General features: G+C 73.7%; 53 protein-coding genes (1 of these 53 only partly in view). 25 read left to right on the forward strand and 28 right to left on the reverse strand.

Annotated elements, in window-relative coordinates; genetic code table 11:
• Window positions 1-143 precede the first annotated feature (143 nt).
• Window positions 144-1,013 carry a class II glutamine amidotransferase gene (locus AB0927_RS35540; protein ID WP_366671957.1) on the reverse strand — a complete coding sequence of 290 codons (870 nt, stop codon included), beginning with the start codon at window positions 1,011-1,013 and terminating at the stop codon, window positions 144-146.
• A 78-nt stretch (window positions 1,014-1,091) separates the two neighbouring features.
• Window positions 1,092-1,985 (reverse strand): TIGR01777 family oxidoreductase, encoded by an 894-nt coding sequence (locus AB0927_RS35545; protein WP_366671958.1) that lies wholly within the window; start codon window positions 1,983-1,985, stop codon window positions 1,092-1,094.
• A gap of 182 nt (window positions 1,986-2,167) precedes the next feature.
• On the opposite strand from AB0927_RS35545, the gene AB0927_RS35550 reads away from it, so the two are divergent.
• The 4 genes from AB0927_RS35550 (at window position 2,168) to AB0927_RS35565 (ending at window position 6,661) form a co-directional block, all read left to right on the forward strand.
• Entirely contained in the window at window positions 2,168-2,833 is a 666-nt protein-coding gene (locus AB0927_RS35550; protein ID WP_366671959.1) for a ScbR family autoregulator-binding transcription factor, read from the forward strand.
• A gap of 259 nt (window positions 2,834-3,092) precedes the next feature.
• On the forward strand, window positions 3,093-5,255 hold the full coding sequence (locus AB0927_RS35555) for an MMPL family transporter (protein ID WP_366671960.1): 2,163 nt from the start codon (window positions 3,093-3,095) through the stop codon (window positions 5,253-5,255).
• Window positions 5,256-5,402: 147 nt separating this feature from the next.
• The gene (locus tag AB0927_RS35560; protein ID WP_366671961.1) at window positions 5,403-6,113 is read left to right on the forward strand and encodes a DUF2993 domain-containing protein; all 711 of its coding nucleotides are present in this window, start codon (window positions 5,403-5,405) and stop codon (window positions 6,111-6,113) included.
• 83 nt (window positions 6,114-6,196) lie between these two features.
• A complete protein-coding gene (locus tag AB0927_RS35565) occupies window positions 6,197-6,661 on the forward strand; it encodes a hypothetical protein (protein WP_366671962.1) in 465 nt (154 codons plus the stop codon).
• A gap of 25 nt (window positions 6,662-6,686) precedes the next feature.
• On the opposite strand, the gene AB0927_RS35570 is transcribed toward AB0927_RS35565, so the two are convergent.
• The 3 genes from AB0927_RS35570 to AB0927_RS35580 form a co-directional block, all read right to left on the reverse strand.
• A complete protein-coding gene (locus AB0927_RS35570) occupies window positions 6,687-7,037 on the reverse strand; it encodes a cytochrome C oxidase subunit I (RefSeq protein ID WP_366671963.1) in 351 nt (116 codons plus the stop codon).
• The gene (gene ctaD, locus AB0927_RS35575; protein WP_366671964.1) at window positions 7,034-8,722 is read right to left on the reverse strand and encodes a cytochrome c oxidase subunit I; all 1,689 of its coding nucleotides are present in this window, start codon (window positions 8,720-8,722) and stop codon (window positions 7,034-7,036) included. The genes AB0927_RS35570 and ctaD overlap by 4 nt, the downstream gene beginning before the upstream one ends.
• Window positions 8,723-8,902: 180 nt before the next feature.
• Complete coding sequence (locus tag AB0927_RS35580) at window positions 8,903-10,102, reverse strand: mannosyltransferase family protein (protein ID WP_366671965.1); 1,200 nt, start codon at window positions 10,100-10,102, stop codon at window positions 8,903-8,905.
• A gap of 197 nt (window positions 10,103-10,299) precedes the next feature.
• Here AB0927_RS35580 and AB0927_RS35585 point away from each other — a divergent pair, with 197 nt between their 5' ends.
• Complete coding sequence (locus tag AB0927_RS35585) at window positions 10,300-11,169, forward strand: MBL fold metallo-hydrolase (protein WP_366671966.1); 870 nt, start codon at window positions 10,300-10,302, stop codon at window positions 11,167-11,169.
• A gap of 31 nt (window positions 11,170-11,200) precedes the next feature.
• Complete coding sequence (locus tag AB0927_RS35590) at window positions 11,201-11,587, forward strand: DUF2267 domain-containing protein (protein WP_366671967.1); 387 nt, start codon at window positions 11,201-11,203, stop codon at window positions 11,585-11,587.
• A gap of 19 nt (window positions 11,588-11,606) precedes the next feature.
• Here the strand turns inward: AB0927_RS35590 and AB0927_RS35595 are convergent, their stop codons facing one another.
• Complete coding sequence (locus AB0927_RS35595) at window positions 11,607-12,284, reverse strand: alpha/beta fold hydrolase (protein WP_366671968.1); 678 nt, start codon at window positions 12,282-12,284, stop codon at window positions 11,607-11,609.
• A gap of 120 nt (window positions 12,285-12,404) precedes the next feature.
• Window positions 12,405-13,772, reverse strand: coding sequence for a hypothetical protein (locus AB0927_RS35600; RefSeq protein WP_366671969.1), 1,368 nt, complete (start codon window positions 13,770-13,772; stop codon window positions 12,405-12,407).
• 194 nt (window positions 13,773-13,966) lie between these two features.
• Here AB0927_RS35600 and AB0927_RS35605 point away from each other — a divergent pair, with 194 nt between their 5' ends.
• On the forward strand, window positions 13,967-15,220 hold the full coding sequence (locus AB0927_RS35605) for a molybdopterin-dependent oxidoreductase (RefSeq protein ID WP_366671970.1): 1,254 nt from the start codon (window positions 13,967-13,969) through the stop codon (window positions 15,218-15,220).
• Entirely contained in the window at window positions 15,220-15,672 is a 453-nt protein-coding gene (locus AB0927_RS35610; RefSeq protein WP_366671971.1) for a hypothetical protein, read from the forward strand. The genes AB0927_RS35605 and AB0927_RS35610 overlap by 1 nt, the downstream gene beginning before the upstream one ends.
• 18 nt (window positions 15,673-15,690) lie before the next feature.
• Here AB0927_RS35610 and AB0927_RS35615 read toward each other — a convergent pair whose 3' ends face one another.
• The 5 genes from AB0927_RS35615 to AB0927_RS35635 form a co-directional block, all read right to left on the reverse strand.
• Window positions 15,691-16,299 (reverse strand): DUF2064 domain-containing protein, encoded by a 609-nt coding sequence (locus AB0927_RS35615; RefSeq protein WP_366671972.1) that lies wholly within the window; start codon window positions 16,297-16,299, stop codon window positions 15,691-15,693.
• Window positions 16,296-16,985: a glycosyltransferase family 2 protein gene (locus AB0927_RS35620; protein ID WP_366671973.1), complete on the reverse strand. Its 690-nt coding sequence runs from the start codon at window positions 16,983-16,985 to the stop codon at window positions 16,296-16,298. The genes AB0927_RS35615 and AB0927_RS35620 overlap by 4 nt, the downstream gene beginning before the upstream one ends.
• Before the next feature lie 90 nt (window positions 16,986-17,075).
• Window positions 17,076-18,077, reverse strand: coding sequence for an NAD-dependent epimerase/dehydratase family protein (locus AB0927_RS35625; RefSeq protein ID WP_366671974.1), 1,002 nt, complete (start codon window positions 18,075-18,077; stop codon window positions 17,076-17,078).
• A gap of 220 nt (window positions 18,078-18,297) precedes the next feature.
• Window positions 18,298-19,143: a hypothetical protein gene (locus AB0927_RS35630; protein ID WP_366671975.1), complete on the reverse strand. Its 846-nt coding sequence runs from the start codon at window positions 19,141-19,143 to the stop codon at window positions 18,298-18,300.
• A gap of 231 nt (window positions 19,144-19,374) precedes the next feature.
• On the reverse strand, window positions 19,375-21,027 hold the full coding sequence (locus AB0927_RS35635) for a penicillin-binding transpeptidase domain-containing protein (protein ID WP_366671976.1): 1,653 nt from the start codon (window positions 21,025-21,027) through the stop codon (window positions 19,375-19,377).
• A 178-nt stretch (window positions 21,028-21,205) separates the two neighbouring features.
• Here AB0927_RS35635 and AB0927_RS35640 point away from each other — a divergent pair, with 178 nt between their 5' ends.
• A complete protein-coding gene (locus AB0927_RS35640) occupies window positions 21,206-23,665 on the forward strand; it encodes a SpoIIE family protein phosphatase (RefSeq protein WP_366671977.1) in 2,460 nt (819 codons plus the stop codon).
• A 28-nt stretch (window positions 23,666-23,693) separates the two neighbouring features.
• On the opposite strand, the gene AB0927_RS35645 is transcribed toward AB0927_RS35640, so the two are convergent.
• The 3 genes from AB0927_RS35645 to AB0927_RS35655 form a co-directional block, all read right to left on the reverse strand.
• Window positions 23,694-24,857 carry a PP2C family protein-serine/threonine phosphatase gene (locus AB0927_RS35645; RefSeq protein ID WP_366671978.1) on the reverse strand — a complete coding sequence of 388 codons (1,164 nt, stop codon included), beginning with the start codon at window positions 24,855-24,857 and terminating at the stop codon, window positions 23,694-23,696.
• Window positions 24,858-25,008: 151 nt separating this feature from the next.
• A complete protein-coding gene (locus tag AB0927_RS35650; RefSeq protein ID WP_086807291.1) occupies window positions 25,009-25,164 on the reverse strand; it encodes a DUF6131 family protein in 156 nt (51 codons plus the stop codon).
• Between the two features lie 121 nt (window positions 25,165-25,285).
• Entirely contained in the window at window positions 25,286-25,864 is a 579-nt protein-coding gene (locus AB0927_RS35655; RefSeq protein ID WP_366671979.1) for a TetR/AcrR family transcriptional regulator, read from the reverse strand.
• Window positions 25,865-26,145: 281 nt separating this feature from the next.
• Here AB0927_RS35655 and AB0927_RS35660 point away from each other — a divergent pair, with 281 nt between their 5' ends.
• The 8 genes from AB0927_RS35660 (at window position 26,146) to AB0927_RS35695 (ending at window position 33,930) form a co-directional block, all read left to right on the forward strand.
• Window positions 26,146-26,718 (forward strand): 2Fe-2S iron-sulfur cluster-binding protein, encoded by a 573-nt coding sequence (locus tag AB0927_RS35660; RefSeq protein ID WP_366671980.1) that lies wholly within the window; start codon window positions 26,146-26,148, stop codon window positions 26,716-26,718.
• Window positions 26,715-27,707, forward strand: a complete 993-nt coding sequence (locus AB0927_RS35665; protein ID WP_366671981.1) for a xanthine dehydrogenase family protein subunit M — start codon at window positions 26,715-26,717, stop codon at window positions 27,705-27,707. Before AB0927_RS35660 ends, AB0927_RS35665 begins: the two co-directional genes overlap by 4 nt.
• Window positions 27,704-29,839, forward strand: a complete 2,136-nt coding sequence (locus tag AB0927_RS35670) for a xanthine dehydrogenase family protein molybdopterin-binding subunit (RefSeq protein ID WP_366671982.1) — start codon at window positions 27,704-27,706, stop codon at window positions 29,837-29,839. The genes AB0927_RS35665 and AB0927_RS35670 overlap by 4 nt, the downstream gene beginning before the upstream one ends.
• Window positions 29,832-30,971 (forward strand): XdhC/CoxI family protein, encoded by a 1,140-nt coding sequence (locus tag AB0927_RS35675; protein WP_366671983.1) that lies wholly within the window; start codon window positions 29,832-29,834, stop codon window positions 30,969-30,971. The genes AB0927_RS35670 and AB0927_RS35675 overlap by 8 nt, the downstream gene beginning before the upstream one ends.
• A gap of 77 nt (window positions 30,972-31,048) precedes the next feature.
• Entirely contained in the window at window positions 31,049-32,332 is a 1,284-nt protein-coding gene (locus AB0927_RS35680) for an FAD-dependent oxidoreductase (RefSeq protein WP_366671984.1), read from the forward strand.
• Between the two features lie 71 nt (window positions 32,333-32,403).
• Window positions 32,404-33,363, forward strand: a complete 960-nt coding sequence (locus tag AB0927_RS35685) for a hypothetical protein (protein WP_366671985.1) — start codon at window positions 32,404-32,406, stop codon at window positions 33,361-33,363.
• A gap of 74 nt (window positions 33,364-33,437) precedes the next feature.
• Window positions 33,438-33,695 (forward strand): DUF6400 family protein, encoded by a 258-nt coding sequence (locus tag AB0927_RS35690; protein ID WP_366671986.1) that lies wholly within the window; start codon window positions 33,438-33,440, stop codon window positions 33,693-33,695.
• On the forward strand, window positions 33,682-33,930 hold the full coding sequence (locus AB0927_RS35695) for a hypothetical protein (protein ID WP_366671987.1): 249 nt from the start codon (window positions 33,682-33,684) through the stop codon (window positions 33,928-33,930). The genes AB0927_RS35690 and AB0927_RS35695 overlap by 14 nt, the downstream gene beginning before the upstream one ends.
• Window positions 33,931-33,988: 58 nt before the next feature.
• Here AB0927_RS35695 and AB0927_RS35700 read toward each other — a convergent pair whose 3' ends face one another.
• Window positions 33,989-34,795: an SGNH/GDSL hydrolase family protein gene (locus AB0927_RS35700; RefSeq protein WP_366671988.1), complete on the reverse strand. Its 807-nt coding sequence runs from the start codon at window positions 34,793-34,795 to the stop codon at window positions 33,989-33,991.
• A 439-nt stretch (window positions 34,796-35,234) separates the two neighbouring features.
• Between AB0927_RS35700 and AB0927_RS35705 the strand changes: the two genes are divergently transcribed.
• The 5 genes from AB0927_RS35705 (at window position 35,235) to katG (ending at window position 40,129) form a co-directional block, all read left to right on the forward strand.
• Entirely contained in the window at window positions 35,235-35,546 is a 312-nt protein-coding gene (locus AB0927_RS35705; protein ID WP_366671989.1) for a hypothetical protein, read from the forward strand.
• Between the two features lie 167 nt (window positions 35,547-35,713).
• Window positions 35,714-36,412, forward strand: a complete 699-nt coding sequence (locus tag AB0927_RS35710; RefSeq protein ID WP_366671990.1) for an acetate uptake transporter — start codon at window positions 35,714-35,716, stop codon at window positions 36,410-36,412.
• 96 nt (window positions 36,413-36,508) lie between these two features.
• Window positions 36,509-37,246, forward strand: a complete 738-nt coding sequence (locus tag AB0927_RS35715) for a hypothetical protein (RefSeq protein ID WP_366671991.1) — start codon at window positions 36,509-36,511, stop codon at window positions 37,244-37,246.
• 183 nt (window positions 37,247-37,429) lie between these two features.
• Window positions 37,430-37,867: a Fur family transcriptional regulator gene (locus tag AB0927_RS35720; RefSeq protein WP_366671992.1), complete on the forward strand. Its 438-nt coding sequence runs from the start codon at window positions 37,430-37,432 to the stop codon at window positions 37,865-37,867.
• Between the two features lie 33 nt (window positions 37,868-37,900).
• Window positions 37,901-40,129 carry a catalase/peroxidase HPI gene (gene katG, locus AB0927_RS35725; protein ID WP_366671993.1) on the forward strand — a complete coding sequence of 743 codons (2,229 nt, stop codon included), beginning with the start codon at window positions 37,901-37,903 and terminating at the stop codon, window positions 40,127-40,129.
• Between the two features lie 102 nt (window positions 40,130-40,231).
• Here the strand turns inward: katG and AB0927_RS35730 are convergent, their stop codons facing one another.
• The 3 genes from AB0927_RS35730 to AB0927_RS35740 are packed head-to-tail and all read right to left on the reverse strand — an operon-like array spanning window position 40,232 to window position 42,152.
• Window positions 40,232-40,558, reverse strand: coding sequence for a serine hydrolase (locus tag AB0927_RS35730; RefSeq protein WP_366671994.1), 327 nt, complete (start codon window positions 40,556-40,558; stop codon window positions 40,232-40,234).
• Complete coding sequence (locus tag AB0927_RS35735; RefSeq protein WP_366671995.1) at window positions 40,477-41,178, reverse strand: serine hydrolase; 702 nt, start codon at window positions 41,176-41,178, stop codon at window positions 40,477-40,479. The genes AB0927_RS35730 and AB0927_RS35735 overlap by 82 nt, the downstream gene beginning before the upstream one ends.
• On the reverse strand, window positions 41,175-42,152 hold the full coding sequence (locus tag AB0927_RS35740) for a LysR family transcriptional regulator (protein ID WP_366671996.1): 978 nt from the start codon (window positions 42,150-42,152) through the stop codon (window positions 41,175-41,177). The genes AB0927_RS35735 and AB0927_RS35740 overlap by 4 nt, the downstream gene beginning before the upstream one ends.
• A gap of 125 nt (window positions 42,153-42,277) precedes the next feature.
• Between AB0927_RS35740 and bla the strand changes: the two genes are divergently transcribed.
• Window positions 42,278-43,180 carry a class A beta-lactamase gene (gene bla, locus AB0927_RS35745; protein ID WP_366671997.1) on the forward strand — a complete coding sequence of 301 codons (903 nt, stop codon included), beginning with the start codon at window positions 42,278-42,280 and terminating at the stop codon, window positions 43,178-43,180.
• 13 nt (window positions 43,181-43,193) lie between these two features.
• On the opposite strand, the gene AB0927_RS35750 is transcribed toward bla, so the two are convergent.
• The 3 genes from AB0927_RS35750 to AB0927_RS35760 all read right to left on the reverse strand — a co-directional run bounded on the left by AB0927_RS35750 (window position 43,194) and on the right by AB0927_RS35760 (window position 45,410).
• Window positions 43,194-43,544 (reverse strand): metalloregulator ArsR/SmtB family transcription factor, encoded by a 351-nt coding sequence (locus tag AB0927_RS35750; RefSeq protein WP_366671998.1) that lies wholly within the window; start codon window positions 43,542-43,544, stop codon window positions 43,194-43,196.
• 134 nt (window positions 43,545-43,678) lie between these two features.
• Window positions 43,679-44,071: a VOC family protein gene (locus AB0927_RS35755; protein WP_366671999.1), complete on the reverse strand. Its 393-nt coding sequence runs from the start codon at window positions 44,069-44,071 to the stop codon at window positions 43,679-43,681.
• Between the two features lie 193 nt (window positions 44,072-44,264).
• On the reverse strand, window positions 44,265-45,410 hold the full coding sequence (locus AB0927_RS35760; RefSeq protein WP_366672000.1) for a Cmx/CmrA family chloramphenicol efflux MFS transporter: 1,146 nt from the start codon (window positions 45,408-45,410) through the stop codon (window positions 44,265-44,267).
• Window positions 45,411-45,833: 423 nt separating this feature from the next.
• Here AB0927_RS35760 and AB0927_RS35765 point away from each other — a divergent pair, with 423 nt between their 5' ends.
• On the forward strand, window positions 45,834-46,526 hold the full coding sequence (locus tag AB0927_RS35765; RefSeq protein WP_366672001.1) for a pyridoxamine 5'-phosphate oxidase family protein: 693 nt from the start codon (window positions 45,834-45,836) through the stop codon (window positions 46,524-46,526).
• Between the two features lie 48 nt (window positions 46,527-46,574).
• Here the strand turns inward: AB0927_RS35765 and AB0927_RS35770 are convergent, their stop codons facing one another.
• The gene (locus AB0927_RS35770) at window positions 46,575-47,183 is read right to left on the reverse strand and encodes a CBS domain-containing protein (RefSeq protein ID WP_366672017.1); all 609 of its coding nucleotides are present in this window, start codon (window positions 47,181-47,183) and stop codon (window positions 46,575-46,577) included.
• Between the two features lie 372 nt (window positions 47,184-47,555).
• Here AB0927_RS35770 and AB0927_RS35775 point away from each other — a divergent pair, with 372 nt between their 5' ends.
• Complete coding sequence (locus tag AB0927_RS35775; protein ID WP_366672002.1) at window positions 47,556-48,434, forward strand: universal stress protein; 879 nt, start codon at window positions 47,556-47,558, stop codon at window positions 48,432-48,434.
• Between the two features lie 339 nt (window positions 48,435-48,773).
• Here AB0927_RS35775 and AB0927_RS35780 read toward each other — a convergent pair whose 3' ends face one another.
• From AB0927_RS35780 to efeB, 5 genes are all read right to left on the reverse strand, one after another.
• A complete protein-coding gene (locus AB0927_RS35780) occupies window positions 48,774-50,186 on the reverse strand; it encodes a N,N-dimethylformamidase beta subunit family domain-containing protein (protein ID WP_366672018.1) in 1,413 nt (470 codons plus the stop codon).
• 180 nt (window positions 50,187-50,366) lie between these two features.
• The gene (locus AB0927_RS35785) at window positions 50,367-51,386 is read right to left on the reverse strand and encodes a hypothetical protein (protein WP_366672003.1); all 1,020 of its coding nucleotides are present in this window, start codon (window positions 51,384-51,386) and stop codon (window positions 50,367-50,369) included.
• A 61-nt stretch (window positions 51,387-51,447) separates the two neighbouring features.
• Entirely contained in the window at window positions 51,448-52,449 is a 1,002-nt protein-coding gene (locus tag AB0927_RS35790; protein ID WP_366672004.1) for a phosphotransferase, read from the reverse strand.
• A 110-nt stretch (window positions 52,450-52,559) separates the two neighbouring features.
• Complete coding sequence (locus AB0927_RS35795; protein ID WP_366672005.1) at window positions 52,560-54,380, reverse strand: alkaline phosphatase family protein; 1,821 nt, start codon at window positions 54,378-54,380, stop codon at window positions 52,560-52,562.
• 241 nt (window positions 54,381-54,621) lie between these two features.
• Window positions 54,622-55,815: the 3' portion of an iron uptake transporter deferrochelatase/peroxidase subunit gene (gene efeB / locus AB0927_RS35800; RefSeq protein ID WP_366672006.1), read on the reverse strand. 33 nt of this gene lie beyond the right edge of the window; only the last 1,194 of its 1,227 coding nucleotides appear in the window; the start codon falls outside the window, past its right edge — the gene reads right to left on this strand; the stop codon is at window positions 54,622-54,624.

Consider the following 55,815-nt stretch of genomic DNA (forward strand, 5'->3'; position numbering starts at 1 on the left):
CGCTGATCCGCCCGCGCCAAAGGCTTGAACATCTCCCCGGCGAACTCCTCCAATCGGTCCCGAAACGTAGCGAGTTCATCCGCCCTCATACCCGCCGAGAAGCACCAGACTGCCGACCCGACAAGACACCTAACAAAGCACTACTAGACGGGCCGCTGCGAGGCCGCCGCGTCGGGACGCAGGTCGGCGAGGGTGAGCGGATGAGTTGGCGGGTCGGGCAGCGCGACGCGGGACGTGGTGCGCAGGCCGCGGTCCACGTGCAGCAGTTCGCCGGGGGCGAGCAGCCGCCAGTGCGGGCTCTCGTCCATGGGCTCGCTGGCCACGACGACGGAGGAGAGGCCGGCCAGCGCCGCCGAGTGCACCCGCAGCCGCCCGTGCCGGCCGGTGTGTTCGAGATGGCGTGACCCGTGATGGCCGCCCGCGGGCCGCTCCAGGACGTACAGCTCATGGGTGTCCGGGTAGCGCAGCGCCCACAGCTCCCCGGCCGTGACGAGGATGACGTTCAGCGCGAACAGCGGCAGGTTCCCGGCGGCCCAGCGCGCCGCGGCCACGAGCCCCGCGGAGACGTCACCGCCGTGCGCCTCGGTCTCCCGGGTGACGAGGGCGAAGAACCGCTCGGAGTCGGTGTCGCCGCGCACCAGGGCGCGGTCCTCGCCCAGGTGGCGGTCGAGCCGGTCGAGCCCCTCGATCACCCCGTTGTGCGCGAACAGCCGGCCCCGCTGCTCGAAGGGATGCGTGTTGCGCACGTCCAGGCCACCCGTGGAGGCGTACCGGATGTGCGCGAGGAAGGTGGCCGACTCCACCTCCCGGGCGTCCTCGGCGAAGGCGCGGTCCGCATAGGCGGCGATCGGCGCCTTGTGCAGCTCTGGTGTGCCGTCGACCGCGTAGTACCCGAGCCCGGTGCCGTCCGGCTCCCGGTGGCTCTGCGCGCTGAGGCTGTCGGGCGCCTCAAGCAGCCAGAAGGTGGCATGGGTGCGCCGGGGAGCGCTGGTCAGCCCGAACAGGCGGCACACGGGGTCCTCCGAACGAAAGGTCGATTCCCTGATACCCCAGGCAAACGGAATATACCGGTACGCGGGCCGCTCGCCCGCTCAGAGCACGGACCGCAACGCCTGCTCGAAGGTGGGGTGCCGGAAGGTGAAGCCCGCCCTCGACAGCGCCGCCGGGACGACGCGGGCGCTGCCGGTGAGGCTCGTCGCGAACTCCCCGAGCACCGCGCGGAGCGCGAGGGCGGGGGCGGGGGCGAGAGCCGGGCGATGCAGGGCGCGGCCCAGGGCCCGGGTGACCTCACGGTTCGTCAGCGGTTCGGGGGCCGTGAAGTTGACCGGTCCCGACAGCGCGTCGGTGTCGAGCGCGAAACGCAGAGCCGCGACGTGATCGGTCAGCGAGATGAACGGCCAGTACTGCTCCCCGGACCCGAGCCGCCCGCCCAGCCCGAGCCGGAACAGCGGCAGCATCCTCCCGAACGCCCCGCCCTCGCGCGCGACCACCAGCCCGGTCCGCGGATGCACCACCCGGATCCCCGCCTCCCGGGCCGGCTCGGCCGCGGCCTCCCACTCGACGCAGACGGACGCCAGGAAGTCGTCCCCGGCCGGCGCGCTCTCGTCCACGGGCCGCCCACCGGTGTCCCCGTAATACCCGGCGGCGGACGCCGACACGAGCACCCGCGGCGGCACGGCCTCGGCGGCGCACGCCCGCGCGACGGCATGGGTACCGCGCACCCGGCTGTCCCGGATCTCCCGCTTGTACGAGGCGGTCCAGCGCCGGTCCCCGACCCCGGCCCCCGCCAGATGCACCACCGCCTCCACCCCCTCCAGCCGCGCCCCGCCCCCGGCCGGATCCCAGTGCACCACCTCGCTGCCGTCGCGTGGAACGGCGGCCGAGGCGGCGCGGACGAGCCGGACGACCTGATGCCCGTCGTCCAGGAGCGAACGGACGAGGGCGGAACCGATGAGTCCGTTGGACCCGGTGATCGCGACGCGCATGGCGTCCTCCAGGGGCGGCGACGATGTGCTCTTACCCGATTCAATCCGGAAACGGGCCGGTCCGCGCCGCACGCCCCGCCCCTTGTGTCCCTGTCTTCCCAACGGCCCGTGGAGACCCGGCCGCTGAGAGGCCGTGGGGTAGGGTGCGAGCATTGGTTTAACGTTCAGCTTGAGGAGGGTCCATGGCTCGGCAGGAGCGAGCTGTCCGGACCCGACGCGCTGTGCTGGAGGCCGCCGCCGCGGTGTTCGCCGAGCGCGGTTACGCCGCGGCGACCATCGCCGAGATCCTGAGCCGGGCCGGTGTCACCAAGGGCGCGCTCTACTTCCATTTCGATTCCAAGGCGGCCCTCGCCCGGGGCGTGCTCCAGGAGCAGATCTCGGCCGAGTACCACGTCCCCCGGGAACTCAAGCTCCAGGAATGGGTGGACGCGGGGATGACCGTGGCCGAACGGCTGCCGCGCGAGCCCCTGTTGCTCGCGGCGGTCCGGCTCTCGGCCGACCTCCAAGGGCCGGACGTCTTCGGCGGCGCCTGGCCTGCCTGGGCCGAGCTCACCGCGTCGCTGCTGGCGGAGGCCAGGGCCAGGGACGAGGTGCTGCCGCACGTGGTGCCGGAGGAGAGCGCGCAGGTCTTCCTCGGGGCGTGGATAGGAGTCCAGTTCGTCTCGCAGGCCGTCGCCGGCTGGGCCGATCTGGACGAGCGGATGTCGGCGCTCTTCGACCACCTGCTCCCCGCCATCGCCGTTCCGGCGGTCCTCGTCCGCCTCGACACCGCCCCGGACCGCGGTGCGCGGGTGATCGCCGAGGCGCGACGCCGGTCGCGGGCCGCGCTGGCGGGCGCCCCCACCTGAAACGGCCGCCCTGACCAGGCCGTTGTGCCGACGGCCGCGGAGATGTCCGGCCGGCGGATTTCCGGACGGGTTTGATCCGCTTGAGGTGCGGTACAGGCCACCCGGTATCCGGTGCGAAGAACATTTCGTCGGTCACTACGATGTGATCCCTAAGACAACCATTCGACCGGCCCCTCGGACATGGGCCGGTCGGGGTCGCCGATGCCAGGGACCGCTCCCCGGGCTGCGGTGATCTTCCTGCACAGGAGGACCCTCCCGCATGTTCCGACGTATTGGCGCTGCCGTCGTCCGGCATCCGGTCTGGACGATCGTGGCGTGGCTGATCGCCGCGGTGGCGATCGTCGCCACCGCCCCAGGCCTGCCCTCGAACAGTGACGAGAGCAGCTTTCTGCCCAAGAGCTACGAGTCGATCAAGGCCGCGGATCTCCAGCAGAAGGCGTTCCCCAGCGCCTTCACTCCTTCCGCGATCGCGCTCTACCAGCGCACCGACGGCGGCCGGCTGACCGCCGCCGACAAGAAGGACATCACCCGGATCACCACCGAACTGGGCGAGAAGAAGATCGATCAGGTACAGAAGGTGGTGCCCGGCCCGCCGTCGAAGGACGGCAAGTACTCCCTCACCCTGGTCCAGATGGACAGCAAGAACGCCGGCCAGCCCAAACAGGCCGACGCGGCCAAGACGTTGCGCGACGACCTCGGGCAACTGGCCAAGGGCACCCATCTCGACGTCAAGCTGGGCGGCTCCGCCGCGCAGGCCCTCGACCAGCAGGACTCCTCCAAGCGCGGCCAGGCGCTGATCGGCATCGGCACCTTCGTCATCATCCTGGTGACCCTGCTGATCATCTTCCGGGCACCGATCCTCGCCGTTCTGCCCCTGCTCCTCATCGGCCTGGTCTCGGCCGTCGCCAACGGGCTGATCGCCTACGCCACCAAGCTGTTCGGGCTCCAGGCCAACAGCTCGATCTCGTCCATCCTGATCGTGGTGCTCTTCGGCGTGGGCACGGACTACTTCCTGTTCCTGATGTTCCGTTACCGAGAACGCCTCAGGGCCGGTGACGAGCCGAAGCAGGCCATGATCAACGCGGTCGACCGGGTCGGCGAGGCCATCGCCTCGGCCGCCGGAGCGGTCGTCATCGCCTTCCTCGCGCTGACCCTCTCCACCCTCGGCTTCCTCAAGCAGATGGGCCCCGCGCTCGCCATCGCGGTCGCCGCCACCCTGGTCGCGGGCCTGACTCTGATCCCGGCCGTGGTCTCCCTGATCGGCCCCAAGGTCTTCTGGCCGTCCAAGTCCTGGCAGCGGGAGCCGGAGAACGCCCGGTTCGCCGCGCTCGGCCGCGCGGTGCGGCGCCGTCCGGCGCTGAGCGCCATCGCCTCCGGCCTCATCCTGCTCGCGCTGTCGGCCGGCACGCTCGGCTACAAGGCCACCTTCGACCTGGCCTCGGGCTCGATGCCCAAGACCAAGGAGTCCATGGTCGTCCAGGACGAGATGCAGAAGGCGTACTCGGCCGGTGCCGCCGCGCCCACCGACGTCTACCTCTCCAGCACCGACGGCAAGCCGCTCGACAAGAGCGCCTTCGCCGGGTATGCGGACAAGCTCGGCGCGGTCGACGGCGTCGCGAGCGCCCGGATGTCGCAGCTCAACAAGGACGGCACCACCGCGGACTTCACGGTCACCCTCAAGTACGAGGCGTCGACGGACCAGGCGATCGACGCCGTGCAGGGGGTGCGCGACGCGGCCCACGCCGACGCGCCCGCCGGCACGAAGGCACTGGTCGGCGGCATGTCCTCGATCTACAAGGACATCGACGCGGCGGTCAACCACGACTACCGCACGGTGTTCCCCGTCGCCGCCCTCCTCATCATGGTCATCCTCGGCCTGCTGCTGCGCAGCGTCGTGGCGCCCTGGTACCTGATGGCCTCGGTGGGCCTCGGCTTCGGTGCCACCCTCGGCGCCACGGTGTGGATCTTCCAGAAGGGGGAGGGGCACTCCGGCCTGATGTTCATGCTCCCGGTGATCATGTATCTCTTCGTGGTCGCCATCGGCACCGACTACAACATCCTCATGATCGCCCGGCTGCGGGAGGAGGCCCGCGAGGGCCGCGATCCGCGCGAGGCGGCCGGCATGGCCCTGCGGCACGCCGGTCCGACCGTGGCCGCGGCCGGCTTCATCCTGGCGGCGACCTTCGCCACGATGATGCTGGCGGGCAACTCGCTGCTCACGGAGATGGGTTTCGCGGTCTCCTTCGGCATCGCGATCGCCGCGTTCGTGATGGCGATGTTCTTCACGCCGAGCCTCACCGCGCTCATCGGCCACGCGGCATGGTGGCCGGGCCACGGGGACCGCGCGGAGGAGAGCGCCGGCACCGTCCCCGCACAGGCCGCGGGCATGGACGACCGTGACCCGGCGGGCCACGGCCGCTGACACCGGGCACCGCTCGCGAGGGGGCACACCGGGGCGTACGGCCCTGGTGTGCCCCCGCTGCGTCCGGCGGGCCTCACGTGGTGCATGATCGGGGGGCGCACGTGGGGAGCGTGCGGATCAACTCGACGTACCACGGGGGGAATTGGGATGAGACGTCGTTGGGTCAAGGTACTGGCCGTCACGGTCGTGATCCTGGCGGTCCTGTTCACCGTCGCCGACCGGGTCGCCGTGCACTACGCGGACAACGAGGTCGCCCGGCTCGCCGAGCAGAAGTACGGCTACGGCAACTCCACCGACAGCCACCTCGACGTGTCGATCGAGGGCTTCCCCTTCCTGACCCAGGCGTTCGGCCAGGACTTCGACCACGTCGCCCTGACGGCGAAGAACTTCACCCTCGACACCACGAGCAATGCCCAGGGCGGCTACCTCGGCGTCCAGCAGCTCCGGCTCGACCTGCACGGCGTGACGGTGACCTCGCTGACCGCCCGCAGCGCCGAGGCGAACCTCGTCACCGGCACGCTGACGCTGTCGTACGACCAACTGTCCGGCGTCCTCACCCGGTTGGCCGGCACCGGCCCCGTGAAGGTGTCCCAGGCGCCCGGCTCGGACGGTCAGGCGGCACACGTCAGGATCAGCGGCACCGTCGGCGGCCGGCAGGCCGACGGCTCCGGCACCCTGCTCGCCCAGGGCGACGAGATCTCCCTCAACACCCCCGGCGCCGAACGGGCCACGGCCACCTGGCGCGTCGGACTCCCGGAGAACGTCGGCTTCAGCGCCGCCCGCGCCACCCCGGACGGCGTACGGATCGACATGGTCGGCCATCTGGTGAACCTGGGCGCCTCACGCTTCTCCCGCTGACCGGCCGCCGGTCCTGGGCGAGGGGCCGGGGCGAGGGTCCGGGCGACGTTTCGCACCCGGACCGTCGCGGTACCCGCAACCGCGTGTTCCGCAGCATCCTGCGCGGCTGCGCCGCCGGGGCCGCCGGTACCACCGCACTGAACGCCATGACCTACCTGGACATGGCGCTGCGCGGCCGGCCCTCCAGCGGCGCGCCCGAAGACGTGGTGGAGAAGGTCGCCGAGAAGGCCGGGCACCCGGTGCCCGAGACGGACGGCCGGGACAACCGGCTGTCCGGCCTCGGCGCGCTCACGGGCATCGCCGTCGGCGTCGGCACCGGCGCCGCCGTCGCACTGCTCCACCGATCCGGTGTCCGCCCGCCCGGGTGGCTGGGCGGCCCCGCCACCGGCGCCCTGGCCATGGTCCTGGCCGACGCCCCCATGGCCGGCCTGGGCGTCAGCGACCCCCGCACCTGGTCCCCGGCCGACTGGACCGCCGACGTCCTCCCGCACCTGGCCTACGGCCTGGTGACCTACGGGCTGATCACCGCAGCCCACCCGCACGGCTGACCGCCCGAGGTCCAGTGCGGCGCCCTCAGCGGAGCAGTACGAGCGCCGCCACCGCGGCCAGTCCCGCGCAGACGCCCAGCGTCCAGCCCACGCACCGCCGCCGCAGTTCCCGGTACCGGTGCTCGTACTCGGCGCGCAGCGACACGCAGCGGGCGGCGACGCGTTCCAGGTCCTTCCTGGCGCGGCGCAGGGCGTCCTCGACGTAGCTCTGCTCGATCTCCGTGCGCTGGGCGGTCGTCAGCCAGTCCATGGGCCGGACGAACTCCCGGGCACGCTGCTCGGCCTCCGCGACGCGGGCCTGCCAGAGCAGGTACCCCTCCACCTCGTTGCTCAGTTCCCCCTCGCCGGCCCCCTGCCGCAGACCCGGGTCGCTCATACCGCGCCGTGCGCCTCGGCTTCGGCCAGCGCGATGTCCGGGTGGTGCAGGTCGAACGCCGGGGATTCGCTGCGGATCCGGGGCAGGGTGGTGAAGTTGTGCCGCGGCGGCGGGCAGGAGGTCGCCCACTCCAGCGAGCGGCCGAAGCCCCAGGGGTCGTCCACGCCGACCGGCGCCCCGAACCGGGCCGTCTTCCAGATGTTGTACAGGAACGGCAGCATGGAGGCGCCGAGCAGGAACGAACCGATGGTGGACACCGTGTTCAGGGCGGTGAACCCGTCGGCGGCCAGGTAGTCGGCGTAACGGCGCGGCATGCCCTCGGCGCCCAGCCAGTGCTGCACCAGGAACGTGGTGTGGAAGCCGACGAACAGCGTCCAGAAGGTGATCTTGCCGAGCCGTTCGTCCAGCATCTTTCCGGTGAACTTCGGCCACCAGAAGTGGAATCCGGCGAACATGGCGAACACGACCGTGCCGAAGACCACGTAGTGGAAGTGGGCCACCACGAAGTACGAGTCGGACACGTGGAAGTCCATCGGCGGCGACGCCAGGATGACACCGGTCAGACCACCGAAGAGGAAGGTGACGAGGAAGCCGGTCGCCCAGAGCATCGGGGTCTCGAAGGACAGCGAGCCCTTCCACATGGTGCCGATCCAGTTGAAGAACTTCACCCCGGTCGGGACCGCGATCAGGAAGGTCATGAAGGAGAAGAAGGGGAGCAGTACACCGCCGGTCACGTACATGTGGTGCGCCCACACGGTGATGGACAACCCCGCGATGGAGATCGTCGCCGCGATCAGACCCATGTAACCGAACATCGGCTTGCGGGCGAACACGGGGATGATCTCGGAGACGATGCCGAAGAACGGCAGCGCGATGATGTAGACCTCCGGATGGCCGAAGAACCAGAAGAGGTGCTGCCACAGCAGCGCCCCGCCGTTGGCCGAGTCATAGACATGGGCTCCGAACAGGCGGTCCGCCTCGACGGCGAACAGCGCGGCGGCCAGCACGGGGAAGGCCAGGAGCACCAGGACAGCGGTCAGCAGCACGTTCCATACGAAGATCGGCATGCGGAACATGGTCAGGCCCGGAGCGCGCATGCAGATGATCGTGGCGATGAAGTTGACCGAGCCGAGGATCGTTCCGAAGCCGGAGAACGCCAGCCCCATGATCCACAGGTCGGAGCCGACATAGGGCGAGAAAACCTCGTTGTGCAGGGGGGCATAGGCGAACCAGCCGAAGTCGGCCGCGCCGTCGGGGGTGATGAAGCCGCCCACCGCGATGAGCGAGCCGAACAGGTACAGCCAGTAGGCGAGCATGTTCAACCGCGGGAAGGCGACATCGGGCGCGCCGATCTGGAGCGGCATGATCCAGTTGGTGAATCCGGCGAACAGCGGCGTCGCGAACATCAGCAGCATCACGGTGCCGTGCATCGTGAACAACTGGTTGTACTGCTCCTTGGAGACGATCTGCAGCCCCGGGCGGGCCAGCTCGGCGCGAATGATGAGCGCCATGACGCCGCCGATCAGGAAGAACGCGAACGACGTCGCCAGGTACAGCGTGCCGATCGTCTTGTGATCGGTGGTCGTCAGCCACTTCACCACGACATTGCCGGGCTGCTTGCGCCGTACCGTCACCTCACTTTCGTAGGTGTCGGCCGGCCCCTTGGGCTCGTTCAGAATGCTCACAGCTGGTACGCCTCCCGGCGCTCGCAGGTTCGCCGACGTCAGTCATCCGCCATCCTCGCGGCACCGGGCCGGGCACCGGCGCCCTCGGCGGCCGGGACACGGCCGAACGGCTGACGCTCGCACCCGAACGGAGCATCGGGATACCCCGTTCGGAGCAGCGGGCGGCGGGGTGGGCGCCGCTCAGGGGGAGTGGTTGGCGAACGTCGCCAGGTAGGTGCCGTACAGCAGCGAGAAGCCGGCGAGGTACCCGCACAGCCTGCGGGCGCTGTCGGGGTCGGTGCGCCAGGTGCGCACGAGCGCCTGGGCCGCGGGGATGAGCAGCGGGAACGCAGGCAGCAGGAAGCGCGGCTTGGACTCGAAGGGGCCCGAGACCACCACGACCGGCAGCAGCAGCGCGGCGGTGTACAGCAGCAGCGCCAGCGGCACCCGCTCCCGGTACAGCCGGACGGCCAGGAACACGCCCGCCGCCACGACCACCAGCGCCACCGGGTAGACGACCCCGTCGGACAGCGGCATCGTCGCGAGGAAGCGCAGGGTGCCCAGGCCCCCGTCGAAGCGCGACTCCCAGGCGCTCTGCACCTGGAAGTAGCCGTGCAGCGGGTCGCCCGTGCGGTGCCCCACCAGCAGCAGGTACGCCGTCCAGCCGAGCGGGGCCACGAGGGCGCCGGCCCACAGCCGCAGGGGCGCCCGGCCGCGTCGTCGTACGGCCTCGAAGGCGGCCACGCCGAGGACGGCCGCGGCGGCCGCGTAGCCGTTCGGCCGGGTCAGGCCCGCGAGGGCGGCGAGCGCCCCGGCCGTCAGCCAGCGCCCGTCCAGCAGGGCGTACAGGCACCAGACGGCGAGCGCGATGAACAGGGGCTCGGTGTAGGCGAGGGTGAGGACGACCGAGTGCGGCAGCACGGCCCACAGGACGACCAGGGCGGTGGCGACCGCGCGGCCGTACAGCCGGTGTCCGATGGCGTAGATGCCGGCGGCGGCCAGCGCGGTCGCGGTCCAGGCGACCAGCAGCGCCGCGACGGCCGGGGAGATCAGCGGGATCCAGTCGAGCGCCCGGATGAGTCCCGGGTAGAGGGGGAAGAACGCCCAGTCGGTCTGCACCGCGCCGGAGTTCGTGATGTGCACGCGGGTGCCGTAGCCGTGGGTGGCGATGTGCAGGTACCAGACGGAGTCCCAGGAGTGGGCCAGGCCCTTGAGTATCGAGCGGCCGGCGGACAGGTTCACCACGACGACGAGGATCACCCCGGCCAGCCGGACGGCACCGAAGAGTCCGAGCGCCCGCCAGGCACCGGGCGGCCACGCCCACCGCTCGCGCCCTCCCCGGGACGAACCGGGCCGTTCGAGAGCGGCGGCGTCGCGCGGCTGCGGGGAGAACGTGCTCACCCTCCGACCTTGATCGGAGCCGCACGTCCGTGCAATCGGACCACGCCGATCAAGCCACTTCTGGCTTGATTCAACCGCTGGTCAGAGCTTCGTACCCGGCAGGTACGCGACCGGTTGGCACCTACCGGTCCCGGTTCGGGCGGGTCATCCTGGAACGGCGGGCCCGCCACGGGCCGCGCCCCGCGGAAGGAGCCTCTGTGGACGGCTGGTACGTCGACGACCGCTGCACCAACTGCGACGTGGCACGGCAACTGGCGCCGGACCTGATCGACGAGAAGGACGGCAGGTCCCGGATCCTCCGCCAGCCCGCGACCGACGAGGAGAACCGGCGCCTGCACGCCGCCGTCTTCGCCTGCCCCACCCGCTCGATCCGCCCCGCCACCGGACGCGCCGACCAGTCGCTCGACCCGTTCCCGATGGCCCTGGACGACGCCGTGCTGCTGTGCGGCCACAACTCCCGGCACGCGGCGGGCGCCAACTCGTACCTGCTGCGCCGGCCCTCCGGCACCCTCATGATGATCGACACCCCCCGCTGGAGCCCGGCCCTGGCCGACCGGTACACGGCCCTGGGACGGATCACGGACGTGCTGCTCACCCACCGCGACCACGCCCCCCACGGCCGCCGCTACGCCGACCACCTCGGCGCCCGGCTGTGGATCCACGAGGGCGACCTCGACGCCGCGCCCGACGCGGACCGGGTGATCCGGGGTCTCGACCCCGTCGAGATCGACGCGGGCGTCACCGTGCATCCGCTGCCCGGCCACACCCGCGGCAGCGTGCTGTACCTCGCGGACGACCGGTACTGCTTCACCGGCGACAGCTTCTACTGGTCGCGCTCGCTCGGCGATCTCGCCGTCCACGACAGCGTCACCTGGTACTCCATCGAGGAGCTGGCCGCCTCCCTGGCCCGGGCGGCGGACCGGCTGCGCTTCGAGTGGGTCCTGCCGGGTCACGGCGACCGCGGGCACCTGCCCGCCGACGAGATGGCCCGCCGACTGCGCGCGCTGACCGAGCACACCCGCACCCTGCGCCCGCGTCCCGTCGACTTCACGGCCGTACGGTGGTGAGGGGGACGGCGTTCGACAGCGGGAGGTCACCGTGCGACTGGCGGATTTTCTGACCCAGGTCCGTGACCGCGGGGAGTACCGGAGCCAGGAGGAGGCCGAGCACGTCAGCGAGGCCGTGCTGTGGACACTGGCCACCCGGATCACCCCCGAGGAGGCCGACGAGCTGGCGGCGCGGCTGCCCGCCCCGCTGGACGAGGCCCTGCACCGGGACCGGGGCTGCGCCGAGTCCTTCGGCCGGGACGAGTTCCTGCGGCGCGTGGCGCAGCAGACCGGCGCCCGGCCGCGGACGGCGGAGTGGGACGCGGGCGCGGTGCTGTCCACCGTGGCCGACTCGGTCTCCGGCGGCGAGCTGGACGAGCTGCTGGCCCGGCTGCCGGTCAGCTACGCGGAACTGTTCGGGAGGCCGGGGCCCGGCTGAGCGGGGACCGGGCGGTGGGTCACTGCCCGTGCGTCTCCAGCTCTTCTCGGGCCGCCCGCAGCCGCTCGTCGCACCACCGCCTGGCCGCGCCCGCGACCTGGGCCAGCGCGCGCGGGTCCTCGAACAGGTGCGTGGCCTCGGGCACGACGTGCAGGGAGTGCGGGGTCCGCAGCCGCCGGGCCGCCTCCTGGTTGAGCCGCAGCACCTCGTGGTCCTGCCCGCCGACGACCAGCAGCACCGGCACCCGGACCCGCTCCAGCGCGTCGCCCGCCAGGTCGGGCCGTCCGTCGCGCGACACGACGGTCAGGACGCGGTCCGGCCGCTCGGCGGCGGCCGTCAGGGCGGCGGCGCTGCCCGTGTCCGCGCCGAACAGCACCACCGGGGCGCCGCGGGTCTCGGGCTGCTCCGCGAGCCAGTCGATCGCCCCCACCAGCCGGTGGGTGAGGAGCGGGATGTCGAAGCGGTGTTCGGCGTTCAGCGCGTCGTGCCGCTCCTCCCGCTCGTTGAGCAGGTCGAGCAGCAGCGTGCCGTACCCGGCCGTGCGCAGTTGCGCCGCCACGGTCCGGTTGCGGGTGCTGTGCCGGGAGCTGCCGTTGCCGTGCACGAAGAGCACCACCGCCCGCGAGGGCGCCGAAACCACGAGGTCGCCGTGGAGCGCGGCGTCGTCCATGCGGACGAGAACCATCTCGGAGATCATCGCCCTCAACCCTTCCCGGGGCGTCGTTCCCGCCGATCGATACGGCCCGGATGTCTCCCTTCCCATGATGCCCACGCGGACCGGCCCCGGCACCCGCAGCGCCCCGCCTCCGGGTCGTCATCACCAGCCCGTCAGCAGCAGGTGATTGAGGAGCAGGGCGAGCACGGCCTGCGCGGCGAGCCAGGGGCGGGGCCGGGGGAGCAGCGCGCAGGCGGGCAGCAGCCACAGGGCGAAGGGCAGCCAGATCCGCTCGGTCTCGGCCTTGCTCAGGCCGGACAGGTCGGCCACCAGCAGGGCCGACAGCGCGGCCTGGACGAGGACCGCGAGCCGGGCCCGGGGGCCGGTGCGGCGGCGCAGCAGGACGGCGCCCGTGCGGCGCAGGCCCGCCGCCGTGGCCGGGCCGGTGATCAGCGCGGCGCAGGCGAGGTCGGCCCACACCCAGTAGCCGTAGGGGCGGATGCCGCCCACGCCCTGGTAGTAACGGATCGTCAGGAGCTGATACCCCTGGAGCCAGTTGAAACCGGCGAGCGTGAACACCACGGGGAACACGGCCAGTCCGGCGATCAGCGGCAGCAACAGGGCTGGCCGGTCCCGTAGTTCGCGGCGGGCGAGGAGGAGCACCGCCGCGGCGATGAGGGCGAAGAGCGTGAGGCCGTAGGAGAGGTAGCAGGTCAGTCCGAGGAGCAGGCCGGAGCCGGCGGCCGCCCAGGGGGAGGGGCGGGTCAGGGCGAGGGCGAGCAGGGCCACCGCCCAGGCGGCGACCGCCGCGAAGCAGCCGTCGGCGGAGGTGCCCTGCCACACCGCCGCCGGGGCCAGCACCAGGAACGGGGCCGCCCGCCGCGCGAGCGTCTCGTCGGCCAGGGCGCGCACGGCGACCAGCACCGCCACGCAGCCGGCCGCGCCGGTGACCACGCAGAACATCCCGGCCCAGCCCCCGCCCCGCAGCCCGATCCGGTCGAGCAGGACGAAGGTCAGCGTGGCCGCCGGGGGATGTCCCGCGACATGGGCGGGCCAGGGCCGGGGGGAGCCGCTGACGATGTGGTGGGTGAAGCCGCGCAGCGCGGCCGGGATGTCGGCGAACGCGCCGATCGCCCGCAGGTACTCGTTGCGGCTGGTCAGCCTGCCCGCGATGCCCCGCTGCCAGCCGTCCACCAGCGCCAGGCAGACGATCCAGGCCAGCGCGGACGCCCACGCGGCCGCGAGCAGGCCGCGCCAGGGCAGCCGGGCCGCGAGCGCGGGGCCGTACGCCACCCCGGCGGCCGCCAGGAACAGGACCGCGGGCGTGCCGGGCCCCAGGTGCGGGTCCCACTCGGCCAGCAGCGGGGGCCAGTGCACGAACAGCGTGTGCCGGGTGTCCTGGATGTGCCGCCCGACGAGCACGGCCACCGTGACCAGCAGGACGGCGGCCCCGGCGGCGTACAGATCGCGGCGGGCGGCGACGGGGTCGGAGCGGGGGCCGGGGCGGGGGGTCGGGTGGTGGCGGGTCACAGGGGAACGCTAGGGCCTTTCTTTCGGATCAGGTCGCTCCGGCCGACGGTGCCTTGTGGCGACCGCCGACAGGATCCGAAAGAGAGGCCCTTAGGCCGGGCGGGCGGCGGAGGGCCGCCGTCCGGGCCGGGTGCCAGCGTTTCGCTACCGGTCGTAACCCCTGTGCCGGGCCTGTCGCGGCCTACCGTCGGATCATGCGCGACCCTCTCCGGCTCCCCTCGTCCCCGGGCTTCTGGCGCAGCCCGCTGCGCGGACCCTGGCTCACCTCGGTGCTCGGCCTCGTCCTGCTCGCCGGTGTCACCGTGCTGTTCGCGACCGGCCTGGTGTCGTACGCCGCCTACAACCCGAACCTGTCCCGGGTGAACGACACGACCCCGGACAAGGGCCTGCTCGGCTTCTACCTCTTCGCCTGGCCGACCGGCCCGGTGTGGCTGTACCGGCTCACCCAGGGCGTCCACGTGACCCTCGGCATCACCCTGATCCCGGTCCTGCTGGCCAAGCTGTGGTCGGTGGTGCCGAGGCTGTTCACCCTGCCGCCGGCCCGCTCCGTCGCCCACGCCCTGGAGCGGATCTCGCTGTTGCTGCTGGTCGGCGGCGGGCTGTTCGAGTTCACCACCGGGGTGCTCAACATCCAGCTGGCCTACGTCTTCCCGGGCTCCTTCTACCCGCTGCACTTCTACGGCGCCTGGGTGTTCTTCGCGGCCTTCCTCGCCCACGCGGTCCTGAAGGCACCGACGGCCGTGCGCGCCGTACGAGGGCGGCGGGCCGAGGAACGGTACGGCCCGGGTTCCCTGGTCTCCCCGCGCCCCGCCGCGCCCACCGTCTCCCGGCGCGGCGCGCTCGGCCTGGTCGGCGGCGGCGCGCTGCTGCTGTTCCTCACCACGGTCGGCCAGAGCCTGGGCGGACCGCTGCGCCGTACGGCCCTGCTCGCGCCGCGCGGCCCGGCCGACCCGAACGGCGGTCCGAACGGCTTCCAGATCAACAAGACCGCCGCATACGCCGGGATCACCCCGGCCGACACCCACGAGGACGCCTGGCGCCTGGTCGTCACCGGCCGCACCGGCACCGTCCGGCTCAGCCGGGCCCAGTTGCTCCGGCTCCCTTCGCACAGCGTGTCGCTGCCGATCGCCTGCGTGGAGGGCTGGTCGACCGCCGACCAGTGGTGGCGCGGCGTGCGGCTGCGCGATCTCGCCGGGCTGGTGGGATACGACGGCCACGCCGCCGCTGTGCCCGACGTGCTTGTGGAGTCGCTGCAACGGCACGGCGCGTTCCGGCGCGCGGCCCTGCGCGCCAACCAGGTGGCCGACCCGCGCTCCCTGCTCGCCCTCTACGTCAACGGCGAGGAACTCTCCGCCGACCACGGCCACCCGGCGCGCGTCATCGTGCCCGCCGCGCCCGGCGTGCTCAACACCAAGTGGGTGGCCCGGCTGACCTTCGGAGACCTGTGATGAAGCCGTCCCGGCCGCGCCTGCCGCTCGGCAGCCCCCGCCAACTGCTTCTGCTCGCCTGCTCGTTCACGCTCGCGGTGTACGCCGGTGTCCGGCTGCTGGCCGGTGACTGGCTCGCGGTGGCGCTGTGGATCGTGGGCGCGGCCCTGCTGCACGACCTGGTGCTGCTGCCGCTGTACTCGGCCGCGGACCGGGCGCTGGTGCGCGGGCTTGGGGCGGTGGGGCGGCGCGCGTGGACGCCGTACGTGCGGGTGCCGGCCGCGCTGTCCGGGTTGCTCCTGCTCGTCTGGCTCCCGCTGATCAGCGGGAGCCAGACGGGGCGCTACCGGTTGACCACGGGGCTGTCCCCGGACGGCTTCGCCGCCCGGTGGCTGCTGATCACGGCCGTCCTGTTCGGGGGCTCGGCGCTGCTGTGGGCGTGGCGGGCGCGGCGCCGGCCGCAGGGCGGGTGACGCGGCCCGGAACCGGCTTCAGCGCGAGGTGTACTGGGCCAGCCGCGCGGCGAACCTTCCGTGCGGGGCCAGCGCGGCGACGGCGCGGGCGTCGGCGGCGGCATCGACGTCCCTCAGCCGGGGCAGTTCCCGAACCCGCAGTCCCGCCTCCCGCAGCCGCGCCCGCTGGGCGGCACCGGTCACCGGCGTCGACATGGGAACGCCCCGCAGCAGCGCCGGATCGGGCGCGGCGAGCCCGAGCGCCCACCAGCCGCCGTCCTCCGCCGGGCCCAGATACGCGTCGCACCCCGCGAAGTCCACCGTGAGCAGCGCGGGTGTCACCTGCGGGGTGTCCATGCCGATCAGCAGGGCCGGGCCGTGGCAGTGGGCGAAGGCGTCCGCCAGGCGCTCGTCGAGGCCGCCCGCGCACTGCGGCAGCACCTCGAAGCCCGGCGGCAGCCAGGCGCCCGGTGTGCCGTCCAGCACGAGGACCCGCCGGTCCGCGGGAGCGGCCGCCACCGCGTCCAGGGTGTCGGTGAGCGCCGCCTCGGCGAGGCCCGCCGCCTCGGCGGGGGTGAACGGCGGGGTCAGCCGCGTCTTGACCCGTCCCGGTCGGGGCTCCTTGGCGATGACGAGCAGCGTGGTCACCGCTCCGCCCGGGGGCCGGCGAGCACCCTGCGCATGTCCCGCGCGGCCTGCCAGGTGCCGGTCCAGGTGCCGGTCACCTTGGACAGGCCGGTGCGCGGCAGGTACGGCACGTCGTGCTCGCTGATCCGCCACCCGGCGTCGGCGGCCCGCACCACCATCTCCAGCGGGTAGCCGCTGCGCCGGTCGGTGAGGTCCAGCGCGAGCAGCGCCTCCCGGCGGGCGGCGCGCAGCGGACCGAGGTCGTGCAGGCGCAGCCCCGTGCGGCGGCGCAGCAGCCGGGCCAGCGCGAGGTTCCCGGCGCGGGCGCGCACCGGCCAGGCGCCCCGGCTCACCGGCCGCCTCCGGCCGAGCACCAGGTCGGCCCGCCCCTCGCGCACCTCCCGCACGAAGGGCACGAGGAGCGCGGGGTCCAGGGAGGCGTCGCAGTCGCAGAAGCAGACGATGCCGGCGGTGGCGGCGGTCAGCCCGGTGTGGCAGGCGGCGCCGAAGCCGCGCCGGGGCTCGTCGAGCACGGTGGCGCCCAGCGCGCGGGCGATCCGGGCCGAGCCGTCGCTGGAGCCGTTGTCGACGACGAGGGCCCGCCAGCCGGCCGGGATCCGGCCGAGCACCCAGGGCAGCGCCTCGGCCTCGTCCAGGCAGGGCAGCACCACGTCGACGTCCGGAGAAGGGGTCGTCACAGCCCTCACCCTACGAATGTGAACCGGACATTCAGGACTTTCCGTCCCCGCGAAACGCGGACACCGCCCCGACCGCCGTCCCACCGACGGGCGCGGTGCTCACCCCTCCCGGAGCCCGTCCCGCGCGAACTCCCTTACCCCGTCCTCGAATCCGACCCGTGGCCGCCACCCCAGCGCGGCCCGCAGCCGGGAGGAGTCGGCGGTGACGTGCCGTACGTCCCCCAGCCGGTACTCCCCGGTGACCACCGGCTCCGGGCCGCCGCATGCCCCGGCGAGCGCCTTGGCCAGTTCGCCGACGGTACGGGGCTCACCGCTGCCGGTGTTGTACACCGTGAGCGCGCCCGGCGCGGCCTCCCCCTCCAGCGCGGCCACGTTCGCCGCGGCCACGTCCCGGACGTGCACGAAGTCCCGCCGCTGGCGGCCGTCCTCGAAGACCCGGGGGGCCTCGCCGCGGGCGAGGGCGGAGCGGAAGAAGGAGGCGACCCCGGCGTACGGGGTGTCGCGGGGCATCCGCGGGCCGTACACGTTGTGGTAGCGCAGGCAGACCGCGCCGCCGCCCTGGGCCCGGGCCCAGGCGGCGGCCAGGTGCTCCTGGGCGAGCTTGGTCGCCGCGTACACGTTGCGGGGATCGGCCGGGGCGTCCTCCCCGACCGGGCCGGGGGACAGCTCCGTCCCGCACGCCGGGCACCGCGGCTCGAACCGGCCCGCGTCGAGGTCGGCCACGGCGCGCGGGCCCGGGCGTACGACACCGTGGCGCGGGCACGTGTACCGGCCCTCGCCGTACACGACCATGGATCCGGCGAGGACCAGGCGCCGTACCCCGGCCGCCGCCATCGCGGCGACCAGCACGGCCGTGCCCAGGTCGTTGCGCGAGACGTACTCCGGGGCGTCGGCGACGCCGTTGCCGAGCCCGACCATCGCCGCCTGATGACATACGGCGTCCACGCCTGCCAGCGCCCGCGCCACCGCCCGCGCGTCCCGCACGTCCGCGCCGGGGTCCACACGGACGTCGTACACCACCGGCTCGTGCCCCCGCGACCGCAGCGCCTCGACGACATGGGACCCGATGAACCCGGCGCCGCCGGTGACCAGTACGCGCATACGGCCACGCTAGGGCCTCTCGGTTGGATCATGCCGGGCTCGCGGGCCCCGGCACCGCGCCTCGCGGCGTTGTCGTCGGTTGCCATGGCTCCGCCATGTCGCCCTCCTCCGCCTTGCGATGCACGGCACCGGACCCCGCTCCCTGATCCGGCCTGATCCAAACGAAAGGCCCTAGAGGTGACCCGGGCCGCGCCCCCGTCACGAGGCCGTACGTGGTCGCTCAGCCGATGCAGAGCACCAGCACGCAGAGCTGCTCCGGCGAGGTCGAGGCGCGGGCCGGGGTGCTGGGGGTGGTGGCCTGGTCCGAGCCGCCGGTGGCGGGCGCCGGGGCGGGGGTGGACGGCGCCGAGGGGGCGGGCGTGCTGGTGCTGCCGGTCGCCGGGGACGCCGGGGTGGGCGTGGACGCGGGCTGCGCGGCGGTGACCGGGGTGGCGGGTGCGGCGGCGTCCGGGCGCGGGTCCGACGGTGCCGTGCGGCGGTGGGTCACGGGGGTCTGGCGTACCGCCGGGGCCGCGCCGCCCGGTGTGCGGGTCGTCGGGGTGGCGTGGTGCGCCGGGCTGGTGCTGGGCGCGGCCGATGGTCCGGGGTCCTGGCCGGGTGCCTCGGGCCGCGTCGCGGTGCCCATGGCGCCATCGTCGGGCAGCGCGGCCGCCTGTGCCCGGCCGGCGGTGTGCCGGTCCATGGAGGCGAGGGTCAGGCCGCCCCCGACGAGGGCGACGGCGGTGGCGACCACGGCCCGGCGCTGGTTCTTCTTCCAGCGGGCCTGCTGGCGCCTGCGCGCCGCCCGGCCCTCCCGCACCGGCGGCGCGTCGTCGACATCGGCGGACGCGCCGGCGGTCGTGGACGGTTCACCGGGGAAGGGACCCGGGGCAGGCTCGAAGTCGGGCCGGAACGGGTCCGGCGCGGGTTCGAACCCGGATGAGAAGGCGGTCGTTCCGGGCCCCGCGGCCACCGGACCGTCGTGGCGGAGGGTGCCGGGCGGGGCGATGTCCGGGGCGTAGGCGCCGCAGCCGGGGCACACCAGCGCGCCGTTGAGGTGCCGACGGCACTCGGAGCAGTAGTCCATCTGCGTCTTCCGGTCTTCCCTGTTCGGTTGTGCCGTCGGCCCACCCGGGCCACGGCCTGGTCGCGTTCGTACGAGGGATCGAGCGGCCAGTCACGCTAACGGGGCTATCGAAAGGCTGTGTGCAGTCGGTGTGTCGCTCCTGCGCAGATTCTCCGGGAGTCGTGCGCGGGTGTGCGCGGACGCCCGCCGTCCGGCCCGGCCCGGCGGCGTCCGCCGGGCCGGGGGTACCGGTCAGTCGGTGGTCAGCAGGCGTCGTACGACGTAACCGGCGGAGTCCACGCCTGAGGTGCCGCCCTCGACCAGGGCCGCGACCGCGATGTGCGAGTCGTAGGCGGTCAGCCAGCCGTTGGTGTGGTCGCCCTCCTCGGCGGTGCCCGTCTTGGCGCCGACACCGGCGAGGCCGCCGAGGCGCGGCGCGGCGGTGCCCCCGGTGGCGGTCGCGCGCATCATCGACTGGAGGTAGCCCGCCGTGCGGGGCGAGATGGCCTGCGGGGCGCTCTCCTGCCGCTGCCCCGGCAGGATGACGGGCTGCCGGAAGCCGCCGTTGCGCACGGTGGCCGCCACGGACGCCATGAACACCGGGGTGGCCGACACCCTGCCCTGCCCGATGAACTGGGCCGCCTGGTCGCCGCCCTGCGCGTCCACCGGGATGCTCGGGTCGGTGGTGGCGACCCCGCCGCCGATGGACCAACTGCCCATGCCGAAGACGTTCACGGCCTCGTCGTGCAGGGCGGAGGCGTCACCGCCGTGCACCAGGTAGTGGAACCCGTCCTTGATGAAGGAGGTGTTGCACGACACGGCGAAGGCCTGCGCGATGCTGGAGCCCGGGTTCGGCCGCACCCCCGGGTCGTTGTGGAAGAGCTGGCTGTTGGCCATCAGCGAGTCGGTGCACGGCGCCGGACTGGCCGGGGTGAGGCCCGCCTTGTCGAACAGGGCCGCCGACGTGATGATCTTCATGGTGGAGCCGGGGGACTTGATGCCGTTGATGGCGATGTCCCCGTCCTCGCCGGTGTGCGCGACCGCCAGGATGTGGCCGTTGCTCCAGTCGAGGGCCACCGAACCGGCGGGCCTGCCCTGGAGGTGCGGGTCCTTCACCGCCTCCTCGGCCGCCGACTGGAGCCGGGCGTCGATCGTCGTCCTGATGACCGGGGCGGTGCCCTTCTTGAACGTCTTCAGCGTCTTCACGCCCGCGCCCTCGGCGTCGACGACGGCCACCCCGGTGCCGGGGTGGCCACCGGTCGCCGTGCCGTTCTGCCGGATCGTCGTCACGATGTCCCGCAGCGAGTCGAACCCGGACAGGTCCGTCTTGCCGTCGCCGGCCACCACCTTCGCGTCGCTCGCCCCCTCGGGCAGCGTGCCCGCGGTCAGCGACTGGCCGTCCCCGAGGCCCGGGTACAGCACCGAGTTGTTCCAGTGCACCGCGGCGGCGCCGTTGGTGCTCTTGCGCACGGCCACCGCGCTCGGATAGCTCCAACTGCCGCCCGCCACCTGAGCGGTGACGGTGAAGGTGACCTTCGTGGCCCCGGGCGTCGCAGCCGACGGACCGGCCGCGAGGATCTCGCCGAACGTCACCTTCTTCAGGTGCAGGCCGTCCTTGTACTGGCGCAGGGCCTGCGCGGCGGCGTCCGGCGCGTCGGTCTCCCCGGCCGCGCCGCCGAGGTTCTGCCCGGACCAGTGGTCGAGGAAGGCCCGGGTCAGTTTCACCGCCTCGGTTCCGGAGGGCGGCGTGGTCGACGCCGCCGACGGGTCGAATCCCGCGGCCTGGGTCCGGTCCCCGGACGTGCCGCCGTTCAGCCCGTGCAGGAGGTTGTAGGCGCCTATTCCCCCCAGAACGAGCAGCGCGGTGGACGTACCGGCAATGCCGATCTTCACAGCTCTGTTCATGCGACGGATCGTATGTACGTTCCATGAAGTGACGAGGACTCTACGGCGCGATCGTTACCGGAATGTCAATACGGACCGCTCAAAAATCCGGTGTGGCGGGACCGGTCGGGTCCAGCGGTGTCATCGCCCCGGCCGTCGGACGATTAAACCGGGCGATACTGGTGTAAAAGTGTGACTGATGGAACCAGCGCGCAAGAGCGACACCGCAGCCACGTCCGTGGGGTCGGCGGACTCCCTCGACGCGTCCACCGACGCGGCGGCGGTGATCTCGCGCGAGGGCGCGGTGGTCGGCTGGACCCGCGGCGCCGAGGCGCTGCTCGGTTACGCCGCGCCGGAGATGACCGGCGCCCCCGCCGGCCGCCTCCTCGCCGTGCCCGAGGACCCCGCGCGGGTCCGCGGCATCGCCGAGCGCTGCCGCGCCGGAAACGGCTGGAGCGGGACCATCCGGCTGCGGCACCGGGACGGCCACCCGCTCGACGTCCTGCTGCGCGTCTCGGCCTCCTTCCCCATGGGCGGACGGGACTGCTTCCTGGTGTCGGCGCGCGAACAGCGCGCGGAGTGGACGATGGCCGGGTCCGTCCTCGACGGCTTCCTGACCCGCTCACCGGTCGGCATGGCCGTCCTGGACCGCGACCTGCGCTACGTGTGGGTGAACGACACCCTGGAACGGCTCGGCGGGGTGCCCCGGGAGCAGCGGCTGGGACGGCGGCTCAGCGAACTGCAGCCGGGGCTGGAGGGTGAGTCCCTGGAAAAGATCATGCGCAAGGTGCTCGCCACCGGAGTGCCCGCCACCGACTACGAGTGCGCCGGATGGAGCTGGGCCGACCCGCACCGCAGGCACGCCTACTCGGCGTCGTTCTTCCCCCTGGTGGACGCCTCCGACACCATCACCGGCATCTGCTACATGGTCCTGGACGCCACCGAACGCTGGTCCGCCCGCCGGACCCTGTCGATGGTCAACGAGGCCGGCACCAGCATCGGCACCACCCTCGACGTGCGGCGCACCGCCGAGGAACTGGCCGGCTTCGCCGTCCCGCGCTTCGCCGACTTCGTCGCCGTGGACCTGCTCGAACCCGTGCTCGGCGGCGAGGAGCACGCGGACCGGCCCGGCGACGGCGGGACCGTGCCCCCCGGGCCCGTGCTGCGCCGGGCCGCCCTGCGTTCGGTGCGCGAGGGCTGCCCGGAGGCCGTCTACCGGGTGGGCGACCGGGTCGGGTTCCTCGGCCCGCCGTACGACGCCAGGACGCTCGTGAAGGGCGAACCGCTGTTCATCCCGGTCCTCGACCCGGAACAGGGCCCCTGGGTCAACGCCGAGCCGCTGCGGGCCGACCGCATCCGCGAGTTCGGCATGCACTCGCTGATCTGCGTACCCATGCGGGCCCGCGACACCGCGCTCGGCATCGCCACCTTCGCCCGGACGGACAACCCGGCCCCCTTCGGCCCGGACGACGTGCTGCTGGCCCGGGAACTGGTGGCACGGGCGGCGGTCTGCCTCGACAACGCCCGCCGCTACACCAGGGAGCACGCGGCCGCCCTCACCCTGCAACGCAGCCTGCTGCCCCCCGCCCTGACCGGGGGCACCGCGCTGGACGTGGCCTCCTCCTACCTGCCGGCCGACACGGACGGCGGCGTCGGCGGCGACTGGTTCGACGTGATCCCGCTGTCCGGGGCGCGGGTCGGGCTCGTCGTCGGGGACGTGGTGGGCCATGGCATCACCGCCGCCGCGAGCATGGGAAGGCTGCGCGCGGCCGTACTGACCCTCGCCGACATGGAACTGCCCCCCGACGAACTCCTCGCTCACCTGGACGACCTCGTCCTGCGGCTGGGCGGCGAGGACACCGTCTCCGGCGCCGACGCCCGGGGCACCGCCGCCTTCACCGGGGCGACCTGCCTCTACGCCGTCTACGACCCCGTCACCCGGCGGTGCACCATGGCCCGCGCCGGCCACCCGCCGCCCGTGATCGTCCCCCCGGGCGGGCCCGCCTACTTCCCGGAGATCGCGGCCGGCCCTCCGCTGGGCCTGGGCGGCATGGCCTTCGAGGCCACGGAGATCGAGCTGGCCGAGCACAGCCTGTTCGGGCTGTACACCAACGGACTCCTCCAGGCCTGCGAGGACGTCGAGCGCGGCATGACCCGGCTCGCCGGGGTCCTCGCCCGCCCCGGGCCGGACCTCGGGGCCCTGTGCGCCGCCGCCGTACGCGACCTCGTCCCCGGGCCGCAGCCCGACGACATCGCCCTGCTCCTGGCCCGCACCCGCGCCCTCGGCGCCGACCACGCCGTCTCCTGGGACGTCCCCGACGACCCGGCCGCCGTCGGCGAGATCCGCACCCTGGCCGGCCGCCAGGTCGCGGAATGGGGCCTCGGGGAGCTCGTCATGACGACGGAACTCCTGGTGAGCGAGCTGGTCACCAACGCCATCCGCTACGCCGCCCCGCCCATCCGCGTACGACTCCTCCGTGACGCCCGCCTGACCTGCGAGGTCGCCGACGGCAGCAGCACCGCCCCCCGGCTCAGGCACGCCCGCAGTACCGACGAGGGCGGCCGCGGCCTGTTCCTCGTCGCCCAGCTGTCCCTGCGCTGGGGCGCCCGCTACACCGGCGACGGGAAGATCATCTGGGCCGAGCAGGAGATTCCTTAGGGACGGGCGGATGGTTCGGCCAGGGCGATCAGGGACGGTCCGAGGCGGGGGTTCCGTCGTCGGCGAGCAGACATGCCGCGAGGGCCGCCGTGTCGTCCTGCACGTGGTCGTGGCTGTACTCCAGCAGGTCCTGGTGGAGGCGTTCCAGCAGTTCGTGCGGGGCCAGCGGGCCGAAGGAGCGCAGGCGCCGCGCCAGGGGGTAGAAGGTGCCGGCGGCGTCCCTGGTCTCCGTCACGCCGTCCGTGTACAGCAGAAGCTGCTCGCCGGGCCGGAAGGGGTAACTGTCCACCCGGTGCGGCTCGGTGAGGAGCATGCCGAGGTTCAGCGGCGGACCCGAGCGCCCGCTGTCCAGCTCCCGCACCTCGTCGGCGCGGATCAGGAGCGGCGGCGGATGGCCGCAGTTGACGACCCGGACGAGCCGGCCGTCGGCGGGGATCTCGGCGAAGACCGCGGTGATGAACCGCTCGCCGGTCTCGCCGCCGCCGAGGTGCCTGGCCCGGCGCGTCATGCTGCGCTCCATGCGATGGGCGAGGGCCGCGAGATCGGGCTCGTCGTGGGCGGCCTCGCGGAACGCGCCGAGCAGCGCCGCGGCCGTCTCCACCGCGAGCAGGCCCTTGCCGCGCACGTCGCCGATGAGCAGCCGTACGCCGAACGCGGTGGGGACGGCCTCGTAGAGGTCGCCGCCGATGCGGGCCTCCGCGGCGGCGGACAGGTAGAGGCTCTCCAGGAGCAGGTTGCCGATCCGCTGCGGAAGCGGCCGCAGCAGTACGCGCTGCGCGATCTCGGCCACGAACCGCACGTCGGCCAGGGTGCGTTCACGGTGGATGCGGTGGGCGGCGAGGATCGTGCCGAGCGCGCCCACCAAGGCGGTGCAGACGTAGTCGGCGACGTAGTGGCGGTCCCACAGGTAGCCGACCGGCCGCCCCGCACAGCACGGCGTCCCGGCCAGGACCCCCTCCAGGACGATCGCGAACAGCGTGGCGCCCGCGACGACGGCGGGCCCGTGCGCGAACGCGGTCACCAGCGGCAGGGCCACCAGCAGAAAGCTCACCGGCCAGTCGACCGGTGTGAGCGGTTCCAGGATCAGTACGGCCGCGACGTAGCAGACCGGGAGCCAGCGCAGCCAGACCGCGGGCGGCGGTGGTCCGGTCCGTGTGGCGGCGACCTCCGGCCGGCGACGTGCACTTCGCACACGGGACTCCTGTCACACGGGCTGGACGAGGGTCCAGCCTCATGCGCGGGGCCACGCCGCACCGGCCATTGCTCCACTCAGCGGCATGTTCCGGTTCCCCGGGGCAGCCATGCCGCACCGGGGAACCGGACTGTCCGGCCGGGGAGACGGTTCACCAGTAGTGCCGTCGGCCGGCGACCGCGTGTCCCATCGACCCGAGGATCCACAGCACCGCGCCGACCACGAGGAGGATGATCCCGATGGTCCACAGGATGGATATCCCGGTGAGGAATCCGACGATGAGCAAGATGATGCCGAGGGCGATCATGACCCGCCTCCTGTCGACGAACTTTCCTGTCAACCGGGTGCCCCGAAGTGCACCGAGTCATCATCCGCGTTGCGAAATTCTGGGGCACGGCCGCCGGAGCCTGCCGCGCCGGACCCGCCGGTCAGTGCTCGGGCGCGCCCCGGCACAGGCCGTCCATGACCAGGTCGAGGAGCCGCGTGGCGCGCGGCCGCCAGTCCTCGCGGGGGTCGAGCTGCCACAGGCCGGCGATGGCGAGCAGGAAGTCGTCCGCGGTGACGCCGGGCCGGATGGTGCCGGCCTCCTCGTTGGCCCGCAGCAGCAGTTCGGCCGCGTCGGTCACCGGGGTGTGCGCGGGCCTGGCCGGGCCGCCCGGTGCGCCGGTGGCCTGCCGGATCGCGTCGGCCAGACCGGCCTTCGTCATGGCGAACTCGGAGAGCCGGTCCATCCAGGCGCGCAGGGCCTGCGCGGGCGGCCGGGTCTCGAGCAGCCGGGCCGCGCTGTCCGCGACCTGTCCCATCTCGTGGCGGTAGATCTCCAGGACCAGCGCCTCGCGGCTGGGGAAGTTGCGGTAGAAGGTGCCCTGGCCGACGCCGGCCTTGCGGGCGATGGTGCTCAGCGGGGCGCCCGCACAGCGGGACAGCTCGTCGAGGGCCACCGCCAGGATGCGCTCCCGGTTGCGCTGCGCGTCCGAGCGCCGTGGTGAGTCCTTCATGTGCGGCACCCGTCCTCCCCGAGGGTCGTGGCCGAACCTCGCCCTTGCTAAGCGGACAAGTGTCCGTTACGTTTCCGGGTAACGGACGGTTGTCCGGTTGATGTCCACGATAGCCGCGGAACCGCCGGCGCGGCAGCCACCCGGCCGCCGCCCCCTCTCCTTCGCGGACCGCACCCGCGCCGCGCGTCGCTGGTGCCCCGTCCGCTCCGTGTATCACCGTTCTCCACCCGACCATCCGGCACCCAACGGCTCCGCACACCCTTTGTTCTGGAAATGCGAAAGAAGCTGCCATGGCCTCCTCGACGTCCAGTGTCATCACCCTGCATGTCAACGGCGAGAAGTTCACGCTGCCCGTCGACCACCGCACCACCCTGCTCGACGCACTGCGCGAGCGCCTCACCCTGACCGGTACCAAGAAAGGCTGTGACCAGGGACAGTGCGGTGCCTGCACCGTCCTGTTGGACGGGCGCAGGGCGGTCGCCTGTCTGCAACTGGCCGTGGCGGCCGAGGGGCGGGAGATCACCACGATCGAAGGCGTCGCCGAGGGGGACCGGCTGCATCCCGTGCAGCAGGCCTTCCTCGAACTCGACGGCTACCAGTGCGGTTACTGCACCCCGGGGCAGATCTGCTCGGCGATCGGCGCGCTCCAGGAGCACGCGGAGGGCCGGCCGAGCGCCGTCACCGACGACATCCGGCCGGAGGCGGGACCGCCTCCGCTGACCGCGGAGGAGATCCGGGAACGCATGAGCGGCAACCTGTGCCGGTGCGGCGCCTACGTCGCCATCGTCGAGGCCGTGGCCAGGGCCGCGGCGGACGGCGAGCGCGCGGGTGCCGCGACCGATTCCGAGGAGGCAGTGGCATGAGGGAGTTCGACTACCGGCGGGCCACCGACGTCGCGGGTGCCGTCGCCCTGCTCGGCACCGGCCCGGACACCCGCTGCCTCGGCGGCGGCACCAATCTCGTGGACCTGATGAAGACGGGCGTCGAGCGCCCCGACCGACTCGTCGACATCCGTGAACTGCCCCTGGACCGGATCGAGTCGACCGAGGACGGCGGTCTGCGCATCGGCGCCACCGTCACCAACGCCGACCTCGCCGCCCACCCCGAGGTGCGCCGCCGCTACCCGGCGCTGGCCCAGGCCTTGCTGGCCGGTGCCTCCGGGCAACTGCGCAACATGGCGACGGTCGGCGGAAACCTGCTCCAGCGCACCCGCTGCGGCTACTTCGCCGATGTCAGCCGGCCCTGCAACAAGCGGATCCCGGGCAGTGGTTGCCCCGCCGTCGAGGGCGAGCACCACAACCACGCCATCCTCGGCGCCTCCGCCCACTGCGTGGCCGTACACCCCTCGGACATGGCCGTCCCGCTGACCGCCTTCGACGCCGTCGTGCGGTACGAAACGACCGACGGGCCGGGGGAGTTGCCGCTCGCGGAGTTCTACCTGCCGGTCGGTGACACCCCGCACCTGGAGACCGCGCTGCCGCCCGGGGCGCTGATCACCGAAGTCGTCCTGCCGCCCGCGCCGGTCGCCGCCCGCTCCCGCTACCGCAAGGTGCGCGAGCGTGCCTCGTACGCCTTCGCCATCGGCTCGCTGGCCGCCGCGCTCGACGTCCGCGACGGCGTCGTGCACGAGGCGCGGCTGGCCTTCGGCGCGGTCGCCTCCCGGCCGTGGCGGGCCCTGGCCGCCGAACGCGTGCTGACCGGGGCGCCGGCCGAGCCCGAGACCTATGCCGCCGCGGCGCGGGCCGAGCTGGCCGCGGCCCGCCCGCTGCCGCACAACGGATACAAGGTGACCCTGATGCGCAACCTCGTCGTGGCCGTGCTCACCGAACTCGCCGAGGAGGCCGCCCGATGACCACCGCCACCGCCACCGAGGCGGCCACCCGTGCGCCGTCCGTCGGTACCGCCCGCACCCGCGTGGAGGGCGTGGAGAAGGTCACCGGCGCCGCCCGTTACGCCGGCGAGATCCCCTTCGCCGGCCTCGCCCACGGCTGGCTGGCGCTCTCCACGGTCGCCCGCGGCCGCATCAGTGCCCTCGACACCGACGCGGTGCTCGCCATGCCGGGCGTCCTCGCGGTCCTCGACCACCGCAACGCGCTGCGCCTGAACACCGAGTACGTCGGCCAGATGGGCGTGCGGCCGGACCCGACCTGTGCCGTCTTCCAGCACGACCGGGTGCCGCACCTGGGCTGGCCGGTGGCGCTCGTCGTGGCCGAGACCTCCGAACAGGCGCGGGAGGCGGCCGAGTCGCTCGTGGTGCACTACGAACCGGAGCCCCACGACACCGACTTCACCGCGGACCACCCCGACGCCTACCCGGCGACCGGCATCATGCCCGCGGTCACGGAGAAGGGCGACATCGAGGCCGAACTCGCCGCCTCCGCCGTGGTGCTGGACGCCGAGTACACCACCCCCGAAGAGCACCACAACCCGATGGAGCCGCACGCGGCCACCGCCCACTGGGACGACGGCCGCCTTGAGGTGGTCGACTCCAACCAGGGCGCCAGCTGGGTCGTGGGCGAGCTCGCCAACCTCTTCTCGCTCGACCCGGCCACCGTGCGGGTGCGCTCCGAACACGTCGGCGGCGGCTTCGGCAGCAAGGGCGTGCGCGCCCACCAGGTGGCCGCCGCGATGGCCGCGAGCGTCCTGAAGCGCCCCGTGCGCGTGGTCATGACCCGCCGTCAGATGTTCACGCTGGCCGGCCACCGAAGCCCCACCGTGCAGCGGCTCAGGCTCGGCGCGGACGCCGACGGACGGCTGTGCGCCCTGGAACACCGCTCCCTCAGCGCCACCTCCACCGTGTACGAGTTCGTGGAGCCGAGCGCCGGGGCGGCACGGGTGATGTACGACGCCGACGCCCACCGCACCGAGAACCGCGTGGTACGGCTCGACGTGCCCAGCCCGACCTTCATGCGCGCCCCGGGCGAGGCGCCGGGGTCGTTCGCGCTGGAGTCGGCGATGGACGAACTCGCCGTCAAGTGCGGGCTCGACCCCATCGAACTGCGGCTGCGCAACGACGCGAAGCGCGGACCGGTCTCGGGCCTGCCGTTCGCGGGCCGCCGGCTGGCCGACTGTTTCCGGGAGGGCGCCCGCAGGTTCGGCTGGGCCGACCGCGACCCGCGCCCGGGGGCGCGCCGGGACGGCCGCTGGCTGCTCGGCACCGGCACCGCGGCGGCCTCCTTCCCGGCGGGCGCGGCACCGTCCACCGCGACCGTGACCGCGCACCCCGACGGCGACTTCACCGTCCGGATCGCCGCCGCCGACATCGGCACCGGGGCCCGTACGGCCCTCACGCTGGTCTCCGCGGACGCGCTGGGCGTGGCACCCGAGCGCGTCCGGGTCCGCATCGGCGACAGCGCCTTCGGACCGGCGATGTTCGCCGGCGGTTCCATGGGCACCCGCTCCTGGGCCTGGGCGGTCAAGGCGGCGGCCGGGGAACTGCGCGAGCGGCTGGCCCTCGGCGCCGACATCCCGCCAGAGGGGATCACGGTCCGGTCGGACACCACCGCGGCCATCGGCGCGCTCGCCGCCGCCGAACGGCACTCCTTCGGCGCCCAGTTCGCCGAGGTGGCCGTGGACGTCGGCACCGGCGAGGTGCGCGTGCGCCGGATGCTGGGCATCTTCGCGGCGGGCCGGATCATCAACCCGCTCACCGCGCGCAACCAGTTCCTCGGCGGCATGGTCTGGGGCATCTCCATGGCCCTGCACGAGGAGGCGCGCCGCGACCGCGCCTCGGGCGGCCTCGTCGGCGCCGATCTCGCCGGTTACCACGTCGCCGCCAACGCCGACGTCCCGCGCATCGAGGCCGACTGGATCGAGGACGTGGACCCGGACGACCCGGTCGGCGTCAAGGGCATCGGCGAGATCGGCGTCGTGGGCGCCGTGGCCGCCGTCGCCAACGCCGTCTGGCACGCGACCGGCGTTCGCCACCGCGACCTGCCGATCAGCCCGGACCGCGTCCTCACGGCGGGGGCGCCGGATGCTTGACCTGGCCCCGGAGCTGACCCGATGGCTGGCGGAGGGGCGGGAGTTCGCCGTCGCCACCGTGGTGTCCGTCGGCGGCAGCGCCCCGCGCGATGCCGGCGCCGCCCTCGCCGTCGACCGCGCGGGCACCGTCATCGGCTCGGTCTCCGGCGGCTGTGTCGAGGGCGCGGTCTACGACCTGTGCCAGGAGGCGCTGGCCGACGGGCGGAGCGTGGTCGAGCGGTTCGGGTACAGCGACGAGGACGCCTTCGCCGTGGGGCTGACCTGCGGCGGAGTGATCGACATCCTGGTCGTGCCGGTGGGCGCGCAGGCGCCCGTGCGGCCGGTCCTCGCCGCGGCCCTCGCCCTCGTCGCCTCGGGCGGGCCGGCGGCCCTCGTCCAGGTCGCCCGGGGCCCGGACGACCTGCTGGGCCGGGCCCTGCTGGTGCGGCCCGACGGCGCCCACGAGGGCACGCTCGGCGGCCACGCGGACCTCGACCGGACGGCCGCGGCCGAGGCGGGCGCCCTGCTGGAGGCGGGTCGCACCGGCACGGTGGAGGTCTCCGCGGACGGCTCGCACTGCCCCGGCGGCCTCACCCTGCTGGTCGAGTCCGACGTGCCGCCCCCGCGCATGATCATCTTCGGGGCGGTGGACTTCGCCTCGGCGCTCGCGCGGGCCGGCAAGTTCCTCGGCCACCATGTGACCGTCTGCGACGCCCGCCCCGTCTTCGCCACCCCGGCCCGCTTCCCCGACGCGGACGAGGTGGTGGTCGACTGGCCGCACCGCTATCTGCGGCGCACCGCGACCGACGCGCGGACCGTGCTGTGCGTGCTCACCCACGACGCGAAGTTCGACGTACCGCTGCTCAAGGTGGCCCTCGGCATGCCGGTGGCGTTCGTCGGCGCGATGGGCTCGCGGCGCACCCACGAGGACCGCGAGCGCCGGCTGCGCGCGGAGGGCGTGAGCGAGCGCCAACTGGCCCGGCTGCGCTCGCCGATAGGGCTCGACCTGGGCGCTCGTACCCCCGAGGAGACCGCCCTGTCGATCGCGGCGGAGATCGTCGCCGCCCGGCGGGGCGGCACCGGCGCGCCCCTGACCGGCGGCCGGGCGCCGATCCACCGGGACCGGCCGCCCGCCGTGGCGGCGGGGAGGTGAGCGGGGGCCGGCGGGTACAGTGGAAGCGGGTATTCATCGGTCGATGAATTACTGCTCCGGCGAAGGGCAGGACCGCGATGGACACGGCGGACAGGACCACGTGCTGTGTGGTGGGCGGCGGCCCCGCGGGCATGGTGCTCGCGCTGCTGCTGGCCCGCTCCGGCGTCGAGGTGACGGTGCTGGAGAAACACGCCGACTTCCTGCGCGACTTCCGCGGCGACACCGTCCACCCCTCCACGCTGGCGCTGCTGGACGAACTGGGCCTGGCCGAGCGGTTCGCCCGGTTGCCGCAGCGCCGGGTGCGCACCGTCCAGCTACCGGTCGACCCCGGCCGCCCGCAGGTCACGGTCGCGGACCTGTCGGTGCTGCGCGGCCCCTACAACTACGTGGCGATGGTGCCCCAGTGGGACCTCCTCGACCTGCTCGCCGACGAGGCCCGCCGCGAACCCTCCTTCCGGCTGCGGATGAACACGGAGGCCACCGGCTTCCTGACCGAGGCGGGACGGGTGACCGGGGTGCGCTACCGCACCGCCGACGGCGGCACCGGCGAACTGCGCGCCCTGCTCACCGTCGCCTGCGACGGCCGCGGCTCACTCGCCCGCGCCCGGCCGGAACTGGGACTGCACGGCTTCGCCTGCCCGATGGACGCCTGGTGGTTCCGGCTGCCGCGCCGCGAGGGCGATCCGCACGGACTGGTCGGCGGCGCGGGCGACCGCTTCCTCACCGCGATGATCGACCGCGGCGAGTACTGGCAGTGCGCCGCGCTCATCCCCAAGGGCACCGACGGCAGCCGCCGCGCCGCCGGACTCGACCGGTTCCGGGCCGAGTTCACCGCCGCCGTGCCCTGGCTCGGCGATCGCGCCGAGGCGCTGCGCTCCTGGGACGAGGTCAAGCTCCTCGACGTACGCCTCGACCGGCTGCGCCGCTGGCACCGGCCCGGACTGCTGTGCATCGGCGACGCGGCCCACGCCATGTCCCCGGTCTTCGGCATCGGCATCAACCTCGCGGTCCAGGACGCCGTGGCCACCGCCCGCCGGCTCGCCGGACCACTGCGCCGGGGCGCCGTGGGCGAGCGCGAGCTGCGCGGGGTGCAGCGCCGTCGGAGGCCCACGACGGTCGCCACCCAGACGCTCCAGCGACTCGCCCACGCCCGCGTCATCCGCCCCGTGCTGGAGGGCCGGCCGCCGCTCGGCAGCGCGGACCGGGCCCGTCGCGTCGCCCGGCTGCTCGCCGGATCACGGCGGTTGCGCCGGGTGCCCGCGTACTTCATCGCATACGGCGCCCGACGCGAACGGCCGCCCGCGGCGGCCGTCCGGAAGGAGGACCGCTCCGGCGGCGGCCGTGCCGACGGGGCGCCGTAGGCAAGCCCGGTAATCCATAACGATCTTGGCGTAGCCCTTGTGCGGGGGCCGAAGCCCCCTAGCCTCCGTGCATGGCTTTTCTCTCAAGTCGCCGCAGGAGAACGCGTCTGGCCCCGCAGCTGGACGACCAGGAGCTGGGCAGACTTCTCAGGTCCCTGCGGACGACGACCAGGACGGGCACGATCGCGACGACCGACCTGTGCGCGGCGCAGATCACCCGCCTCCTCGGCCAGGACCCGGCCGACTGGGACCGCCGCACCCACCGTATCGACGTCCTGGCAGGCTTTCTGACGGGGTCTCACCTGCCGCGCTCCTGGGCCGCGCGTGAACCGCGCAGCGCCGACGCCCTCGTGCTGCACGCCTGGACCCGGGTGGCCGAGGCCCGCGCCCAGGGCCGCCCGGAAGACGCCTCCGAGGCCACCGACCTCTGTCTGCGGGCCGCCGAGACAGCCCCCGACGACCCCACCCCCTGGGTCGTCCTGCTGGCGGTGGCCCGCCTCCAACGCTGGGCGCGGTCCCAGGCGTTCGGCGTGTGGAACGAGGTGCTCGCCCGCGACCGCTGGAACCGCGAGGCCCACCTCGTCATGCTCGGCTACCTCGGCCCCGAGGAAGGCGGCTCGCGCATCCAGGTCCTGGAGTTCGTGGACACCCTGCGCGCCCGCATGCCGGCGAACGCCCCCTGTGCCGGCGTCGAACTCACCGCCCAGGTCCTCCAGTACCACGCCGTCCTCGGCCGGGGCGGATTCGAGGCCCTGGTGGCACGCAACCACTGGTCCCACGCCATGGCCGCACAGGCCCTGGACCGCGTGGCCCATACCTGGCCCCAGCCGGGATTCCTCCGCCACGCCCGGGCCCTCGCCGACCTCAACCTGCTCGCCCACGCCCTGATGGCCGCCGCCGACCGCCGCCGCGAGGCCGCGCCGGTCTTCGAGGTCCTGGGCGGCGTCGTCACCCCCTGGCCCTGGAGCACCGGCGGCGACGCCCTCACCGAGTACGACCAGGCGCAGCGCAGGGCGACCGTCGGCCTGTGATCCGCGGCGTTTCGCCTGTGATGTCCCCCACCCACCCTTGCCGCGACGGAGAAGGGCTACCTAAGTTCGTACGTATGTCCGCTTGTGACCCCACCCCGCCCGCCCAGCCGGTCGAGTTCTCCGTCGACCTCACCGCCCACGAGATGCTCCGGCGCGCCCACGTCATGGACGCCGTCGGCCCCACGTGGGACCCCGTCAAGGCGCTGCGGGACGAGGACGCGGCCCGCGAACTGCTCTACTCCGGCCTCGACGCGGAGCAGCAGCGCGTCTACGACGAGCTGGTGGCCGCCGGTGTCCTGCCCGAGCGCGGAGACGGCCGTGCTACCGCTTGATCCCCACGCGGACATCGGCCGCCGTGCCTGGGTGACCTGCCCGAACTGCGCGGACCACCGCGGCTGCGCCACCTGCGAGGAACGCCGCAGGTGCTCGCGGCACTGGCGCTACCTGCTGTCGAACACCGGCAGCCTGCTCCACCTGCAGTGCCCGACCTGCACCCACGTCTGGGACCACGAGACCGGCTTCGGCGCCGCCCGCGGCCGCCGGAACCGCGCCTCGGAGGACCGCTGACGTCTGTCCGGCGGCCCGCGGCGGTGGTGCCTGCCGCCGGTGCCGCGCGCGGCCTGGTTCAGGCCGCGCGGGTGAAGACGGGGAGGTAGCCGAGGGACTGCCCGGAGGCGTTGGGGTGGTACGACTCCGTGAGGTCCAGCACCTCGACGCTGCGCAGCCACGGCCCCGCGGAACAGATCTCGTGCCCGGTGAACGCGGTCCGGGGGTCGGCGAACGCGAACCCGTGGCCGGTGGCATGCTTGGCGATCATGCCGTCGAGATGGTCGATGGCCGCGTTGAGCGCGGCCCGCTCCGTGTCGTCGAGGCCCCGCGAGCAGCTCCCGTGGAGCTGGTAGAAGTGCGGATAGCCGAGCACCACGACGCGGGCGCCCGGGGCCTTGCCCCTGATGGCCGAGTAGAGCCGGTCCAGGTCTCCGGGCAGCGTCTTGTCGACGTAGGCGCGCGCGGTGCCGACGGCGGTGAGGCACCCGGTGGTGCCGGGCAGCGCGCAGAGCGCCATCACCTTCGCCCAGCCGGCGTCACTGCCGCCGACGGTGAGGCTGACCAGGCGGGTACGGCCGTTCAGCGCCCCGAGCTGCTTCTTCAGCACGTCCCCGGTCTTGGCGCCGTTGCAGGCGGCGAAGGCGAACGAGGTGGCGTGGGCCGCGGCCCACAGCGCGGGGTACGCCCGGCCGCTGCGCAGACAGCTCGCGCCCTCGGTGAGGTAGTCGCCGGCGCCGACGCCGGCCGAGTAGGAGTCCCCGAGAGCCACGTAGTCCAGGGCCGCCCTGTTCGGCGCCGCCGGCGCCGTGGCGGGACCGGCGAGGGTGCAGGCGCCCGCGAGGAGCACCGCGGTGGCCCAGGACTGGATGCGGAACCGTCTCATGCCTCCCGTTTATCGCCGACCCACGCCCCCGCCGCCCCGTCACGCTCCGCCATGTTGACAGGGCGCCCCGCCGATGCGGCCCGCGGCAGCGCCTTGGCGCGGAAGGCCACCGGTACGGCGCCACGAGCCCTGCTGGGTGTCACCCCGTGGCCGGAGTTCACCCGAAGGGATGTCCCCCGTACGGCCGCATACGCCGCCCGCGCGCGGCATCGAGGCGCCGGGCCGGCGCCCCCTCCTCGGCGGTCCGGTGCAGCACGGTGCCGGCCGGGGCCTTCTCGACCGCGAGACGGAACGGCCGCGCGCCCCGGCCGGAACGATCCGATGCGTGAGGTGTGAGCGGCGGGGTATGCGCCTCCACCGGTCGGCTGAACGGCAAAGCAGGGCAATCCGTCACATGCTGCCCAGGGCTCGTCACCGGCCGTACAGAAAGGAGACGGTCATGATCAAGCTGGTACGGCACGCGGGCACGGTCGGCGCTTCGGTCGCGCTGGCCGGCGGGGCCCTGCTCGCCACCGCCGGGTCCGCGGCGGCGGCTCCGCCGAGCGCCTCGCACCTCCCCGCCCATGCCACCGCGAGCCGGAGCGGCGCCCCCGTGTGTTCCGGCCGCCGCGGCGCGCACCCGCTCGACTCCTGGATCGAGGGGCAGCCGGCGCGGTTCGACCCCGCGGCCAAGGGCCGGCTGGCCGTGTTCGACCCGTGGGTGAAGGACCAGCTGGCGCTGTACGCACCCGCTTCCTGCGGGCGACGCTGACGCCGAGTCGATGCTAGGAACCGGGGTAAATGGGTACATTCCGTACAGGTGTATCTAGGTGGCACGTACGTGTCACAGCCCGTCTCGGGGGCTCTGACCAGCATGTTTGCGGGCTCGGCGAGCAAGGGCCTCGGCCCTGCTGACCAGTGGTCGAAGGGATGCCGGTGATGAACGAGGACATGAGGAGCCCGCGCCCGGAACAGCCGCCGCCGGGGTCGGTCCCGCCCGGGACGGTCCCGCACGAGGCGGCCCCGCGCGCGCCGGTCTGGGCCGATCCCGCGCCCCTGGGCCTGGCCGCCTTCGCCCTGACGACTCTGCTGCTGTCGATCGTCAACACCAACCTGCTGAAGGAGGCCGCAGGCATCCTGCCGGTCCTGGGTCTCGCGGCCTTCTACGGTGGCCTCGCCCAGTTCGCCGCGGGACTCATGGAGTTCCGCCGGGGCAACACCTTCGGCGCGACGGCGTTCGTCTCCTTCGCCGCCTTCTGGCTGTCCTACTGGTGGATCGCGCCGCGGGTGGCGCTCGCCGGTGACGCGCACAACGCGCTGGGCCTGTTCCTGCTCGGGTGGGCGATCTTCACCGCCTACATGACCGTGGGCGCCCTGCGCGTCAGCCTCCCCGTGCTCGCGGTGTTCGTGCTGCTGACCCTGACCTTCCTCTTCCTGGCCATCGGGTCGTTCCAGGGAGGCGCCGGGCACGCGATGACCCATGTGGGCGGCTGGTTCGGCATCCTCACGGGGCTCGCCGCCTGGTACGCGTCGGCGGCCACCGTCATCAACGAGACGCACGGGCGCCCCGTACTCCCCGTCGGCCCGAGCCGGACCCCGCCGAGCGAGCGGGTGCGCCACGACGAGCGAGCCCTGTGAGGAGGGCGCCGTAACCGTCCCGCCCGTGGCGCCTTCCCGCCCGTGGTGGCCTTCCCGGCCGTCACGGGCGGTCGCGTGCCCGGAACAATGTCCGGCATGAGCGAGGACAGGGACGATGCCGCCGGCCGCCTGGCGCGGATCGAACGGCTGCTGCAGAGCGGCGAGCGTGAACTGGTGCCGGCGTGGCGCCGGGCGACCCGGGGTGAGACGCGCTGGGCCGTGACCGCCGTCATGCTGGCGGCGGTCGCCCTCCAACTGGTCCTGCCGCACCGGCTCGTGCTCCTGCGGCCGGTCTGGGTGCTGCCGGTACTGGAAGTGGTGCTGCTGGCCGCCCTGGTGGCCGGCAATCCCCGGCGGGTGGAGCCCGGCACGCGGTGGCTGCGGTGGCTGGGCCTGGTCCTGATCGGCGTCATCAGCCTGGCCAACGGCTGGTCGGCGGCCCGGCTCGTGTGGGACCTGGTGCACGGCGTCGGGGGCCAGGACGCGGTGCCGCTGCTGCGGGCCGGCGCGGTCATCTGGTTCACCAACGTCATCGTCTTCGCGCTGTGGTACTGGGAGTCGGACCGCGGCGGCCCGATGGCGCGGGTGCGCGGGCAGCAGCAGTACGCCGACTTCCTCTTCGTCCAGATGCAGAGCCCCGAACTGGCGCCCCCCGACTGGGAACCCGAGTTCCTCGACTACCTGTACCTCTCGTTCACCAACGCCACCGCCTTCAGTCCGACCGACGTGATGCCGTTGTCCAGGTGGTCCAAGATGCTGATGATGCTGCAGTCCTCGGTGTCCCTGGTGACCGTCGGCCTCGTGGTGGCCCGCGCCGTCAACGTCCTCAGGTAGCCGGACCCGGCGCCGGCCGGTCGCCGCATCCGATCGGTGGACGGTTCGGCTTGCCGTGTCCGGGGAGAGTGCGGTGGGACCACATGATGCGTGCATGTCCTTGAGCGGGCCGCCGGAAGAAGATCAGAATTGCATTGTTCGTTTTCTTGAACCTCTCGTGTTTCAGAGAGTAGGTTCAGTCACATGACCGCCTCCCCGACTCCGACCACCGCCGAGGAGCTCCGCGGTGCCGGCCTGCGCGTGACGGCGGCTCGCGTCGCGCTGCTGGAGACCGTCCGGGACGGCGACCACCTCGGCGTCGAGGCGATCGCCTCCGGGGTCCGTGACCGCGTAGGTCATATATCCGTACAAGCCGTCTACGAGGCTTTGCACGCGCTCACGGCGGCGGGTCTCGTGCGCCGTATCGAGCCGGCCGGTCACCCGGCCCGGTTCGAGGGGCGCGTCGGCGACAACCATCATCACATCGTGTGCCGGTCGTGCGGGGCCGTCGTCGACGTCGACTGCGCCGTCGGCGAAGCGCCCTGCCTGACCGCGGCGAACGACCGGGGCTTTGCCATCGACGAGGCCGAGGTCGTCTACTGGGGCGTGTGCCCCGACTGTTCCACCGGCCGCAGTTCCTGAGCACCTGGTTCCGCTTAGTTCGGAAGGATTGCCATGACTGAGAACCACGACGCGATCGTCACAGACGCGAAGTCGGAGGAGGGGAGCGGTGGCTGCCCCGTCGTTCACGACCGGGCTCTGCACCCGACCCAGGGCGGTGGCAACCGCCAGTGGTGGCCGGAGCGGCTCAACCTGAAGATCCTCGCCAAGAACCCGCCCGCGACCAACCCACTGGGCGAGGAGTTCGACTATGCCGAGGCCTTCCAGAGCCTCGATTTCCCGGCCGTGAAGCGGGACATCGAGGAGGTGCTCACCACCTCGCAGGACTGGTGGCCCGCCGACTTCGGCCACTACGGCGGTCTGATCATCCGCATGGCCTGGCACGCGGCCGGCACCTACCGCATCAGCGACGGCCGAGGCGGCGCAGGCGCCGGCCAGCAGCGCTTCGCCCCGCTGAACAGCTGGCCCGACAACGTCAACCTGGACAAGGCCCGCCGCCTGCTGTGGCCGGTCAAGAAGAAGTACGGCCAGAAGATCTCCTGGGCCGACCTGATGGTCCTCGCCGGAAACGTGGCGCTGGAGTCCATGGGCTTCGAGACCTTCGGGTTCGGCGGCGGCCGCGAGGACGTCTGGGAGCCGGAGGAGGACGTCTACTGGGGTCCCGAGACCACCTGGCTGGACGACCGCCGCTACACCGGCGACCGCGAGCTGGAGAATCCGCTCGGCGCCGTCCAGATGGGCCTGATCTACGTCAACCCGGAGGGCCCGAACGGCAACCCGGACCCGCTGGCCGCGGCCCGCGACATCCGTGAGACGTTCCGCCGCATGGCGATGAACGACGAGGAGACCGTCGCCCTGATCGCCGGCGGCCACACCTTCGGCAAGACCCACGGCGCCGGCCCCGCCGACCACGTCGGCCTCGACCCCGAGGCCGCCGGCCTGGAGGAGCAGGGCCTGGGCTGGAAGAGCACCTACGGCACCGGCAAGGGCAGGGACGCCATCGGTTCCGGCCTGGAGGTCACCTGGACCTCCACCCCGACCCAGTGGGGCAACGGCTTCTTCGACAACCTGTTCGGCTACGAGTGGGAGCTGACCGAGTCCCCGGCCGGCGCCAAGCAGTGGGTCGCCAAGGACGCCGAGGCCACGATCCCCGACCCGCAGGACCCGTCCAAGAAGCGTCTGCCCACGATGCTCACCACGGACCTCTCGCTGCGCTTCGACCCGATCTACGAGCCGATCTCCCGCCGCTTCCACGAGAACCCGCAGGAGTTCGCCGACGCCTTCGCCCGCGCCTGGTACAAGCTCACCCACCGCGACATGGGCCCGAAGTCCCTCTACCTCGGCCCCGAGGTCCCGGAGGAGACCCTGATCTGGCAGGACCCGCTGCCGGAGCGCACGGGCGAGCTGATCGACGACGCGGACATCGCGGCCCTGAAGGGCAAGCTGCTCGACTCCGGTCTCAGCGTCGCCCAGCTGGTCACCACCGCGTGGGCCTCCGCCTCCACCTTCCGCGGCAGCGACAAGCGCGGCGGCGCCAACGGTGCCCGCATCCGCCTCGCGCCGCAGCGCGGCTGGGAGGTCAACCAGCCCGACGAGCTGGCCCAGGTGCTGCGCACCCTGGAGGGCGTCCAGCGGGACTTCAACGCCTCCGCCGGCGCCAAGCAGGTCTCGCTGGCCGATCTGATCGTGCTCGGCGGTGTCGCCGCGGTCGAGAAGGCGGCCAAGGAGGGCGGCTTCGAGGTCCGGGTGCCCTTCACGCCGGGCCGGGTGGACGCCGGCGAGGAGCACACCGACGCCGAGTCCTTCGAGGCGCTGGAGCCGACCGCGGACGGCTTCCGCAACTACCTCGGCAAGGGCAACCGGCTGCCGGCCGAGTACCTGCTGCTCGACCGCGCCAACCTGCTCACCCTCAGCGCCCCCGAGCTGACCGTCCTCGTCGGCGGCCTGCGCGTGCTCGGCGCCAACCACGCCCAGTCCTCGCAGCTCGGCGTCTTCACCAAGACGCCCGGCGTGCTCACCAACGACTTCTTCGTCAACCTGCTCGACATGGGCACGACCTGGAAGTCGACCTCCGAGGACCAGACCGCCTTCGAGGGCCGGGACGCCGCGACGGGCGAGCTGAAGTGGGCCGGCAGCCGTGCCGACCTCGTCTTCGGCTCCAACTCCGAGCTGCGCGCCCTCGCCGAGGTCTACGCGAGCGATGACGCGAAGGAGAAGTTCGTGAAGGACTTCGTCTCCGCCTGGGACAAGGTCATGAACCTGGACCGGTTCGACATCGCCTGATCCGGCTGCTCCTGCCGATCCGCTGACCCGATGTCCGGGCCCCTCCACCAGGAGGGCCCGGACATCGGCGTTTGAACAGCGCCTGCCGCCCCGGCCGGCACCTCAACGGCGCAGTGCCTCGAAGGCGTCGCGGGCGGCCGCGCCCATCGCCAGCTCGATGTCCGCGGCGAGAGCGGCCCGCCGGCCCGCGCGGGTGAGCGCGGCCATGGCCACCCGGTCGCCGGACTCCGCCTCCACCACGCCGATCTCGTGCCGCAGATGCAGAAACGTGCCCGTCTTCCCGCTCCACCGCAGCGAGTCCGCGCGCAGGTCGCTCGCCAGCCGCTGGGTGAAGACCTGGCAGCCCATCAGCCGCCGCAGCTCGGCCGTCGCCCCGGGGACGGTGATCTCGTCGCACCACACGCGCCGCAGCAGCTCGACGAGCGCCACGGCCGAGCCGGTGTTGGCGTGCGCCGGGTCCAGGGGATCGAGCGTCGGCCGGCCCGCCCGTTCGTCCCGCACGGCCAGCTCCAGCGCGAGCGAGAAGTCGTACCGGCGGCACCGGCCGCGCACTCGTACATGTGGTTCATGCGGTGCCGCATCCGGATGCCCGCGCACCCCCACTCGCGCAGCCGCGCGTCCACCCGCGCCGGCGGCACCAGGTCGAACAGGGCGTCCGCGGCGGCGTTGTCGCTCACCGACAGCATCAGCAGGAGCAGGTCGCCGACGGCCACGGTGGCCGGGTGCCGGAACGCCGCGAGGCCGGTGGGGCCGACGCTGCTCCGGGCGGGGTCGACGGTCACCGGCCGCGCCGCGTCCAGCTCCCCGGCCGCGATCCGGTCCAGGACGACCAGGGCGAGCGGCACCTTCGCGACGGACGCGAGCGGCACCGGCTCGTCGACGTCGAAACCCAGTCGCGCGCCCGTGTCCAGGTTCAGGGCGAGGAAGGAGCCGCGCACGCCCAGCGCCGCCCAGTCCGCCGCGACCGCCTCGGCGACGTCCAGCAGGGCGCCGTCGTCGCCGACGCAGACGGGCCGGCTCCGCGGGCCGCTCGGTTTTGCCGGGCTCATCCGCGGGCCGCCAGGCGGGAGGGGGCGTCGCCGCCGACGGCCGGGAGCTCACCAGTGTCCCCGGGGCGTGCCGTCCCCGCCGCTCCGACCGCCGCGGCCAGCAGCCGGGCCAGCCAGCCCGGTGCGGCCGCCGCACCTCGCGGACCGGGGGGCGCGCCCACGTCGTAGCCCCGGTGCAGGGCGGTGTCGCCCAGCGGTGCCCACCGGGCCTCGTACCGGCGCGCGTACGGCTCGGTGCACAGCAGCAGCGCCCGCCCGGCCAGGGTCTCGGTGAGCGCGCCGGACGCCGGGCCGGCCGGCCGGATCCGCTCCTCGGGCAGCCCGGCGCGCGCGACGGCCCGCGCGAACCGGTCCTCGAAACAAGGGACTTGGTCCTCCGCCAGGACGAGTACCGGGAGCGGCGCGGGGGCGGGCGGTCCACCGGTACGGCGGCGACGGGGCCGCAGCTCTTCGAGGTGCACGGCGCGCGGACGCGCCCGCGATCCGGTCGGCGCGGACGCCAGGCCCAACGGCACCCGGAAGGCGGCGCGTTCCGGTGCCACGCGGACGAGCGCGTACGCGAGCGAGCCGTCGAGCAGGCCCAACTCCCTTTCCGCAGGCGGCAGTTCACGCATGCCGAGGGTGATGCCGCGCTCGGTGCCGGCGCGCAGGGCGCGGGCCAGGACGGCCGGGGCGCAGTCCGAGGGCACCCCGACGGCACGCACCCGCGCGTGCCGGGCCGAGTGGGCGGCCTGCCGCAGCCGCTGGGCGCGGTCCAGGACGTCGCGGGCGTGGGGGAGGAGCAGTACGCCGAGATCGGTGATCGTGACCTGGCGCCGAGAACGGTCGAACAGCAGTCCGCCGAAGTGGCCCTCCAGCGTCTTGATGCGGCGGCTGAGCAACGGCTGCGCGATGCCGAGCCGGTCGGCCGCCCGGGAGAAGCTCGCCTCGTCGGCGGTCGCCACGTACGCCTCCAGATGCGCCACCAGATCCATCCAGCAGTCATATCAATAAGGCATGGGACATGCCCAGTTCACTCTTGGACATGGGCGCGGTCGTGCTGTTTCGCTGTTCTCACGGATCACCCGGCCGACAAGGCATGACCTGGGAGGACTTCACCATGACCGCTTCCGGACCGCTCGCGCGCCGTGGCCTGTTGAAGGCAGGCGTCGCGCTCACATCCGCCGCCGTCGTGGCGTCGGCCGGGCGGGCCGCCGCCGCCCCGGACGCCTCGGCCACCGGCGAGTTGGCCGGCCTGGAGGACCGCTACGGCGCCCGGCTCGGCGTGTACGCGCGCAATGTGCGCACCGGACAGGTGCTCGCCCACCGGGCGGGGGAGCGGTTCGCGATGTGCTCGGTGTTCAAGGCGTTCGCGGCGGCCGCCGTCCTGCGCGACGGGGGGCACTGCGTGCCGCTGGACAAGGTGATCCACTATCCGCCGCACGACGTGCTGCCCAACTCGCCCCGCACTCAGGAGAACCAGGCCACCGGCATGACCGTGGCCGACCTCTGCGCGGCGGCGATCCAGTACAGCGACAACACGGCCGGCAATCTGCTGCTGAGCCGGCTGGACGGGCCGGCCGGCCTCACCCGCTTCTTCCGCTCGCTCGGCGACGAGGTGAGCCGGCTCGACCGGTGGGAGCCCGAGCTGAACACGGCGGTCCCCGGAGACCCGCGCGACACCACGACCCCCGAGGCCCTCGCCACGAGCATCGAGCGGCTGACCCTCGGCCGGGCCCTGGCCGCCCCCGACCGCGACCGGCTCGTCACCTGGCTGAAGGGCAACACCACCAGCGCCGCGCGCTTCCGCGCCGGACTGCCCGCGGGGTGGACCGTCGCCGACAAGACCGGGACCGGCGACTACGCGAGCGCCAACGACGTCGGCGTCGCCTGGACCACCCGGCGCACCCCCGTCGTGCTGGCCGTCCTGTCGTGCCGGGACGGCAAGGAGGCCCCGGTCGACGAGGCGCTCATCGCGGAGGCGGCCCGCGTCGCCGCCCGGACGGTCGCACCCGGCGAGTGACCCTTCACCGGGGTCAGGCGCGCGGTGGCTGCTCGCCTTGGGCGGCCTGGAGGTCGGCGAGCAGCCCGGCCTGTTCCGCGAGGACCCCGGACAGGATCGTCCGCGCCACCCGCAGCAGCTCGGCCACGTGCGGGCTGGTCAGCGAGTAGTAGACGTTCGAACCCTCCTTGCGGGTCTTGACCAGGTTCGCGCGCCGCAGCACGGCCAGTTGCTGGGACAGGTGGGCGGGCTCGATGCCCACCTCGGGCAGCATCTCGGCGACCGCGTGCTCGCGCTCGCTGAGCAGTTCCAGCACGCGGATACGGGCCGGATGGCCGAGCGTCTTGAAGAACTCGGCCTTCAGCTGGTACAGCGGCTTGCTCACCGGACCGTCCCTTCACCGGCCCGGCGACCCGCCCCCTGCGGCCCGGCCTCGGTCCGTCCCATCGACCCACACGTCAACACCATGGGGCCCATCCTCACCCGCGGGCCCCTTGGGGACCGAATCGGCCCCGGACCCTACGCGGTCGGCCATCCACCGTAGGGAACGGTGAGCAGCTCCATGGCGTGTCCGACCGGATCCATGAAGTACACGCCCTTGCCACCGTCGTTGCGGTTGATGGTGCCGGGCTGCTTGCGGTGCGGGTCGGCGTAGTGCTCTATGCCGCGCTCGGTGATGCGGGCGTACGCGGCGTCGAACTCCTCCTCGGAGACCAGGAACGCGTAGTGCTGCGGGGTGATGTCGTCCTCGGGGACGGTGGCGAAGTCCAGCGTCACGCCGTTGCCCAGGGCGACGGCCACGAACGGGCCCCATTCCGAGGTGATGTCCAGGCCCACGATCTCGGTGAAGAAACGGGCGGACTCCCGGTTGTCCCGGGCGTGGACGATGGTGTGGTTCAGATCGACCGACAAGGAATGCCTCCAGAGGCATCTCCTGACACCTCCATGCCTCACCCGGCCGGTGACCGGCACGCGATGCCACTGTCCAGTGTAGTCAGCCGTTCGGAGCAGCGGAGAGGGCGGGATTCGGACCCGCGCGCAGTGCCGGAAGGCGCCGACCGGGGACTGGCGCCCGGCTGACCTCGGCGGCCGGCCTCGGCCGGCGTCAGTCCGGGGCCGTCACGGCGCGGAACGGGACCGCGACGAGCAGCGCGACCGCGACCAGGGCGCCGCTGGCCCACAGCGGGCCCAGGTCCGTGCCGGCGAGGGCGGCCGCCGCGACGAGGGGGCCGGCGGCGGCTCCGGCGTTGAGCGCGGCCGTCGCGTAGGAGCCGGCCATCGTGGGGGCGTCCGCGGCCTCGTGCAGGACCCGGGTCATCAGGGTGCTGCCCAGCGCGAAGGACAGCGCGCCCTGCACGAACACCAGGACCAGCAGGGCGACCGGCAGGTGTGCCAGCACGGCCAGGGCGGGCCAGCCGGCGAGCAGCGCCGGACCGGCCACCGCGAGGACGAGGCCGGGACGCCGGTCGGACAGGCGCCCGGCGACCCCGACACCGGCCAGAGAACCGGCGCCGAACAGCATCAGGGCGACGGAGACCCACAGGTCGCCCAGCCCCGCGGTGCCGGTCACCACGGGGGCGAGGAAGGTGAAGCTCGCGAAGGTCGCCGCGTTGACCAGCGCGCCGAGCAGCATCACCAGGAGCAGCCGAGGCCGTCGTAGCTGCGCCAGCTCCGCCCGCAGTCCGCCGGCCGTGCCCTTCTTCGCGGGGCGCGCGGGGACCGCCCTGAGGATCCCGGCGGCCGCGGGCAGGCACAGGGCGGCGACGGCCCAGAACGTGGCCCGCCAGCCGAGCAGCGTGCCCAGCACCGAGCCCGCCGGGACGCCGGCGATCGTGGCCGCGGTGGTGCCCGAGAGCAGCACCGCGAGCGCACGGCCCTTGCGGTCGGGCGGGACCAGCGCGGTCGCGGTCGTGAGCGCCACGGCGAGGAACCCCGCGTTCGCGAGCGCCGCGACCACCCGGGTCGCGAACAGCAGGGGGAAGCCGGTGGCGGTGGCGCCCGCCGCGTGGGCGGCCGCGCAGAGGAGGACGAAGCCGAGCAGGCTGGAGCGGCCGGGCCGGTCGCGGGCGAGGACCGCCATCAGCGGGGCGCCGACGACCATTCCGGTGGCGAAGGCCGAGGTGAGCAGGCCCGCCGTCCCGGCGGTGACGCCGAGGTCCGAGGCGATGTCCGGCAGGAGGCCGGCGAGCATGAACTCCGAGGTGCCCATGGCGAAGACGGCGAGGGCGAGCGGATAGAGCGCGAGAGGCATCGAGAGTGACTCCGGGGCGAGGAGAGGCGCGAGACGGTCATCTCGTCATCGCGGTCGGCACCCGGGGCGCACGAGTTTGGCCGTGGCACGCGAAGGCGCGGCGCGGCGGTGGTGCGGTCAGTGGTTCCGGGGGCTGACGGCGTGACCGAAAGCCCCCGCCCTGTCCGACTCGGGACTCGGCATGTCCCGAGGGTACCCCGGCAACGCCCCGCCGCCCGCAGGGTTTTGCCCCGGCCCCCGTTCGCCCGCGGCCGACGCCCCACCGGGACGCGTCGGCCCCGGCCGCCCGTGGTGCCTCGGTGTACCCGAGTGGTGGCCGGGGTGCCCCGGTGGTACACGTGGTACGAGCCAGGGCCCTGGCGGCCCCAGGGGCGAACCCCGTGCACACCGGCGGTCCGGGATCCCGGCGAGGAGTGAGCGAGCATGGCAGAACGCCCCGCACCGAGGCACGGCGAGCCGGAGTCGGAGGGCGGCCCCGCGCGGGGCGACCTCGGGCGCCGGCTCCAGCGGCGCCGGGCCGAACTCGGCCTCACCCGGGAGGAGGTGGCCGCCCGTGCCGGCATGGCCGAGGCGTACATCGCCCATCTGGAGCACCACAGCACCGCCGCGCCCGACTCCGGCACCCTGCTGAGGCTCGCCGGGGCGCTGCGCGTCAGCCCGCAGGAACTCGGCGGCGGGTACTCCGGGCTGCCGTCCGGGCTGGGGCAGGCCTCCCGCAATCCCCGGATGGCTGAACTCGGCGAGCGGGAGTGCAGGGAACTGCTGTCGACGCACGGCGTCGGGAGGTTCTCCGTCAGCACCGAGGGCGCGCCCGTGGTCGTACCGGTGAACTACAGCGTCGTGGACGACGCGATCGTGCTCCGGACCCGTGAGGGATCGGTGATCACGCAGGCGTTCGGCCGTGAGGTGGCCTTCGAGGTGGACCGGGTGGACGACGCGTTGAGCGAGGGCTGGAGCGTGCTGGTGCGGGGAACCGCCCGCCCCGTGACCGATCCCGGCGAGGCGGCGCGGCTCACCGAGCGTGCCCGCAGCGCCCCCTGGGCCGGCGGGGAACGCGATCTGTGGGTGCGGATCGAGCCCACGGCGTACACGGGTCGTCGTATCGAAGCGGGATGAGGCCCAAGGGTTCAAGGGTTCCGGCTGACCGCGCGTGACGAGCGGGCGTCACCCCGGCCGCGCCACCCTCGCGGGGGTCGCGGACGGCACCAGGTTGACCACGCCGACCACCCCGTCGAGCCGCCAGGCGGCGACGCCGGCGCGGGCGATGGCGCCGCGCAGTTCCGCACCGCCCGCCAGGGTGACGACGCCGTCCCGCACGGACACCGCGACGGCTCCCGGCGGCAGGCCGAGTTCGCCCGACACGATCTCCTCGGACACCTGGCGGCGGATCTCGTCGTCCCCGCGCAGGAAGACCCGGAGCAGGTCACGGCGGGTCACGATGCCGATCAGCCGGTCCTCCTCGTCCACCACGGGCAGCCGCTCCACGCCGCGCCGCTCCATCAGCCGGGCGGCGTCCGGGACCCGCTGCTCGGGGTGGACGGTGACGGCGGGCGTCGACATCAGTTCGCGCGCCGGTGGCTCCCGTACGGCCGCGCCCGGGGGCTCCGGCTGCCGGGCGGCCCGTTCGCGCACCAGGTCGGAGGCCGAGACCACGCCGAGCACCTTGTCGTCGTGGTCGATCACCGGCAGCCCGCTGATCCCGTGCCGCTCCAGCAGCCGGGCCACGGATGTGGACGTCGTCGTCTGCGACGCGGTGACGACGTCGGCGGTCATCACCTCGCCGACCGTGCTGTGGATCACGGTTCTTCCTCCTCCTGGGGTGGGCGGCCCCGCCCGGTGCGTGCGGCGGTCTCCCGCGTCCGCCGGCCCGCTCGACGCCCGGCCCCGCGCGTCCCCGCCGTCCGTCCGGGCCGGTGCCACCAGCGTGCCGCGTCCGCCGTCGGGGGCCGAGGGCCGGGCGCCCCCGCGCCCGGGACCTTTGGTCCTGTCCCCGTGCACCTCCCTCCTTCACGGCCTCCCCGGGAACGGGCCCCGGGACGGCCGTGCGGCCCACGGGCGCGACTCCCCGCCGCGAGGCACGCTTGTCGTACGGGAGTGCGCTCGGCGCACGCGGGAAGCGTCGGCTCGGATCCGGAGGGACACGTCATGGCTGGTCATATCGCGGCGGGGGTCGACGGGTCCCCGCAGAGCGTCGCCGCCGCCCACTGGGCCGCGCAGGAGGCGGTGCGCCGGGGTGCGGAGCTGGCCCTGGTGCACGCGTGGGTCACGGCCGGCCGGTCGGCGCCGTTCGCGACGCGGGACAGCACGGAACGCGGCTGGGCGGAGCGGGTGCTGCGGGAGGCGGTCGACAGCGTGCGGGCGGCGCATCCGACACTGGCCGTGACCGGGCGGCTGATCGCCGAGTCGCCGGTGCCCGCGCTGCTGTCCGTGGCCGCCGGGACCGACACCCTGGTGGTCGGCACGCTCGGACTCAGCCGCGCCGCCGGGGTCCTCGTCGGCTCCGTCTCACTGCGCGTCGCGGGCCGCGCGCCCTGCCCGGTGGTGCTGGTGCGGGCGGGCCGCAGCGCCGCCGACGAGCATCTGCCGGCCTCTCCCGGGCTGGCGCCGGACGAGATCCCGAGCATCCCGTACCGCGCCGTCGTGCTCGGCCTGGACGTCGACAGCCCCTGCGACGAGCCGATCGGGTTCGCCTTCGAGGCCGCCCGGCGGCGCACCACCGAACTGCGCGTGTGCCATGTGCACGAGCCCGACGGCGCCGGTCCCGAGGGGGCGGCGGCCGCCGAACACGCCGTCATCGCGCTGCTGCGGCCGTGGCACGAGAAATACCCGGACGTGTCCGTCGCGACGACCGTCACCGAGGGCCGGGCCGGGGCGGAACTCGTGCGGGCCACGGACGGCGCCGGACTCGTCGTGGTGGGCCGCCGGATCAGCGGCGGCGGCAGGCTCGGCGAGCGCCTCGGCCATGTCGCGCACGCGGTCGTCCAGCACGCCGAGTGCCCGGTCGCGGTCGTCCCGCACAACTGAGCACGCCGGGAGGCACGACCGGCGGGCGTTGCCGGATCCGTCGGTTCCGAGGTCTGCGAATTTCCCTGTACCGCCAGTAACATGATCACCTTTGGGACTGGTTGTAGCGGCCAGTCAAGTCGGCGCGCCGTTCGGTGTCCTGTCTTTTTCGGAGATGTCCATGTCTGCTGTCAGTGACGCATTAGAAGACGCCCGTACCCAGTACGAGCAGCACACCCGCTCCTGCCGCCAGTGCCGCGCCGACTCCGCGCCGTGCGCCGTGGCCAAGCACCTGTGGCGCCTGTTCAACAGGGCCCGCCAGAACCAGCTGCGGTCGCGAGAGGGCTGACCTGGGCGCGCTCAACCGCCGTACACCGCACGCCCGTCGGCGCTCGGCGAGGGCGGCGGCGCGTGCCGGGCCGCCGGGCCCCGCGCGAACACGCGCAGGACGTTCTCGGTGGTGCGGGTGACGAAGGCGCGGGTACGGGCGTCCATGCCGTGGTCGCGGCCGAGTTCGCCCGTCCCGGCCAGCAGGCCCTCCACCCAGCGCATGGTGCCGGTCGCGAACACCCCCGCCCCGCCGGGGGCGGTGTAGTACGCCGAGTCGCTGTGGCTCGGCCGTCCCTTGCACACCAGCGGGGAGTGCGCGGTGATCTCCAGCGGGCCGGGGGTGGGGGCGCCGGGCGTGACCCGGTCGTACTCCACCCCCACCAGGTGCGCGAAGCCGTCCCCGGCGCGGACACCGGTGCCCTCGTACGCCCAGTGGCCGGCCGCCCGGACGACGTACGGCGCGTCGACGGGGTAGCCCTCGTACAGCACCCCGGTGAGCGCGGACTCGGGGTCGGCGCCGGGTGGCAGCCGGTAGTCGGTGGTGACCCGCGCCGGAGTGGACGGATAGCAGGGGTCGGCGCGGTAGTCGGTCTTGTAGCAGACCACCGTACGGTCCCGCGCGCCCTCCCCGGCCTCCAGCCGCACCCGGCGGAAGCAGGTGTTCGCGCCGAGGAAGGCGATGTTCGTCCCGGCGTCCCGCGCGGCGGTGACGTGGGCCCGCTGCTCGGGCGTCCAGTACTCGTCGTGCCCGAGACAGACCACGCACCGCGCGCCCCGCAGCACCCCGGGGTCCCGGTGGACGTCGGTGCCGGTGCTGTAGGCGAGGGGGATGCCGAGGCGCTCGGCGAGGACCACCAGCGCCCGCTCGTAGGTCAGGAACTTCTCCGCGCCGCTCCCGTCGTAGGGCCGGTCGAAGCTGACCGCGAGGGACCGGGTGGCGTACGCGCCGTCCGCGCCGGCGTAGAGGCTGGCGCCGCCCCAGCGGTTGTACGCCTGCCAGGTGGCCGGGGCGTGCAGCAGCACCGTGCGGCCGGCGCCCTCGGTGGAGCGGACGACGAACGGGACGTACCGCTGATGGCCGGTGTCCGCCTCAAGACGCAGCAAGTAGGCGCCTTCCGGCCAGCCGGTGGTGTCCACGGGCACGCTGACCGGCCAGTCGGCGCGCACGGTGCGGGTGGCCGGCAGCACCCGCGGTGCGGCCCGTGCCCGGCCGGCTATCCGGTCCGAGGCCCAGATCCGCCGGGCCTGGGAGCCGCCGTACCAGCCGATGCGGAAGGCCGAGACCCGGAACGACGCCGCCGTGGTCGACACACGCAGGCCGAAGGGCTCGCCCGGGGTCACGCTCACCCGGTCCGGATAGCCGGTCACCGCGTCCGGCGGGCCGGTCGCCCCGAGCCGCCAGCCCGCGGTGCCCGGCGCGTCCCGCTCCGACTCCGGCCGCAGGCCGTCGGCCCTGGTCGGCGACGGCGCGGCCGTGCACGCGGCGGCCGTACCGAACCCCGCGCCGGCGCACAGGGCGAGGAACCGCCGCCGCCCCGGCCCGGGGCCGTCCGCCGGGGTCGCGTCGTCTCCCGGATGGGTCACCGCTCCAGCGTCGGGGCGCCCCTGCCGTGGTGCAACCGGTCAGGCGCGGAAGCCGAGGTGCACGTGGTCGTGGTGGGTGGCGTCGCTGAAGAACTGACCGGGGCCACCGCCCGACGGCAGCACCGGGCCGCCGACGTTGTACGACCCCGCCGCGGCCGCGTCCCGCATGAACCGCTCGATCAGGGACCGCGGCGTCGCCGGGTCCACCACCGGGTGGCCGTCGATCCGCCACACGTCGAAGGCCCGCCCCCGCGGATGGTCGCTCGGCCGGCCCGTGCCGAACACGTCCAGCGGATGCCCGGAGCGGACGACGCTCACCTCGATCCGGTAGGTCCGGGCCAGCACCCGCATCGCCCGCGTCACGCTCGGGTGCACGTGGCCGGCGCGCAGGTCGGCGACGGCGGCGGGCGGCAGCGTGAGCCGGTCGTCGGACAGGGCCGCGCGGGTGCCGGAGGGCAGGGAAGGGGCGGGCGGTCCCGGGCGCGCCGGCCGCAGCGCGTCCACCGTCCAGCCGTGCGGTCCCCGGGAGAGCCGTACGTCCACCGTCGTACCGCCCGCCGCGACCGTGCCGCCGTGCCGGGTCCACTGCCGGCAGACCACCAGCACGCTGGCGGAGCGGGGCAGGATCCCGCCGTACTGCGCGAAGACGACCTGGAGCGCGGCCTCGTCGGCCGGGGGCAGCAGGGGTCCGGCCTGATCGGCGAGCGCCGTGGGCAGGCGGAGCGCCGCGACCCGCGACCGGGCGGCTTCGGGTCCCCCGTGCCCGCGCGGCCAGGCGCCGATCGCCTCCACCACCTGCACGGCGCGCAGCTTCGCCGCCGGTTCGACCTCGCCCGGCCCAGGCCGCCAGGGCGTGGTGCGCGGCAGCACCGCGGCGGGCGACGGGGTGGGGGACAAGGCGGGGGACAACGTGGGCGAGGGGGTGCCGGGCGCGGTGGTGCGTGCGGCGGGGGCCGTGGCGCCGGAGCAGCCCGCCGCGCCGAGCGCGACACCGGCGAGCGCGCCCAGGACGGCACGGCGGCCCGGCGGGGGAGCGGCGGGTGCGCGGCTGTGGCTCACACCGCCAGTGTCCGCCCGGTGCGCAGCTCCGGCGACTTCGGGCGGCGGGGGCCCAACGCGCTCAGAACGGCGGCTCGTTGAGGAGGTCCAGCAGCCACTTCGCGCTCTGCGCGGCTCCGGGCGCGGGGCGCGCCGGGTGGGGGAACACCCGGCCCCAGGAGGTGGCGCGGCCCAGGGAACTGAGCCGCCAGGCGAGGCTCGCGGCCCGCCGCAGGTCGGCGACCGGGCGGCCGGCGCCGGTCCAGGGCTCCAGGTAGGCGTCGCGCAGCCGGGGCAGCACCTGCGGGCCGTAGCGTTCGCAGGCACCCTCGGCGGTGACCCTGAGGCTGCAGAACGGGTGGGAGACGGCCGCGTCCCCCCAGTCGAAGAAGGTGAACCGGCCCGGTGCCGGGCGGAAGAGCTGTCCGTCGTGCAGGTCCGCGTGGTCGAGGGAGTCCTCGACACCGAGGGCGGCGAGTTCGGCGCACCAGTCCACGAGCCGGGGCCGCACGGCGGCGACCCGGGCGCGTGCGCCGGGATCGAGCGCGGTGTCCGCCGCGAGCAGCCGGTCGAACACCTCGGGCAGATCGAGGGTGCGGGCCGAAGGGACCCCCAGCCGCTCCAGTTCGTCGGCGTACGGCACCAGGGCCTGCTGCACGCCCGCGTACTGGCGCAGCAGGTCCTCCCAGGCATCCGGTCCCACCGGCTCCCGCGCGAGCACCTGCCGGAACAGGTCGCCGCCGTCCGGGAGCAGCGACCAGGCGCGCGGCGCGTCCACGGCCAGCGGATGGAGCACCTGACCGGGCACCCAGCGGGCCAGCGCGGCGGTCAGCGGGCCCTCGAAGGCGCTGGCCCGCGGATTCGCCTTGAACCAGACCGCCTCCCGCCCCGCCACGGGCACCCGCGCCAGCACCGACCACGGCCGCAGCCGCACCCGGAGTTCGCCGCCCGCGCGCAGGCCGTGGCCGGCCAGCCGCTCCTGGACCCAGTCGAGGGCCGCGGCCCGCCAGGACTCCCGCTCCCACGGCGTCACCGCGTCCGGGAAGGCGCCCCGGTCCACGGTCATCGAGATCTCACTGCGCATCACACCATCCCAGCAGCAGGACCGGGGCCTTGACCACCGGTTTTCCGGTGCGCATACGGGTGTGCCCCCGGCCGACACGGCCGGGGGCACACCCAGGGGGCTCGCTGTCGTCAGGCCTGCTGACGGCGGCGCATCGTGAAGTACGTGCCCGTGAGACCGGCGGCCAGCAGGGCGCCGACGCCGAGGCCGACCGGGAGGGCCGGGGAGGACGCGTCCGTGCTGTCGGCCGCGTTCTGCAGGGCCGGGCCCGGGGTGATGCTCGTGTGCACCGGGGCGACGTGCTTGATCGGGCCGACGGACTTCACGGAGCCGTCGGTGTTCAGCAGCACCTGCTTGTTGTTCGGGTGCCGGAAGTCGAACATCGCGCTGAGCGAGCCGGCCTTGGCGTCGAAGGAGGCGTCACCGATGCGACCGGTGTGCCAGTTGTCCTCGATGAAGCGGGTGATGGACGCCTGGTCGGTCAGCGTGTGGTCGACCTTGTTCACCTTGCTGTAGGGCGAGATGACCAGCAGCGGCTGGCGGGTGCCGGGGCCGCAGCGGTCCGCGTAGCCGCCGGCCGCCTTCGGGCCGTTCTGGCAGGCCGGGCTGTCGGTGGTCTTGCCGTTGGAGCCGATCGAGGTGTCGGTCGAGCCGTTGCGCGGGGCGACGTAGGCGTGGTCGTACCAGCCGTCGGAGTCGTCGTAGGCGACCACGATCGCGGTGGACTTCCACTGCGGCGAGCTCTGGATCGCGTTGATCTCGTCGACCAGGAAGTGCTGCTCGTCGAGCGGGTCCGAGTAGCCGGCGTGGCCGTCCTGGTACTCGCCGGCCTTGACGAAGCTGACGGACGGGAGCTTGCCCGCCTTGAGCGAGGCGGAGAAGTCGGTCAGGTCGTAGTTGTGGTTGGCCTGACCGTCGTGGCCGATCTCGGAGACGGACTTCGGCGGCAGGTGGTGCGGGTTGGCCGTCGACTTGTAGTACGAGAACGGGTTGTGGTGCGGGCTGTAGTCCACCACGGACGCGTTGCCCACGTTGGTGTGCGTGGCCTCGCACTTGGCGTAGGAGCCGGACTGGCCGTCCCACGCGGTCGTCGGGCGGAAGCCGCCCTGGAACCAGCCCCAGGACACGTTCTTGGAGTTGAGCAGGTCACCGACGTTCTTGCCCTGCATCGAGGCCAGCGCGTTGGTGCTGGTGTGGTTCTTGCCCGAGCAGTCGTCCCAGGCCGGGTCGGGGTCGTTGACGATCGTGCCGACACCGTTGGCGTCCGGCGACTGGACCGCGTACGCGTCCGGCTTGGCGGTCTGCTTGCCGGTGGTGGGGTCGATGGAGACCGCGCCGTGCGTGTTGCCGGAGGCGAGGTTGAGCGCGCCGGGGGTGGAGGGGCCGTAGTTGGAGCTGTAGGCCCGGTCGCTCAGCGTGTAGTGCTGGGCGTAGTTCCACAGCGCGGTGACGGTGTTGCCGTCGTAGTAGTCCATCGCCAGGCCCGGCTCGGCGAACAGGCCGCCGCTGCACTTGTCGACCTCGGTGTTCTGCACGAACTGGTCGGCCTTGCCGCCGTTGTAGGCGTACTGCTCGGGGCCGTAGGAGTGGTTCTGGTCGCAGGTCATGGCCTGCGCCGGGGACAGCCGCTTCGGCGCGTACTGGTTCGGGTTGTTCTCCAGCAGCCCGGCGTTGGCGAGGGTGTCGATGTCCTTCGGGGTGTTCTTCGACGCGGTGAACTTCGTGCCGTCGGTGTTGGCGGCCTTCGGGTACGTGGCGAAGTAGTGGTCGAAGGAGATGTTCTCGTCGAAGAGCACGACCACGTGCTCGATCGGCGTCGCGGTCGACGAGGCCCCGTGTGCGTGGGCGGGCGCCGCCCACCCGGGCGTGTTGCTGCCGAGCGCGGTGAGCGCCGCGACTCCCACGAGCGCGCCCAGGCTGCGCATCGCGGCTCGTCTTCCTCTGCTGGACATGGTGGTCTACCCCTTTGGACAGAACTGCTGTGCGGTGTACGAGCAGGCATGCTGCGCTCCTTGCGGGGCGCGTCGGCGGAGCAATGATGGCGCGTGGATGAACACCGGGTCAGGGAACCTGGGGGAAAGCTTGACGGTGTGTTGACCAAACAGGCCGTCGGGTCGCCCGGACAGGTTCGGGTGAACTCGCAGGTCAGGCATGGGATTACGACCCGGCCGGCCGATCGGCCGGCCGGACACGTCAGGCGAACAGGGCGCGTCCGTACCAGTCCTGGGCATCGCGCACCCCGGGCAGCGCGAAGAAGTAGCCGCCGCCGAACGGGCTGATGTAGTCGGTCAGCGGCTCGCCGGCCAGCCGGTGCTGCACGGTCGCGAACTGCCGTACGAGGTCCTGCTGGTAGCAGGAGAACAGCAGACCCATGTCGAGGTCGCCGTTGTCGTCCATGCCCCGGTCGTAGTTGTAGGCACGGCGCAGCAGACGCTGGCGGGCGGTGGCCGGGGTGCGCGGGTTGGCCAGCCGGATGTGCGCGTCCAGGGGGATGACGTCGCCCTTGGGGTCGTCGGCGTACTTCGGCGTGTCGTGCTCGCGGTCGCCGTCCAGCGGCGCGCCGGTGGAGCGGGACCGGCCGATCATCCGCTCCTGCTCGCCGAGCGAGACCCGGTCCCAGAACTCCACGAGCATCCGGATCAGCCGTACGACCTGGTAGCTGCCGCCGACGGCCCAGTCCGGTTCGCCCGAGTCCCGGTCCACCCAGATCAGTCGGTCCATCTCGCGGGCGCTGGTGGTGTCCGGGTTGGCGATGCCGTCCCGGAAACCGAGCAGGTTGCGCGGGGTGCCGGAGGGCCGGGGCGGGCTGGAGAAGCCGTCCATCCGCCAGCGGACCTGGATGCCGCCCCGGGTGTGCCGGGTGATGTCGCGCAGCGCGTGCAGGGTGGTGTCCGGGTCGTCGGCGTGCAGTTGGAGGCTGAGGTCGCCGTGGCACCACTCGGGCCTGAGGTCGTCGTCGGGGAAGGCGGGCATGGCGGTCAGCCGTCTGGGTTTGAGCGCGGCGAGCCCGAACCGGTCGTCGAACAGCGAGGCGCCGACGCCCACGGTGACGGCCAACCGCCCGCCGGGGATCCGGTCGCCGAGGATGCCCGAGTCGGCGGGCGGACCGGTGACGCCCACCGGGTCCGGCGTGCCGCCGGAGGTGAGCAGCCGGGCCCGGTCGGTCAACGTGCGCAGCACCTCGGCGAGTTGGGCGCGGCCGTCGGCGGTCACGTCGAGGGAGGCGAACACACAGGTGCGGCGGGGGGCGGCGATCGCCGAGGCCTGGTGGACGCCGTGGAACGGCGCGAGGGCGGCGGCCGGCTCGGTCGCGGCCGAGCCGGGGGCGGCGGCGCTGGTGGCGAGGCCCGCGCCGGTGAGGGCGGCGCCGCGCAGGAAACCGCGCCG

This window comes from Streptomyces sp. NPDC048106, assembly GCF_040706415.1.
GTDB lineage: Bacteria > Actinomycetota > Actinomycetes > Streptomycetales > Streptomycetaceae > Streptomyces.

What these genes read in the sequence shown, in the direction of transcription:
- AB0927_RS35545 (WP_366671958.1), bottom strand. Translation starts at nt 1,985, where the DNA reads ATGCGCGTCGCGATCACCGGGTCCAACGGACTCATCGGTTCCGCCCTC.
- AB0927_RS35550 (WP_366671959.1), top strand. Translation starts at nt 2,168, where the DNA reads ATGGCTCGGCAGGAGCGAGCTGTCCGGACCCGACGCGCTGTGCTGGAG.
- AB0927_RS35555 (WP_366671960.1), top strand. Translation starts at nt 3,093, where the DNA reads ATGTTCCGACGTATTGGCGCTGCCGTCGTCCGGCATCCGGTCTGGACG.
- AB0927_RS35560 (WP_366671961.1), top strand. Translation starts at nt 5,403, where the DNA reads ATGAGACGTCGTTGGGTCAAGGTACTGGCCGTCACGGTCGTGATCCTG.
- AB0927_RS35570 (WP_366671963.1), bottom strand. Translation starts at nt 7,037, where the DNA reads ATGAGCGACCCGGGTCTGCGGCAGGGGGCCGGCGAGGGGGAACTGAGC.
- AB0927_RS35595 (WP_366671968.1), bottom strand. Translation starts at nt 12,284, where the DNA reads ATGATCTCCGAGATGGTTCTCGTCCGCATGGACGACGCCGCGCTCCAC.
- AB0927_RS35605 (WP_366671970.1), top strand. Translation starts at nt 13,967, where the DNA reads ATGCGCGACCCTCTCCGGCTCCCCTCGTCCCCGGGCTTCTGGCGCAGC.
- AB0927_RS35610 (WP_366671971.1), top strand. Translation starts at nt 15,220, where the DNA reads ATGAAGCCGTCCCGGCCGCGCCTGCCGCTCGGCAGCCCCCGCCAACTG.
- AB0927_RS35625 (WP_366671974.1), bottom strand. Translation starts at nt 18,077, where the DNA reads ATGCGCGTACTGGTCACCGGCGGCGCCGGGTTCATCGGGTCCCATGTC.
- AB0927_RS35630 (WP_366671975.1), bottom strand. Translation starts at nt 19,143, where the DNA reads ATGGACTACTGCTCCGAGTGCCGTCGGCACCTCAACGGCGCGCTGGTG.
- AB0927_RS35635 (WP_366671976.1), bottom strand. Translation starts at nt 21,027, where the DNA reads ATGAACAGAGCTGTGAAGATCGGCATTGCCGGTACGTCCACCGCGCTG.
- AB0927_RS35640 (WP_366671977.1), top strand. Translation starts at nt 21,206, where the DNA reads ATGGAACCAGCGCGCAAGAGCGACACCGCAGCCACGTCCGTGGGGTCG.
- AB0927_RS35650 (WP_086807291.1), bottom strand. Translation starts at nt 25,164, where the DNA reads ATGATCGCCCTCGGCATCATCTTGCTCATCGTCGGATTCCTCACCGGG.
- AB0927_RS35660 (WP_366671980.1), top strand. Translation starts at nt 26,146, where the DNA reads ATGGCCTCCTCGACGTCCAGTGTCATCACCCTGCATGTCAACGGCGAG.
- AB0927_RS35665 (WP_366671981.1), top strand. Translation starts at nt 26,715, where the DNA reads ATGAGGGAGTTCGACTACCGGCGGGCCACCGACGTCGCGGGTGCCGTC.
- AB0927_RS35670 (WP_366671982.1), top strand. Translation starts at nt 27,704, where the DNA reads ATGACCACCGCCACCGCCACCGAGGCGGCCACCCGTGCGCCGTCCGTC.
- AB0927_RS35675 (WP_366671983.1), top strand. Translation starts at nt 29,832, where the DNA reads ATGCTTGACCTGGCCCCGGAGCTGACCCGATGGCTGGCGGAGGGGCGG.
- AB0927_RS35680 (WP_366671984.1), top strand. Translation starts at nt 31,049, where the DNA reads ATGGACACGGCGGACAGGACCACGTGCTGTGTGGTGGGCGGCGGCCCC.
- AB0927_RS35685 (WP_366671985.1), top strand. Translation starts at nt 32,404, where the DNA reads ATGGCTTTTCTCTCAAGTCGCCGCAGGAGAACGCGTCTGGCCCCGCAG.
- AB0927_RS35690 (WP_366671986.1), top strand. Translation starts at nt 33,438, where the DNA reads ATGTCCGCTTGTGACCCCACCCCGCCCGCCCAGCCGGTCGAGTTCTCC.
- AB0927_RS35700 (WP_366671988.1), bottom strand. Translation starts at nt 34,795, where the DNA reads ATGAGACGGTTCCGCATCCAGTCCTGGGCCACCGCGGTGCTCCTCGCG.
- AB0927_RS35705 (WP_366671989.1), top strand. Translation starts at nt 35,235, where the DNA reads ATGATCAAGCTGGTACGGCACGCGGGCACGGTCGGCGCTTCGGTCGCG.
- AB0927_RS35710 (WP_366671990.1), top strand. Translation starts at nt 35,714, where the DNA reads ATGAACGAGGACATGAGGAGCCCGCGCCCGGAACAGCCGCCGCCGGGG.
- AB0927_RS35715 (WP_366671991.1), top strand. Translation starts at nt 36,509, where the DNA reads ATGAGCGAGGACAGGGACGATGCCGCCGGCCGCCTGGCGCGGATCGAA.
- AB0927_RS35720 (WP_366671992.1), top strand. Translation starts at nt 37,430, where the DNA reads ATGACCGCCTCCCCGACTCCGACCACCGCCGAGGAGCTCCGCGGTGCC.
- katG (WP_366671993.1), top strand. Translation starts at nt 37,901, where the DNA reads ATGACTGAGAACCACGACGCGATCGTCACAGACGCGAAGTCGGAGGAG.
- AB0927_RS35735 (WP_366671995.1), bottom strand. Translation starts at nt 41,178, where the DNA reads ATGAGCCCGGCAAAACCGAGCGGCCCGCGGAGCCGGCCCGTCTGCGTC.
- AB0927_RS35740 (WP_366671996.1), bottom strand. Translation starts at nt 42,152, where the DNA reads ATGGATCTGGTGGCGCATCTGGAGGCGTACGTGGCGACCGCCGACGAG.
- bla (WP_366671997.1), top strand. Translation starts at nt 42,278, where the DNA reads ATGACCGCTTCCGGACCGCTCGCGCGCCGTGGCCTGTTGAAGGCAGGC.
- AB0927_RS35760 (WP_366672000.1), bottom strand. Translation starts at nt 45,410, where the DNA reads ATGCCTCTCGCGCTCTATCCGCTCGCCCTCGCCGTCTTCGCCATGGGC.
- AB0927_RS35765 (WP_366672001.1), top strand. Translation starts at nt 45,834, where the DNA reads ATGGCAGAACGCCCCGCACCGAGGCACGGCGAGCCGGAGTCGGAGGGC.
- AB0927_RS35770 (WP_366672017.1), bottom strand. Translation starts at nt 47,183, where the DNA reads ATGACCGCCGACGTCGTCACCGCGTCGCAGACGACGACGTCCACATCC.
- AB0927_RS35775 (WP_366672002.1), top strand. Translation starts at nt 47,556, where the DNA reads ATGGCTGGTCATATCGCGGCGGGGGTCGACGGGTCCCCGCAGAGCGTC.
- AB0927_RS35790 (WP_366672004.1), bottom strand. Translation starts at nt 52,449, where the DNA reads ATGCGCAGTGAGATCTCGATGACCGTGGACCGGGGCGCCTTCCCGGAC.
- AB0927_RS35795 (WP_366672005.1), bottom strand. Translation starts at nt 54,380, where the DNA reads ATGTCCAGCAGAGGAAGACGAGCCGCGATGCGCAGCCTGGGCGCGCTC.